Source organism: Salipiger sp. ABF4_146 (assembly GCF_056161345.1).
In genome coordinates this window covers 56263-107134 of sequence record NZ_JBSWYX010000015.1, presented here as the reverse complement: position 1 = coordinate 107134, position 50872 = coordinate 56263, and the positions used below count along the sequence as shown (strand labels likewise).

71 protein-coding genes and 1 tRNA gene (2 of these 72 running past the window's edge) are annotated in these 50872 nt (G+C 64.9%); 31 read left to right on the top strand and 41 right to left on the bottom strand.

Translation table 11 applies throughout. The annotated features are described in order from the left end of the window. A protein-coding gene (locus tag ACXAJT_RS20100) for a tape measure protein (protein WP_475238069.1) crosses the window boundary here: on the bottom strand, window positions 1-5344 show its 5' portion. It extends 128 nt beyond the left edge of the window; only the first 5344 of its 5472 coding nucleotides appear in the window; the start codon lies at window positions 5342-5344; its stop codon lies off the left edge, out of view. Window positions 5345-5407: 63 nt separating this feature from the next. Between ACXAJT_RS20100 and ACXAJT_RS20095 the strand changes: the two genes are divergently transcribed. Then, on the top strand, window positions 5408-5806 hold the full coding sequence (locus ACXAJT_RS20095) for a hypothetical protein (RefSeq protein WP_475238068.1): 399 nt from the start codon (window positions 5408-5410) through the stop codon (window positions 5804-5806). Window positions 5807-5907: 101 nt separating this feature from the next. Here ACXAJT_RS20095 and ACXAJT_RS20090 read toward each other — a convergent pair whose 3' ends face one another. From ACXAJT_RS20090 to ACXAJT_RS20080, 3 genes are all read right to left on the bottom strand, one after another. Then, window positions 5908-6282 carry a hypothetical protein gene (locus tag ACXAJT_RS20090; RefSeq protein ID WP_475238067.1) on the bottom strand — a complete coding sequence of 125 codons (375 nt, stop codon included), beginning with the start codon at window positions 6280-6282 and terminating at the stop codon, window positions 5908-5910. Then, the gene (locus ACXAJT_RS20085; RefSeq protein ID WP_475238066.1) at window positions 6279-7001 is read right to left on the bottom strand and encodes a Rha family transcriptional regulator; all 723 of its coding nucleotides are present in this window, start codon (window positions 6999-7001) and stop codon (window positions 6279-6281) included. Before ACXAJT_RS20085 ends, ACXAJT_RS20090 begins: the two co-directional genes overlap by 4 nt. Before the next feature lie 65 nt (window positions 7002-7066). Further along, entirely contained in the window at window positions 7067-7225 is a 159-nt protein-coding gene (locus ACXAJT_RS20080) for an Arc family DNA-binding protein (RefSeq protein WP_475238065.1), read from the bottom strand. Window positions 7226-7308: 83 nt separating this feature from the next. Here ACXAJT_RS20080 and ACXAJT_RS20075 point away from each other — a divergent pair, with 83 nt between their 5' ends. Further along, the gene (locus ACXAJT_RS20075; RefSeq protein ID WP_475238063.1) at window positions 7309-7731 is read left to right on the top strand and encodes an Arc family DNA-binding protein; all 423 of its coding nucleotides are present in this window, start codon (window positions 7309-7311) and stop codon (window positions 7729-7731) included. Window positions 7732-7801: 70 nt separating this feature from the next. Here the strand turns inward: ACXAJT_RS20075 and ACXAJT_RS20070 are convergent, their stop codons facing one another. The 20 genes from ACXAJT_RS20070 to ACXAJT_RS19975 form a co-directional block, all read right to left on the bottom strand. After that, the gene (locus ACXAJT_RS20070; RefSeq protein WP_475238059.1) at window positions 7802-8047 is read right to left on the bottom strand and encodes a hypothetical protein; all 246 of its coding nucleotides are present in this window, start codon (window positions 8045-8047) and stop codon (window positions 7802-7804) included. Between the two features lie 122 nt (window positions 8048-8169). After that, window positions 8170-8715 carry a hypothetical protein gene (locus ACXAJT_RS20065; RefSeq protein ID WP_475238057.1) on the bottom strand — a complete coding sequence of 182 codons (546 nt, stop codon included), beginning with the start codon at window positions 8713-8715 and terminating at the stop codon, window positions 8170-8172. 108 nt (window positions 8716-8823) lie between these two features. After that, on the bottom strand, window positions 8824-9273 hold the full coding sequence (locus tag ACXAJT_RS20060; RefSeq protein WP_475238055.1) for a hypothetical protein: 450 nt from the start codon (window positions 9271-9273) through the stop codon (window positions 8824-8826). A 105-nt stretch (window positions 9274-9378) separates the two neighbouring features. Continuing rightward, window positions 9379-9801 carry a hypothetical protein gene (locus ACXAJT_RS20055; protein WP_475238053.1) on the bottom strand — a complete coding sequence of 141 codons (423 nt, stop codon included), beginning with the start codon at window positions 9799-9801 and terminating at the stop codon, window positions 9379-9381. After that, window positions 9798-10238 (bottom strand): hypothetical protein, encoded by a 441-nt coding sequence (locus ACXAJT_RS20050; protein WP_475238051.1) that lies wholly within the window; start codon window positions 10236-10238, stop codon window positions 9798-9800. The genes ACXAJT_RS20055 and ACXAJT_RS20050 overlap by 4 nt, the downstream gene beginning before the upstream one ends. Next, window positions 10238-11308, bottom strand: a complete 1071-nt coding sequence (locus ACXAJT_RS20045) for a phage minor head protein (protein ID WP_475238049.1) — start codon at window positions 11306-11308, stop codon at window positions 10238-10240. Before ACXAJT_RS20045 ends, ACXAJT_RS20050 begins: the two co-directional genes overlap by 1 nt. Beyond that, window positions 11308-11496, bottom strand: a complete 189-nt coding sequence (locus ACXAJT_RS20040; RefSeq protein ID WP_475238046.1) for a hypothetical protein — start codon at window positions 11494-11496, stop codon at window positions 11308-11310. The genes ACXAJT_RS20045 and ACXAJT_RS20040 overlap by 1 nt, the downstream gene beginning before the upstream one ends. Then, complete coding sequence (locus tag ACXAJT_RS20035) at window positions 11493-11891, bottom strand: hypothetical protein (protein WP_475238043.1); 399 nt, start codon at window positions 11889-11891, stop codon at window positions 11493-11495. Before ACXAJT_RS20035 ends, ACXAJT_RS20040 begins: the two co-directional genes overlap by 4 nt. 3 nt (window positions 11892-11894) lie before the next feature. Then, entirely contained in the window at window positions 11895-12260 is a 366-nt protein-coding gene (locus tag ACXAJT_RS20030; protein ID WP_475238041.1) for a hypothetical protein, read from the bottom strand. Continuing rightward, on the bottom strand, window positions 12260-12862 hold the full coding sequence (locus ACXAJT_RS20025) for a hypothetical protein (RefSeq protein WP_475238038.1): 603 nt from the start codon (window positions 12860-12862) through the stop codon (window positions 12260-12262). The genes ACXAJT_RS20030 and ACXAJT_RS20025 overlap by 1 nt, the downstream gene beginning before the upstream one ends. Then, window positions 12859-13467 carry a glycosyltransferase family A protein gene (locus tag ACXAJT_RS20020; protein WP_475238035.1) on the bottom strand — a complete coding sequence of 203 codons (609 nt, stop codon included), beginning with the start codon at window positions 13465-13467 and terminating at the stop codon, window positions 12859-12861. Before ACXAJT_RS20020 ends, ACXAJT_RS20025 begins: the two co-directional genes overlap by 4 nt. After that, window positions 13464-14018, bottom strand: a complete 555-nt coding sequence (locus ACXAJT_RS20015) for a DnaT-like ssDNA-binding protein (RefSeq protein ID WP_475238033.1) — start codon at window positions 14016-14018, stop codon at window positions 13464-13466. The genes ACXAJT_RS20020 and ACXAJT_RS20015 overlap by 4 nt, the downstream gene beginning before the upstream one ends. A 2-nt stretch (window positions 14019-14020) precedes the next feature. Continuing rightward, a complete protein-coding gene (locus ACXAJT_RS20010) occupies window positions 14021-14410 on the bottom strand; it encodes a hypothetical protein (RefSeq protein WP_475238030.1) in 390 nt (129 codons plus the stop codon). 79 nt (window positions 14411-14489) lie between these two features. After that, window positions 14490-15494, bottom strand: a complete 1005-nt coding sequence (locus tag ACXAJT_RS20005; protein WP_475238028.1) for a major capsid protein — start codon at window positions 15492-15494, stop codon at window positions 14490-14492. A gap of 10 nt (window positions 15495-15504) precedes the next feature. After that, window positions 15505-15951, bottom strand: a complete 447-nt coding sequence (locus ACXAJT_RS20000; RefSeq protein WP_475238025.1) for a hypothetical protein — start codon at window positions 15949-15951, stop codon at window positions 15505-15507. Window positions 15952-15953: 2 nt separating this feature from the next. After that, on the bottom strand, window positions 15954-17105 hold the full coding sequence (locus tag ACXAJT_RS19995; RefSeq protein ID WP_475238022.1) for a hypothetical protein: 1152 nt from the start codon (window positions 17103-17105) through the stop codon (window positions 15954-15956). A gap of 10 nt (window positions 17106-17115) precedes the next feature. Then, window positions 17116-17898 (bottom strand): hypothetical protein, encoded by a 783-nt coding sequence (locus ACXAJT_RS19990; RefSeq protein WP_475238020.1) that lies wholly within the window; start codon window positions 17896-17898, stop codon window positions 17116-17118. Between the two features lie 54 nt (window positions 17899-17952). Then, window positions 17953-18492: an anti-CBASS protein Acb1 family protein gene (locus tag ACXAJT_RS19985; RefSeq protein ID WP_475238018.1), complete on the bottom strand. Its 540-nt coding sequence runs from the start codon at window positions 18490-18492 to the stop codon at window positions 17953-17955. Next, window positions 18492-19964 (bottom strand): PBSX family phage terminase large subunit, encoded by a 1473-nt coding sequence (locus tag ACXAJT_RS19980; protein ID WP_475238013.1) that lies wholly within the window; start codon window positions 19962-19964, stop codon window positions 18492-18494. The genes ACXAJT_RS19985 and ACXAJT_RS19980 overlap by 1 nt, the downstream gene beginning before the upstream one ends. After that, window positions 19933-20445: a terminase small subunit gene (locus ACXAJT_RS19975; RefSeq protein WP_475238010.1), complete on the bottom strand. Its 513-nt coding sequence runs from the start codon at window positions 20443-20445 to the stop codon at window positions 19933-19935. The genes ACXAJT_RS19980 and ACXAJT_RS19975 overlap by 32 nt, the downstream gene beginning before the upstream one ends. A 91-nt stretch (window positions 20446-20536) precedes the next feature. Here ACXAJT_RS19975 and ACXAJT_RS19970 point away from each other — a divergent pair, with 91 nt between their 5' ends. Next, complete coding sequence (locus tag ACXAJT_RS19970; RefSeq protein WP_475238007.1) at window positions 20537-20767, top strand: hypothetical protein; 231 nt, start codon at window positions 20537-20539, stop codon at window positions 20765-20767. 130 nt (window positions 20768-20897) lie between these two features. On the opposite strand, the gene ACXAJT_RS19965 is transcribed toward ACXAJT_RS19970, so the two are convergent. From ACXAJT_RS19965 to ACXAJT_RS19915, 11 genes are all read right to left on the bottom strand, one after another. Then, complete coding sequence (locus tag ACXAJT_RS19965; RefSeq protein WP_475238005.1) at window positions 20898-21557, bottom strand: hypothetical protein; 660 nt, start codon at window positions 21555-21557, stop codon at window positions 20898-20900. Window positions 21558-21566: 9 nt separating this feature from the next. Further along, the gene (locus ACXAJT_RS19960; protein WP_475238003.1) at window positions 21567-22310 is read right to left on the bottom strand and encodes a hypothetical protein; all 744 of its coding nucleotides are present in this window, start codon (window positions 22308-22310) and stop codon (window positions 21567-21569) included. A gap of 54 nt (window positions 22311-22364) precedes the next feature. Continuing rightward, window positions 22365-23159 (bottom strand): hypothetical protein, encoded by a 795-nt coding sequence (locus ACXAJT_RS19955; RefSeq protein WP_475238001.1) that lies wholly within the window; start codon window positions 23157-23159, stop codon window positions 22365-22367. 84 nt (window positions 23160-23243) lie between these two features. Further along, window positions 23244-23432: a hypothetical protein gene (locus ACXAJT_RS19950; protein ID WP_475237998.1), complete on the bottom strand. Its 189-nt coding sequence runs from the start codon at window positions 23430-23432 to the stop codon at window positions 23244-23246. Continuing rightward, a complete protein-coding gene (locus ACXAJT_RS19945; RefSeq protein WP_475237994.1) occupies window positions 23429-23989 on the bottom strand; it encodes a hypothetical protein in 561 nt (186 codons plus the stop codon). Before ACXAJT_RS19945 ends, ACXAJT_RS19950 begins: the two co-directional genes overlap by 4 nt. 10 nt (window positions 23990-23999) lie before the next feature. Continuing rightward, entirely contained in the window at window positions 24000-24905 is a 906-nt protein-coding gene (locus tag ACXAJT_RS19940; protein WP_475237992.1) for a DUF1376 domain-containing protein, read from the bottom strand. After that, window positions 24902-25093, bottom strand: a complete 192-nt coding sequence (locus ACXAJT_RS19935) for a hypothetical protein (RefSeq protein ID WP_475237990.1) — start codon at window positions 25091-25093, stop codon at window positions 24902-24904. The genes ACXAJT_RS19940 and ACXAJT_RS19935 overlap by 4 nt, the downstream gene beginning before the upstream one ends. Further along, window positions 25090-25353: a hypothetical protein gene (locus tag ACXAJT_RS19930; protein WP_475237988.1), complete on the bottom strand. Its 264-nt coding sequence runs from the start codon at window positions 25351-25353 to the stop codon at window positions 25090-25092. The genes ACXAJT_RS19935 and ACXAJT_RS19930 overlap by 4 nt, the downstream gene beginning before the upstream one ends. A 2-nt stretch (window positions 25354-25355) precedes the next feature. After that, window positions 25356-25853, bottom strand: a complete 498-nt coding sequence (gene ssb, locus ACXAJT_RS19925) for a single-stranded DNA-binding protein (RefSeq protein WP_475237984.1) — start codon at window positions 25851-25853, stop codon at window positions 25356-25358. 230 nt (window positions 25854-26083) lie between these two features. Further along, window positions 26084-26533: a hypothetical protein gene (locus tag ACXAJT_RS19920; protein ID WP_475237979.1), complete on the bottom strand. Its 450-nt coding sequence runs from the start codon at window positions 26531-26533 to the stop codon at window positions 26084-26086. 173 nt (window positions 26534-26706) lie between these two features. After that, window positions 26707-26943: a carph-isopro domain-containing protein gene (locus ACXAJT_RS19915; RefSeq protein ID WP_475237976.1), complete on the bottom strand. Its 237-nt coding sequence runs from the start codon at window positions 26941-26943 to the stop codon at window positions 26707-26709. A gap of 45 nt (window positions 26944-26988) precedes the next feature. Between ACXAJT_RS19915 and ACXAJT_RS19910 the strand changes: the two genes are divergently transcribed. The 15 genes from ACXAJT_RS19910 (at window position 26989) to ACXAJT_RS19840 (ending at window position 34784) form a co-directional block, all read left to right on the top strand. After that, the gene (locus tag ACXAJT_RS19910; RefSeq protein WP_475237972.1) at window positions 26989-27348 is read left to right on the top strand and encodes a helix-turn-helix domain-containing protein; all 360 of its coding nucleotides are present in this window, start codon (window positions 26989-26991) and stop codon (window positions 27346-27348) included. A gap of 265 nt (window positions 27349-27613) precedes the next feature. After that, window positions 27614-27799 carry a hypothetical protein gene (locus ACXAJT_RS19905; protein ID WP_475237970.1) on the top strand — a complete coding sequence of 62 codons (186 nt, stop codon included), beginning with the start codon at window positions 27614-27616 and terminating at the stop codon, window positions 27797-27799. Between the two features lie 322 nt (window positions 27800-28121). Further along, window positions 28122-28460, top strand: coding sequence for a hypothetical protein (locus ACXAJT_RS19900; RefSeq protein WP_475237968.1), 339 nt, complete (start codon window positions 28122-28124; stop codon window positions 28458-28460). Window positions 28461-28569: 109 nt separating this feature from the next. Beyond that, window positions 28570-28743, top strand: coding sequence for a hypothetical protein (locus tag ACXAJT_RS19895; protein WP_475237966.1), 174 nt, complete (start codon window positions 28570-28572; stop codon window positions 28741-28743). A gap of 47 nt (window positions 28744-28790) precedes the next feature. Further along, window positions 28791-29600, top strand: coding sequence for an ERF family protein (locus ACXAJT_RS19890; RefSeq protein ID WP_475237964.1), 810 nt, complete (start codon window positions 28791-28793; stop codon window positions 29598-29600). Window positions 29601-29610: 10 nt separating this feature from the next. Beyond that, entirely contained in the window at window positions 29611-30324 is a 714-nt protein-coding gene (locus tag ACXAJT_RS19885; RefSeq protein ID WP_475237962.1) for a hypothetical protein, read from the top strand. Beyond that, window positions 30324-30737, top strand: coding sequence for a hypothetical protein (locus ACXAJT_RS19880; RefSeq protein ID WP_475237959.1), 414 nt, complete (start codon window positions 30324-30326; stop codon window positions 30735-30737). The genes ACXAJT_RS19885 and ACXAJT_RS19880 overlap by 1 nt, the downstream gene beginning before the upstream one ends. Further along, window positions 30734-31120 carry an HNH endonuclease gene (locus ACXAJT_RS19875; protein WP_475237956.1) on the top strand — a complete coding sequence of 129 codons (387 nt, stop codon included), beginning with the start codon at window positions 30734-30736 and terminating at the stop codon, window positions 31118-31120. The genes ACXAJT_RS19880 and ACXAJT_RS19875 overlap by 4 nt, the downstream gene beginning before the upstream one ends. Then, window positions 31117-31431, top strand: coding sequence for a hypothetical protein (locus tag ACXAJT_RS19870; protein ID WP_475237953.1), 315 nt, complete (start codon window positions 31117-31119; stop codon window positions 31429-31431). Before ACXAJT_RS19875 ends, ACXAJT_RS19870 begins: the two co-directional genes overlap by 4 nt. After that, window positions 31428-31772, top strand: a complete 345-nt coding sequence (locus ACXAJT_RS19865) for a hypothetical protein (RefSeq protein WP_475237951.1) — start codon at window positions 31428-31430, stop codon at window positions 31770-31772. The genes ACXAJT_RS19870 and ACXAJT_RS19865 overlap by 4 nt, the downstream gene beginning before the upstream one ends. Before the next feature lie 24 nt (window positions 31773-31796). Next, a complete protein-coding gene (locus ACXAJT_RS19860; protein ID WP_475237949.1) occupies window positions 31797-32060 on the top strand; it encodes a DUF2312 domain-containing protein in 264 nt (87 codons plus the stop codon). Further along, window positions 32060-32245 carry a hypothetical protein gene (locus tag ACXAJT_RS19855; RefSeq protein WP_475237947.1) on the top strand — a complete coding sequence of 62 codons (186 nt, stop codon included), beginning with the start codon at window positions 32060-32062 and terminating at the stop codon, window positions 32243-32245. Before ACXAJT_RS19860 ends, ACXAJT_RS19855 begins: the two co-directional genes overlap by 1 nt. Before the next feature lie 379 nt (window positions 32246-32624). Continuing rightward, the gene (locus ACXAJT_RS19850) at window positions 32625-32819 is read left to right on the top strand and encodes a hypothetical protein (RefSeq protein ID WP_475237946.1); all 195 of its coding nucleotides are present in this window, start codon (window positions 32625-32627) and stop codon (window positions 32817-32819) included. Then, window positions 32816-33910, top strand: a complete 1095-nt coding sequence (locus ACXAJT_RS19845; protein WP_475237944.1) for a tyrosine-type recombinase/integrase — start codon at window positions 32816-32818, stop codon at window positions 33908-33910. The genes ACXAJT_RS19850 and ACXAJT_RS19845 overlap by 4 nt, the downstream gene beginning before the upstream one ends. A 415-nt stretch (window positions 33911-34325) precedes the next feature. Further along, complete coding sequence (locus tag ACXAJT_RS19840) at window positions 34326-34784, top strand: hypothetical protein (RefSeq protein WP_475237942.1); 459 nt, start codon at window positions 34326-34328, stop codon at window positions 34782-34784. A 504-nt stretch (window positions 34785-35288) separates the two neighbouring features. Here ACXAJT_RS19840 and ACXAJT_RS19835 read toward each other — a convergent pair. Both ACXAJT_RS19835 and ACXAJT_RS19830 read right to left on the bottom strand, forming a co-directional pair. Continuing rightward, a tRNA-Thr gene (locus ACXAJT_RS19835) sits at window positions 35289-35364 on the bottom strand. Window positions 35365-35414: 50 nt separating this feature from the next. Next, window positions 35415-37070, bottom strand: a complete 1656-nt coding sequence (locus tag ACXAJT_RS19830) for an ABC transporter permease (protein ID WP_475237940.1) — start codon at window positions 37068-37070, stop codon at window positions 35415-35417. A gap of 107 nt (window positions 37071-37177) precedes the next feature. Between ACXAJT_RS19830 and ACXAJT_RS19825 the strand changes: the two genes are divergently transcribed. Then, window positions 37178-38059: a hypothetical protein gene (locus ACXAJT_RS19825; RefSeq protein WP_475237937.1), complete on the top strand. Its 882-nt coding sequence runs from the start codon at window positions 37178-37180 to the stop codon at window positions 38057-38059. Between the two features lie 183 nt (window positions 38060-38242). Here the strand turns inward: ACXAJT_RS19825 and ACXAJT_RS19820 are convergent, their stop codons facing one another. Further along, on the bottom strand, window positions 38243-38500 hold the full coding sequence (locus tag ACXAJT_RS19820) for a DUF2312 domain-containing protein (protein ID WP_066109573.1): 258 nt from the start codon (window positions 38498-38500) through the stop codon (window positions 38243-38245). 133 nt (window positions 38501-38633) lie between these two features. Between ACXAJT_RS19820 and ACXAJT_RS19815 the strand changes: the two genes are divergently transcribed. After that, complete coding sequence (locus tag ACXAJT_RS19815; protein WP_475237935.1) at window positions 38634-38849, top strand: hypothetical protein; 216 nt, start codon at window positions 38634-38636, stop codon at window positions 38847-38849. Here the strand turns inward: ACXAJT_RS19815 and ACXAJT_RS19810 are convergent. Then, the gene (locus ACXAJT_RS19810; protein WP_475237933.1) at window positions 38836-40875 is read right to left on the bottom strand and encodes an enoyl-CoA hydratase-related protein; all 2040 of its coding nucleotides are present in this window, start codon (window positions 40873-40875) and stop codon (window positions 38836-38838) included. The genes ACXAJT_RS19815 and ACXAJT_RS19810 overlap by 14 nt on opposite strands. Window positions 40876-41025: 150 nt before the next feature. Beyond that, entirely contained in the window at window positions 41026-41256 is a 231-nt protein-coding gene (locus tag ACXAJT_RS19805; protein WP_475237931.1) for a hypothetical protein, read from the bottom strand. 272 nt (window positions 41257-41528) lie between these two features. Here ACXAJT_RS19805 and ACXAJT_RS19800 point away from each other — a divergent pair, with 272 nt between their 5' ends. The 5 genes from ACXAJT_RS19800 (at window position 41529) to ACXAJT_RS19780 (ending at window position 45221) form a co-directional block, all read left to right on the top strand. Then, complete coding sequence (locus ACXAJT_RS19800) at window positions 41529-42392, top strand: MBL fold metallo-hydrolase (RefSeq protein ID WP_475238147.1); 864 nt, start codon at window positions 41529-41531, stop codon at window positions 42390-42392. 116 nt (window positions 42393-42508) lie between these two features. Continuing rightward, window positions 42509-42934: a YeeE/YedE family protein gene (locus ACXAJT_RS19795; protein ID WP_475237929.1), complete on the top strand. Its 426-nt coding sequence runs from the start codon at window positions 42509-42511 to the stop codon at window positions 42932-42934. Window position 42935: 1 nt separating this feature from the next. After that, window positions 42936-43373 carry a DUF6691 family protein gene (locus ACXAJT_RS19790; RefSeq protein ID WP_475237926.1) on the top strand — a complete coding sequence of 146 codons (438 nt, stop codon included), beginning with the start codon at window positions 42936-42938 and terminating at the stop codon, window positions 43371-43373. A 10-nt stretch (window positions 43374-43383) separates the two neighbouring features. Beyond that, the gene (locus ACXAJT_RS19785; protein ID WP_475237923.1) at window positions 43384-43818 is read left to right on the top strand and encodes a protein tyrosine phosphatase family protein; all 435 of its coding nucleotides are present in this window, start codon (window positions 43384-43386) and stop codon (window positions 43816-43818) included. A gap of 221 nt (window positions 43819-44039) precedes the next feature. Next, on the top strand, window positions 44040-45221 hold the full coding sequence (locus ACXAJT_RS19780) for a GAK system CofD-like protein (protein ID WP_475237920.1): 1182 nt from the start codon (window positions 44040-44042) through the stop codon (window positions 45219-45221). Between the two features lie 47 nt (window positions 45222-45268). Here ACXAJT_RS19780 and ACXAJT_RS19775 read toward each other — a convergent pair whose 3' ends face one another. Next, a complete protein-coding gene (locus tag ACXAJT_RS19775) occupies window positions 45269-46864 on the bottom strand; it encodes a DUF2252 domain-containing protein (protein WP_475237917.1) in 1596 nt (531 codons plus the stop codon). Between the two features lie 545 nt (window positions 46865-47409). Between ACXAJT_RS19775 and ACXAJT_RS19770 the strand changes: the two genes are divergently transcribed. The 6 genes from ACXAJT_RS19770 to ACXAJT_RS19745 form a co-directional block, all read left to right on the top strand. After that, entirely contained in the window at window positions 47410-47763 is a 354-nt protein-coding gene (locus ACXAJT_RS19770) for a GlsB/YeaQ/YmgE family stress response membrane protein (RefSeq protein WP_475237915.1), read from the top strand. A gap of 60 nt (window positions 47764-47823) precedes the next feature. Next, complete coding sequence (locus tag ACXAJT_RS19765; protein ID WP_475237913.1) at window positions 47824-48129, top strand: hypothetical protein; 306 nt, start codon at window positions 47824-47826, stop codon at window positions 48127-48129. Window positions 48130-48144: 15 nt separating this feature from the next. Beyond that, entirely contained in the window at window positions 48145-48426 is a 282-nt protein-coding gene (locus ACXAJT_RS19760; protein ID WP_475237910.1) for a hypothetical protein, read from the top strand. Window positions 48427-48489: 63 nt separating this feature from the next. Continuing rightward, window positions 48490-49509 (top strand): L,D-transpeptidase, encoded by a 1020-nt coding sequence (locus ACXAJT_RS19755; protein ID WP_475237908.1) that lies wholly within the window; start codon window positions 48490-48492, stop codon window positions 49507-49509. After that, window positions 49506-50138 carry an SH3 domain-containing protein gene (locus tag ACXAJT_RS19750; RefSeq protein WP_475237905.1) on the top strand — a complete coding sequence of 211 codons (633 nt, stop codon included), beginning with the start codon at window positions 49506-49508 and terminating at the stop codon, window positions 50136-50138. The genes ACXAJT_RS19755 and ACXAJT_RS19750 overlap by 4 nt, the downstream gene beginning before the upstream one ends. Before the next feature lie 122 nt (window positions 50139-50260). Then, window positions 50261-50872, top strand: the start of a protein-coding gene (locus ACXAJT_RS19745) for a multiheme c-type cytochrome (RefSeq protein ID WP_475237901.1). It continues 1359 nt past the right edge of the window; 612 of the gene's 1971 nt are visible here — the first part of the coding sequence; it begins with the start codon at window positions 50261-50263; its stop codon lies off the right edge, out of view.

Genomic DNA, 50872 nt, shown 5'->3' with positions numbered 1-50872 from the left:
CCTTCCGGAGCCTGCGCAGCTCGGAGACCTGCTCACCGCCACCCAGCAACCCCCGGGTCTGCGGCGCGCTGTAGTAGCGGGCCGAGCCGGTAGCCTCGAGTTCCGGGCCGTTCTCGCCGACGATCCTCAGGCCACCCGAGTGCAGGCCGCCGGTGGCGAAGGCCGGCACCCCGCCGAGGTTGCGGATCTGGCGGCGCAAGCTCTCGATCGTGCTGGCGCTGCTGTTGACCGAGGCGTTGTACTTGCCGATCTGGGCCTGCAGCCCGTTCGATCCGTAGAAGGTCGAGCGGAACCCGGTGAGGTCGTCACCTTTGCCGTAGTTGTAGTGGGAGGCGTCGTATTGGATGCGCCCATTCGGACCGACCCGCAGGATAGCATCACCGTTGTCGTGACGCAGGTCCACGCCGGTGCTTCGCTCCAACGCTTCGATCTGGTCGATGATCGCCTGCCCCTGCGACGGCAAAGTGCTGTTGGATTGGACCGCCGCCGAAAGGCTGTTCTGCAGAGCGGTGATCTTCTGAGCCTTCTCGGCCGCATCCGCCGCCGCATTTACCGCCCGGCTGTTCTCAATCACCGCGCTCCGCAGATTGGTGATCTGCTGGCGCAGCGCGTTCATCGGGTGGCCGATCTGGTTGGCGTTGCTGGTGTTGTACCACTGTTCAAATGCCTTCGACGGGTTGAACGTGAAGCTCCCGCCGAGGCGCAGATTGCCCACGCTGCCGCCCTGCACTGCCTCAAGCAGCGAGCGCTGCGCGGTGTTGAGCTTCGACAGGTCGACACGCCCATTCAGGATGCGGTTGATCGAACCGGAGCCCGCGTAGATTTCGCGCAGATAGCGCGCCCGGTCGCCGGAGATGCCACTCAGGGCCATCTTGCCGGAGATGATGCGCTGGATGGTGGCGCTGTTCTTCAGCAGAAGCTCGCGCTCGGAAGCCGACACGCTGTTCTTGAATGCCATGCCCACGGTCACCCCGCGCACCGCAGAGGTCGAGGCGTTCAGCAGCACCCGCTTCAGCGAGGACGAGACGTTGCGGTTCAGCACCGCGTTTACGGTCACAGCATAGATGCCCTGCCGCTCCAGCAGCACGCGCCGCTCGGCGCCCGACAGGTTCGAAGAGAACGCTGCTTCGATCATCGCGGCATAGCTGCCGGAGTTGCCGAAGACGACCTCACGGACCTGCTTGCTGGCCGAGAGCGCCGTGCGCACCGCGACCGAGTAGGAGCCTGAGTTGCGCAGCGCGATCTGGATGGCCTGCCGATCGGCACCGGACGACAGAGCAACGTTGACCACGCGCGAAAGCTCCGAATTGCCCGCCAGCGCGACCGACATCTCATCGTGACTAAGCCGCGACCCCATAGTGAGGTTCACGGTCCGGGTCAGGTCCTTGATGGTGTCGAGCGCGAGCCGCTTGGTGCGGTTGTCGACATCCTTGCCCACCACGAAGTCCAGCGTCTTGATGTGCTCCGAGGCCCCGGTGATCGCCAGCCAGCGCAGGTCCGGTGTCAGGTGCTCGGCGCGCACCGCGAACTCGATGCTGCTCTCGATGCCGTTGGCGGCGGTCGAGATCAGCTTCTTCACGTCAGCCGGGATGTTGGCCTCCGGCAGCAGGTCGACCGTCACCTTCAGGCGCTCCTTGAGGTACTCGTAAGAGAACATCTCAGCCTGCTCGATGGCGGCCTGCAGACTGCCAAGCCGATCCTCGAAACCGGCGAGGTCTTCGGGCTCCAACTGGTCGCCGCTCTGGATGTAGTCGTTGAGCTCGTTCAGCACGTCGACCTGCTGCTGAGCGAGGTGCTCCACAGCCGTCTGCGACGCCGCTTCAAGTTCGCTGATCCCCGCCAGCAGGTTTGCCTGCGCCTTCACAGAGCTTTCGATCCGGCGGTATTCCAGCGCGCTTGATGCCTGCGCCCGGGCCGCGTCGAGATAGTCGCCGGCCATGCCCGTGAAGCTGCGTGCCGCGTCGATGTCGCCGCCCTGCGCCGCGGTGAAGGCCGCGTTCATGTCGCGGGTGAGCGCCGCCAGCTGCTGCTGCGCCGACAGCGAGCTATTGCTGGACGCCGTGAGGTCGTGAATGAAATCGCGCAGCGTCTCCGAGGCCCGCAGCCAATCCGACGCGGCGCGGGCCGCATCGTTGGCCATTGCGGAAGCCTCAGTGATCATCGTGGTCACCGCGCTCGACGTGGAACCGATCAAACCCGACATCACCGCCGCGAAATCGTTGATAGACGGCAAGATTTGATCCAGCGCGCCCGACATCGAGATCAGGGCGGCATAGGTCTCCCGGCCCTTCTCGCTGGTCAGGTCCAGCCCCTCGACCATGGCCCGGAACTGCTCGCGTGTGCCGGGCATCGCGTAGCCCAGATCAGCCAGCGCGTCCGTGGTCTGGCGGGTCAGGATCGCCAGCCGCTCAGCCTCGCCATAGAAGGCCTGATAGTAGGCCGAGGTCGCCGTGTTGAAGTCGTCCAGCGAGCCGAACAGCTGCACCAGCTGGGACGCCATGTCGGCGCCCTGCAGGCCGATGTAGAACATCTGCTGCCCGAGGGTGTCGAAGGCGGCGTTGACGCCGCTCAGGTGCTGGCTGAGGCGCTGCAGCGTGTCCAGCGCCTCCTCGTCCGCCAGCTGCATGTCGGCGAAGGTCTGGCCGAAGCCCTCCACGATGGCCTCTGCCGCCGTGTTGCCGATGTTGCGCATCGCGTCTTCGAGCTTCTCCGTCAGTTCCTCGTCCGACAGGCCGTCCGTGCTGATCTTGAACTGATAGGCGACATCGGCGAGCGCGTCCGACGACAGCCCAAGGCTCGCCGCTACGGCAGACACACTTTCCCCCACGCCCGCTACTGCGGCTTCAATCGGGTTCGCGATGTCGTCAGCCGCGGCCTTGAACGTCTTGTCGATCGAGGACGACAGCCCCCAGAAGCGCGAGGTCTTCGTCTTCTTGAAGGTCTCGACCAGCGCGTCAATGCCGTTGACGGTCACCCGGATGCCGCTGTCCAACTCCTCGGTCTTTTTCGAGAAGAACGACACCGCCGCGCCAACGGCCAGCAGCGGCGCAGCAACGGCGCCGACCGCGCCCGCGATCGCCGTCATGCTGCCCGTGGAGGCAGCGAGGCCAACCTGCGTGCCGATGGTGCCAGCCATGCCGCTGAGGCCGCCCGAGAGGAAGCTGCCAGCCGCAAGGCCCATGCCCTGCACCCCAGCGCCGAGGACCGATCCAACGGAGCCTAGGATGCCCGAGCCGGCCGCACCCGCGCCGCCCCCGAGCATACCCATGAGACCGCCGCCGCCCTGCGCCATGCCAGCGGCAGAGGCTGCGGTTCCGGCAATACCGCCAGCGCCGCCGAAGCCCATGCCGATCAGGATCCGGTTCCGCGCTGCGGTGGTGATCATGTTGGCGAGCAGGCTCTTGAACCCACCCCAGATGTCCTGCGCGAAGCTGTTGAAATCCGAGAGACCGCGCTGCAACCAGTTGGAAAAGGCGTCGCTCACCTCGTTGACCATCGGCAGGCTGTCGGCGAGCTCGTCGTTCAGATCGGCTACAGCCTTGTCGTAGGCGCCTTGCGAGAGCCCCGCGTCGAGCAGCGTATTCAGCTCCTCGATGCCGGCGTTATATTTCTTCACCGGGTCTGCATCGAACTCCAGCTGCTCGATCTTGTCCTGCAGCGCCTTCGCGGCCGCGGCGGCCTTCGTCGCCGATCCACTTCCACCGCCGAGCCCGCCAACGGCTGCGTTATACTGCTCCGCAGCGGTGGTGCCGTCATCCATGGCGCCCTCTGCGCCCTTCACAGTGGCCACGAGTGCGCCGACGGCCTCGCGCGCAGGGCCGAAGGCTTCAGAGATCGTGCCCGCGGCGTTCTCGAGGGCGCCCGCTGCGCTCTCTTCCGCTGCATGGCCGGCCCTCCACAGGGAGCCGGATGCTTCGCTCGCTGCCTGCGCTACGCCCATGAGGCTGTCGCCCATGCCTTTCAGGGCTTCGGTCTGCTGCATCCCGTTCGCGATGCGCCAGATAAAGTCGTGGAAGCTGGTCGCCATCTCGGAAAGGCGTGTCAGGAAACCGGCCTTCATCAAGTCCCAGACGCCGTTCAGGCCGGGCGGGATCGCGGCAGCGGAGTCGATCATGCCCTGCCAGACAGCACCAGCCACATCGCCAAGCAATCCAAGCGCAGCGCCAAAACCGCCGGCCGAAGAAACCAGCCGCCCGAACCAATAGACGGCCTCCCCGGCTGCAACGACAAGCGCCCCGATCCCGGTTGAGATTAGCGCCCCCTTCATGACCCGCAGGGAGGCCGAGAACAGCTTCACCCCCGCGCTCGCCACAGCCGAGGCGCGCGAAGTGGCCCCGAGCGCCATTTCCAGCGCGATGGTCTGCCGAACGGCTGCGATCGCGGCTGCAACGTACGTGGTGCCGACCGAGACCGCCAGCTTAACGCCGAAAGCCGTAGCGGCAACGCCAGCGATCGCGGCGGCCTGCCCGAGCCCGGCGGTGATCGCGTCCATATTCTCACTGATGAAGCCCGAGACGGCATAGATGCCGTCAGCCACCGCGAGGATCGCCCGGGCCACGGCCTCGCTTGCACCGCTCGCCTCGTTTAACTTCCCGACCGCCATTGTCACGCTGCCAGAGAGTACGGAGAACGCTTGGCTGATTGTGGGCACCGTGTTGCCGAAAGCCGTGGTGAGGCTATCCGTCTGGCTCAGGAGGGCGTCGAAGAACTCGCGCGAGGAGATTTCCCCTTCGACGACGAGGTTCCGCAACTTGCCGACAGACCCGCCAGCTTCATCGAGGCCGCGCGCGGCGGCCAGCGCCACCGGGTATGCCCCGTCGAGGATCGAGTTAAATTCTTCGGCCCGGACAGTCCCACCGGCCATCGCCTGCGAAAGCTGTGTCAAAGCGCCAGCCGCCTCTGCGGCACCGCCCCCGGACTGCGCCAGTGCGAGGCCGACGTTTTCCGTGAAGCGGAGAACCTGCTGTTGGTTCACGCCGAGCTCACGACCAGCGATACTGATCCGCTGGTAGAGGTCTGCGGTCGCTTCTAGAGGCGCGCGAGTGCGCTGCGCGATGCCAGCAACCGCATCAAGCGACGCCGTAGCCTGATCGGCCGACAGCCCCATGGATCGGAGACTGTTGGACATCGAGGTATACTGCTGCGACGCGTTGAACAGCGCGTTTGCGCCTGCCAGCGCGGTCACGACGCCCCCGACGCGCGTGGCCAGAGAGGCAAAGGCGGCATTAATCGTGTCGGCCGTCTTCTGGACGCGCCCACCGCGTTGCTCGAGCTCGCGCAACTCCTTGTTGGCGCGCACCATGCCACGGCTGTCCACGATCAGTCCGAGTTCAGCAATATCCACGGGCATCTCCTTGAATGCAAAGACCCGCCCGACTAGCGTCGAGCGGTCCAATTGGAGGTTTCGATGTTCAGATTTACGATTGCCGCGCTGGTATTTGTCGCGGGTGGCGCGGGCGCTCAGGAGCTGACGAATTGTGCGGAAGAGCCGGGCACCCTTGCCCGCTGGTCGGCCATTGAATGCGATGTCACAAACGCGACGAGCCGAGCTATTGCGAGCTTGCGATATGGTCTCACCCTGCGAGAGGCTGGCAGGACCGTTCCGTGGAGCGAGGTGGGATGGGAGGGGTTTCCGCCCAGAAATAGATATATTTCAGGCGGTATCGAACCGGGAGAAACCGTCAGGCTTTCGTTTAGTGCAGAACCTCTTCCCGACCGCGCCGATCCTGACGCAATAGAATTTGACCTAGAGGTTCTTCATATCTTCGATGTGGACAAGGTAAAAATCCCGATGACCTCCGAATGATTTAACGGAACCACCCGAATGGGAGCCACTAGGTCCAAGCAAGGGCGGTCTCCCGCCCCTGCCATCACCAGCGAGGCGCTCTGCGCGCCACAGCATTCAGGTTAAGCCGATGCCCCCTTGAGAAAGGCGAGAGCCATTTCCAGTGCCTCGCGATGACCCTCTTGGAATTTGATGTCTTCGCTAGCGGAGAGCATCCATTCGATTTGAGCAGCGGCGCCGTCCTGCGTCTGAGGTTTGGCTGCGTAGATCTTCGCCTCAAGCTCGCTGGACTTGTCCCAGAGCTCCTCTCCATGTGCCGTTTCGTCTCCATACTCATCGAAGCCATCGCTCAGCCATTCGGCACGGGCACTGCGCCACTGGTCCAGCCAATCGCGGATCGGGTCGGGCTCGGGCGTTTCGATGATCGGCGCTTGAAAAGCGGCGACCGGGGTTGCTACGACCGCGGTCGCCGCGCTCAGGAAGTTACGGCGCTTCATGCTGCACCTCCTTCCTTAGCGAAAATTTGCGCCAGACGGGCCATGCCTTTCGGCGTGATCTTCATCTGAACTCGCGTTTTCTCTTCGCCCGTCTCGGGCACTGTGTAGGTGTAGGGCTCGTGCTCGATATATCGCTGCTTGATCTTCTCCGAGTAGCCCTGCCATGCGCTGCCCTGCCGGAATGACCAATTGTTGGCGTGGAGCCAGCGGAAGAACTTGCGCTCTGGAACGCCGAGAGCCTTGGCGGCGATGCGCGGCGAGACAGAACCTTCCGACGCTTCCATGTGCTCCAAGGCGGCGACCTTGCCCTTCATGCCTTCGATCTGTTCGGCTTGGTCAGCAGCAAGGCGCAGAGCCTCACCGAAGGATTGCGGGACCTGAAGCGCACCCTTCACGCGCTTCTCCATCTCGTTGAACGCTGCGAGGAACTTGATCTTCCAGTCCATCGCCTTCTTGCCAGTGAAGCCCATAACCAGCATCGAGTAGCCGTCGCGGCTCATTTCGTACATCTGGTAGGTCTGACCGTTCTGCGCATCAACATACGGGGTCTCCTCAAAATTGAGGACACCCCACTCCGGGTTCGTGTCGATCAGGTTCCGGATGTCGCGCTGGACGTTGTCGTGCCGTTTCTCGAACTTCTCCGCGATGATGCGGCTTGTGGTCTTCAGCGTCTCGCTCACGAGACCATTGAAATCGTCGCTATTTGCGATCATATTCATGGGGAATTCCCTATGGATGTGGATTTCATCGAAGGTCGCTGGGTGTGTGAGAGCCCCAGCGGCCTTTACTTTTGCGCGATGGACTCATCGGCCTTCTGGCTCTCAAGCTGCCGCACGATGAAATTGTTCATCGAGCGCCCCTGCTCTTCGGCCCTTTCCTTAACCCACTCCTTCAGGTCTTCCGGCATCCGGAGACCGAAGGGCGCGATTTGCTTCGTCTGCATGTCACCTCCTTCGCTACACGATGTAATTACGCTACATCGTGTAATCATTGCGCGCAAGAACTTTTTCGCTACATCGTGTCGCTATGAGCGATGACGATTCTCCACAGCTGACCCGTGACATTGCCCCTTTCGGGGTGAGGATGCCTGCTGACCTGAAGGAGCGAGTCCAGGCTGCCGCAAAAGCTAACGGAAGAAGCACGAACGCAGAGATTGTCGCGACGCTTGAGAAGGAGTACCCGGCGCCTCGAGTAGACCGCATTTTATCTCTGATGTTTCAGGTTCTTGCGCTCATGCCTGAGAGCTACGTCGATGTATTCGTCAGAGACGTTCGCAGGGACTTTGCTGATGCCGACATACTTGATGAGTTCGAGGAACTTCGGAAAGAGGTGATGGCAGAACGTGAGAGGATCGGCGGCCCACTCCCTCAAGAAGAGGTTGACGACTTCATCAGGCGCTTCGAGGCCAAGTACAAAGCGATCAAAAAGCCGCCCACCTATGGCGGCTGACCGTTAACTTCGCGGTTGCGGTTCTTTGCCTGAGCCATTTTGGACTTCTTGTCGACTGCACCCCTGACGACTAGCCCCACTCGCTCGGCGGCCGGCAGAGCGGGTCGCTGCCCTTGTCCTGCCCCTCGACATAAGCCTCAGCCATGTCGACGAGCAGCTCGAGCTCCCAAGGCGCTGCCACCCGGTCAGAGACTGCCCCGAATGCCGCGACCTCCGGCCAATCCACCGCCCGCATACCGCCCATGGCCAGCTGCCGCGTCGGGCGAAGAACGAAAAGCGCGTCGAGCAGATACTGCCCGGCGCGCAGCGGAACCATAGGCGGCTCCTTTCCGGCATCGACAAACTTCTGAAGGCGCGATCGCGCGTCCCGCTTCGTCTTGTCGCCGTTTTTGTGCTCGATGTGGGAGTGCAGCCACCCCCACTGCCGAGCGGCGAGCTTTAGGCGCTCGCGGGCATCCCCAAAAAACGCTCGCCGTCTTCCGCCGCTTCAATGACCTGCTGGGCGAAGGGCCAGTTGGCGATCATGAACCGCGGGATCGTGATCTCCTCGCCATCCTTGCCCTTTGCAGTGGCGGTCAGCGCGTTGCCTTCCGCGTCCTTCTCCACCTTCATGTCGGGGAAGGTCATGTCGAGGATCTTGCGAATGCGCTCGGGATCCGTGCCGACCGGCTCTTTGCCGATCTCGAGGTTCACGCCCGAGATGATGAAACGCTCGGCGCTGTCGATCAGGTCGCCGTGCAGCTTTTCCATCGCGGCCTGCTGCTCGGCTTCGCTGTCGCCGGACTCTGCGGCTTCCTTTGCGGCGCGCTTCATCTCAGCCATACGCGACTGAACGGAGCGGGCGGCGGTGCCGCGGACCATGAAGCCCGAAGCGCCCTGCTCCGGGTCGGTGCCGTTGATCGGCTCGCGGGTATACGGGTTGCAGAGCGGGACGAAGACGCCGGTTTCAGCGCGGGTGCGGGTGTCGAACTGGGAGAAATCCATGGTGGTTCCTTTGGTCTCTGGAGCGGTTTCATTTGGGTAAAGTGCGCCGGGGTGGTGAAACCACCTCCACCCCGGCGCGGTCCTAGGGCCTGTGGGACGGCCCCGGGATTAAGCGGCGGCTACGTCGGTCACGCCCGAAGTGCCGCGGATGACGAAGTTCCGGCCCTCGTAGGAGCTGGCGGTGCGCTCGGTGTGGCGGAAGTTGGCCGCACGGCCCTGCCAGTAGTAGTCGGCGCCATTCGTGTCGGTGAATTTCCAAGTCAGCACGATGTCGCTGTCCTTGTTGGCCTTCACGACATCGAGGCCGACCGCTTCGTCGGGGTCGAAGGCGCACGAAACCGAAATCTCGCCGAGGTCCTTCACGCCGTTGACGTGCGAAGTGCGGCCGCTCTTCAACAGGTTGAAGGTGATGTCCTCCGAAGTGTCGCCGAACTCGCCCATGGAGAGCAGGTTTTCGACTTCGGTGAAGGACAGGGCCTCATAGCCCGACTGGTCCTCGGATGCCGGGGTGCCCACGGCGACGTTCAGCGTGCCGCCGATGCTGGAGTTAACGGACATGATGTCCTCCTTTGCTGTGGATGGTCCCGGCGATCACCCGCAAAGGGGAGCCCGCCCGCCGGGGAGGCAGGGTCTCAAGAGCGCCGCAGCGCTATCTCGGAAAGGTCAGGTGGCGTTGGCCACGTAGGTGGCGACGACCGGCACGCGCCACGCGCTGCCGTCTGGATAGCCGCGCCGGATGTCGACGGGCTTGCTCAGCTCGATCTGGCCGCCGGGGATGGCAATGCTCGGCAAGCCGTAGGCCGCCGACTCAAGGGCCCAAGCGATCGCTGCGGCGTGGCCATGTGCTTCCGCTGTAGCATCGACCCCAAGCTCCACCGTGATGCTCGCATAGAAGAGGCCGAGCTCGCGGCGGACACCGCCTTTGAGTGTGACCACCGGCCGATCGGTCGGCGAGTAGTCAAAGACAATGCCGGGGCGCGGCACTTGCTCATATTCGATGCCCGGCAGCACGGGGATCAGCCCCTGCGCCTGCGCGGCGCTCTTGCAGGCCTCGATGAGCCCGTTCTGGATGTCTTCAGGGTTCATCGCATGATCTCCGCTTTGGCGCGCGCCACAGCTTTGCGCACGTATCCTTGCCATCCGGCCACAGCCACGTCGCGCCAGAAAGTGCCGGGCACGCCGTTGGCGCCGTAGTGAACGGCCGCCGCGTAGGGCGCGATCTCGCCGCCCCAAGTGAAACGCGCCACCGCCCCGGCCTCCATGGCCCCCGCGATGAGCGCGTAGCTGTCCTCGCCGCCCTCCGTGAGCGCGGTGGAGCCGTAGAGCGTTGACTGCAGGCTTCCGGCCAGCCCGCCCAGATCGCGCGGGATGGTGCCCCGTACGCGACTGCCGCCGCGGCTGATGCCGGGCGTGATCGAGATGTCCGCGAGCATGTCGCTGGCCGCCTGCCGGACAACCGCGGTCTGGATCTTCTCGACCTTGCGCACCCACGCGGGCAGCTGCGCGAAGCTGTATTTCGGCACTACATTTCGGCGAGCGCTGCGGCCCGCTCCTCCGGGGTTAGCCGATCACGCAGCCCGCTGATGAAATCCACCCGCAGGCGCACATGGCACCGGCAGTTGATAGTCTCGCGTGCCGGCGCCCCAAGGCTGCCGTCACCCGGGTACTGCATCCGGTAGCCGTCGTCGGTGGTGAAGGCCTCGCCGCGTGCCCGTTCCTGCCCGTCCATCTCGCGATGGCTGTGCCGGGTGGCGCTGTCGCCCGCGGCATCCCACTCGCGCTGGATCGCCTCGTCGCCGAGCCCCTCGCGGCGCTGCATCTGCGCCAGAGCTTCATCCTGAGCCGCATGCACGGTGCCGAGCAGCTCCGTCCGCGCGATCGTCTCGCCCCGCCAGCGGAGAAGCCCGTCGCGGTAGCGCTCGGCGATACGCCGCGCTTCTGCCGCCGGCACCCCGCGCCCTTCCCTTATGGCCTTGGCCACGGTTCGGTCGAAGCGCCGATCGCGGATATTGGCGGAGCGCCGAAGGTAAGCCGGATCGCCGTTGATGAGCTCCTGATAGGCCGCCTCTGCCGCCTGCATCTGCCGGACCGTGAGCCCGATCACCCCGCCCTCCCGCCGGCCAGTCGCCCGGTTGACGCGGCCCACGAGGTCCAGCGCGGCGCGGCGCGGCGAGGTGCCCGCCTCCGCGGCGCTGCTGAGCACGCCCTGAATAATCTCCCGGCGATCGCCGCTGATCTCGACAATGAGCCGGCTGGACTGCTCCGAAAGCCACCGCACGACCTCGGGCGTGTTGCCCCCGAAGACGCTGCTCACCCGGGCGCCCTGCCGCCGCGCCATGCGCTGCAGCTCGGCCATCGCGAACTCGCCCGCCGTGGCGTGGCCTGCGCGCAGCGCCGCGTCGAGCGGGGCGAAGAATTCCGCGTCCATGCGGACCATCTGCAGCACCGCCGCCGTGTCGCCGCGGGCGATCGCGTCCTCGAGGGCGGCCAGCTGCACATCGCCGGTGATCCGGGCGATGCTTGAAACAAAGGCCTCTCGTACCTGCGGAGCGAGCTCGTCCAGCAGGTCGATCAGCGTCTTGCGTCGTGCCATTAGCGGCCCTCGATGTAGGTCTCGTAGAAGAGGTTCCACCACGCAGCGGTGGCGATGACTTCGCGGAGCTTGGCCTCATAGCCCGCCCGGAAGCCCATGTCGTAGACGCCCTGAAAGATGCGCTCGATCCGCTCGCGCTGCTCGGGCGTCCCGCCCTGCCAGTCGTCTAGGATCGTGCGTTTCGTCATCGCTGCAGGTCGGCCTCGAAGAACACATTGATACCGCCCGGCGCCAAAGGGCGTAGCTCGGCGATTTCGCTCGTCCGCTCGGCTTGCTGCGCCTCGGTCAGCGCGGCAACCGCAGCCTTGGTCAGCCCGACGAACACCTTGTCGCCCTTGGCAGGCGTCACGCCCTCCGCGGTGCTGATGTAAAGCGTGCGCCGGGTCTGCCCGGTGAGCGTGCCGGAAGCATCCCGCACTTCTTGGTTCAGATCAACGGCCGTGATCTCGGTGTCTGTCTGCGTCTCGCTCGGGTTCCATGCGTCACCGGAGCGCACAATCTGCCGGAGGGTGGCCGGGCCGCCAAACTCTGCGATGAGCTCGGCAGCGTCCGCCGCGGCCTCGGCGTAGTCGAAAGCCGGCATGGCTCAGAGGTCGGCGAAGATGAGCCGCGCCGCGATGGTGCGGAGGCCGTCCTCGCCGTCCTTGTCCTCGACGCGAATGCTAGCGAAGTCCTCGGCGGTGGCGCGGTCCGGATAGTGCGCGAGGATCATCTCGAGCAGCTCGGCGCGGTTCGCCTTGGCGATGTCGGAGCGGGTGATGCCCTCGGCCTCAGCCGGCGCCGGGTCCGGCTCGACGATCAGCCGCTCCTTCTGCAGCTGCACGGCGATGTAGCGTTCCTGCGAGATGCGGGCGAGCGTGGCGGCCGTGACGGTCAGCTTGCCGCCCGGGGCTACGCTGTGGCCGGTGCTGGCGGTGATGGGCTGGTCGGTGGTGTTCTTGAGGGTCGGCATCAGGTGGTCTCCTTGGTTTCGGTCAGTTCCTCCGGCGCCCCGAGCAGCACGCGGGTCCAGCCGCTCATGCTGCGCATCCGGGCGCGGTATTCTTCGGGCACCTCGAGCCAGCTGTTGCGGAAGCCGTGAGCGCTGCTGCGGCCCTCCGGCTCGCGCGGCAGCCAGCTTTCGCGGCCGGTGAAGTGCGGCGCCGGGTCGATCGGCACACCGCAGAGCACCACCCGCTCGAAGCCGAGATCCACAAGCGCCACCTTCGCGGCGAAGAGGCCCGAGCTCCCGCTCTTCTCGCCGGCGAAGCTGTAGGGCGTCGCGATGATGTCCGCCGTCAGGCCCTCAGACTGCGCCAGAGAGCCACGGAAGGCCTCGGGGTGGCCGATGTGCGCGCGGGCCGGCGGATAGCCCTTGGCGGCGCGCTGGTGGCGCCAGCTGGGCCCAACGCCGAAGTAGCGCGGGTGCAAGCTGACCCATGCGTCGAGTTGGCCGGGCCATTCGGCGCCGGCGTCATTGCAGGCGACGACACCGGCGAAGTCGATCGAGGCCCGGGCGCGCGCCAGATCGGAATGCAGGCAGGCAGCCCCGCCGAGGACGAGTGCGGTCCTCAAAGGCGGTGCCCGATGCCAATGCCAGGGCGGCCCGGCCAGCCCTTGATCCCGGTCACGCCCCGCGGCTCAGGCCGGAAGAGGCGCTTGGATCCGGAGAAGTCGCGCCAGAAACGCAAGTCGATGCCCTTCCCGCCCTGCCGGCAGGTATCGCGCAGCGCATCGACAGCGGCCCCCTTCAGCGCTGTGGAGCACAGCGAGGCGTGGCGGTCGTTCCTACATTTCAGCGTGCGGCCGGTGACGCGGTGCTTGTAGAGGCTGTGGCTCTCCCCAATGAGATCAGCTTCTTTCAGCCGCTCGGCGCAGCGCTCGACCCACCACGGGGCGTATTCGTCGTCGTCCTCGATGATCGCGACGCCTTCGCGCGCCCATCCGCCCAGCCCATAGAGCAGGTTCCGGGCGAGCGTGTTCTGTCCCGGCTTCCAGTGCGGCCGCGGGCGTAGCGTCAGAATATCCCAGCCCTTCAAGCTCGGCTCGGCCATCGGCTCCGGGCCGTCGTCGACGATCACCCAGAGCACCGGCCCGGCGTAGGTCTGCGCACGCATCATCTCCACGCAGGCCGCGAAGGCTTCCGGGCGGCCGCCGGTGGGCGTGAGCAGCGAGATCACAGGCCGGAGCTCCGCCCCAGCGCGCCCATAAACATCTTCGGCCCCGAGAGATCGGGAATGAGGAGCGCGGCCAGCAGGTCATTGACCGCCGTGAGCATCGGCCGGTGATCGGCCGGGCCCTTGGCATCCTGATAGGTCTTGCTCATCGGGCCGAGCTTGGTCTGCTTCACGACCTGCGAGGGCGTGACCTGCCGGAAGAGGACGCCCGGGCTGTTCGCATCGAACCAAGCCGCCTCACAGGTGGCATCCTCGATCGCGGCGGGGATGGTCGTGCTGTCGATCGCGAGGCCATCGACATCCGTCGCCCCAGCGCGAGGCCAGAGGCGGCGCTGAGAGGCGCTTGCCTTGGAGCCGGGCCAGCGGCTCGGCAGCGTCTCGGTCGGGCCGCCTACGCCTTCGACAAAGACCGTGCCCCGGCGGATGGATGCCTCGAGATCCGCATCCGCGATCGCCGAATAGCCCCAGCCCCGCGCATCGGCGTAGGTCTTGAAGGCCACGAGCGAAACGAAGGCGTCATCGGAGGCGCCGCCGGGGGTCACGGTCAGCGCCATGATCAGGCCGCCCGCTCAGCTGCCACGGCATCGGCGATGCCCGGCCACAGCTGGTCGCGCTCGGCGGCGGAGAACTTCGCCACGCCATCGTCGAGCAGCGCGTTGAGCTCGCGCACGTCCGGCACGCCGGCATCGTTGAAGTGCTCATCGTCGAGCACCTTGGCGGCCTCGGCGAGCAGCGCCTGCCGCTCCTGCCCGGAGGGCGGCGGGGTGACGGGCTCTTGCACCGGGTTCTGCGCCGGGTTGGTCACTGCCGTGCGGCCGGCGACGGGCCGGCACTTGCCGACGAGGTAGCCGGGGATCTTCTCGCCCTCGATGGTCAGCTCGGTGCCGACCTTGAGCTCTTTGCCGTCGGCATCGTGGGCGCCCTTCTCGATGATCTCAACTTTCATGGGGTTTCTCCTTGGTTACGTGATCTCAGGAAAGGGGCCGACAGCGCCGACCCCTCGCTCAGATCACCGCTCGCCCAAATCAGGACGAGTGCGCGACGCCGCACTGATCCTCGGCCGAATACTTCACCTCCACCGCGGCCGCGGCCATGGTGACGAAGTTGTAATCGTCCTCGGGGTTGGCGCGGAATTGCGCGCGGTTGGTCATCGGCATGGCGTTGAGCACCTGCACGGTCCGGCGGTTCTTCACCACGCCAATGAGCTCATTGGCCGCGACCTTGGAGGCCGGGACAATCTCGCCGACGCCCTCGAGCTCGCGCACGCGCTGCGCGATGGTCTTGTTCGGGTACTGCGCCGAGAAATCGGTGTTGCCCGCGAAGAACCAGTCATCCCAGTTCACGTAGATGGTGGCCGGCATGCGGAAGCCCTTGGCGTGCAGGAGCTTCAGCGTCGCGTTGATCTCCGCCAGCCACTCGGCCCCGGTCGCGCCGTTCAGCGTCACGCCGGTAGCGCGGGTGTTGCGCTTGGGGTGGGTGCGCAGGCCGTACTGCTGGGCACCGGCCACAACGATCTGATCGTTTCCGTCCAGCGCGTGCATCTCGAGGCTCTCGGCCACCTTATACATCGCGTTGATGCGCGCCCCGCCGTCGAGGTTGAAGCCCTCGGTCGCGGCCGCTTCCATCTGGCGCCAGCCATAAGAGAAGGTCGAGTCGAGGATCGGGACCGGGGTGCCCTGATAGGTGATGGTCGGCTGGTCGGTGCGCGCTTTCGAGCGGCCGTCCAGCGAGACGTTCACCGTGCCCGAGTCGCTGATCTGCTGGAAGTAGTGGATCAGCTTGCCGATCGGCATCGGGGTGGCCACCGAGGCGGCGAGGTCGTTGAAGACCGCCAGCACTTCGCGCTGGATCTCCACCGCCTCGCGGTCCCACTCGCCCCAGACATCGCGGGGGAGCGGCGAGGCGTTGCCGATCAGCGGGTTGCCGCCATCGCCAAGGTCGTAGGCGTTGGCCATGACCTGCTGGCGCCGGTTGAACATCTGGCGGTTGGCCAGAATGAGGCGCTGCTGCTCTTGGGTGAAACGAAGCATATGGGCCTCCTTATGCCGCTGCCGTCTGGAAGCTGTTGGCGATGCGAACATCAGCCAGAGCCCCAGCGGTGAAGGCGCCCGGGGTGTCGTCGAAAGTCGCGACAACACGCTGCGAGGCGCCGGTCTTGGTGAGGTAGCCGGAGGCGCCAATGGTGAGCTTGTCGCCCTTGGCGTAGGTCGCGGCTGCGAGGCGGGCCTGATAGACCTCGCCGGGGCGCGGGCGGAAAGCCACGCCGGTGTCGCCCGATGCGTAGGCGTCTGCGAGGCCCTGATCGTAGAAGCGACGGTTGGAGAGGACGAGGAGCTCGGCCTCGATGTCAGCCGCCGTGGCGACGGTGAACTCCGTGGCGCTCTCGGTCACGAGAATGCCCGGGAGGTAGGCGCCGGCTACGGTCTTGTCGGAAACCGTCTCCGGCTCCGACGCGATCGGCCCGCGATAGATGACGTTGCCGCTCATGATCAGTCGTCCTTCTTCTTGCCAACATCGACGTTGGCGTTGAGGTCGAAGTCGGCCCACTCATCCTTGCCGCCGGCATCGCCGGGGAAAGCACCGTTGAGCGCAGCGGCGCTGCCGGGCTTGGACTTCTCGACCAGCTTGTTGAGCGCAGGAAGTGTCATGCCTTCGAGCTCATCCTCGGTCCACTGGCCGCCCTTGGTGAGAGCGTTGACCGCGGCGGCGCGCTTGGCGTCTTCCTCGGCCTTCTGGTTCGCCGCCATCTGGTCGACGTGTTCCTTCATCGGCTTGACGGCTTCGGTCACCGCGTTGGTGATCGTTTCGCCGAGGCCTTTGAGGTTTTCCGAGAGGGTCTTCACCTCGTCGGAAAGCGCATTGAACTGCTCATCCGAAACAGCCATGTCGTTCTCCTTTGCGTTTTGGGAGGTTTCCCGCTCGGAGCCTGTGACGGCCTCCATGATCGCGGTCTTGATGCGCTCCATCAGCGGAACGCGGGCCATCCGTTCGGCAGCCCTAACGGCCATGTCGGCCGCCCAGTCGAGCTCACGCTCGGCATCTTCCAGAGCCGAGTTGATGACCTCGATCTGTTCTTCCTCGCCCTTGGCGTTGACCATCATGCCGACGCCCTGATCGGGGGTGGCAGCGCCCTCCTCGCCGAGAAGGATCGCGTCGTGGTCGAAGCGCATGTTGCGGGCGATGTACTCGCAGTCGTCGGCGTTGCTGGCCTCGAGGTCGAGCAGCAGGCCGGTCGAGGTGTGGATCGGCTCGCCCTTGTCGATCGCCTCGAGCACGGCCTTGCCGCCGGAGCTCTCGTTGGCGCGCTGCACGTCGATCACCTTGTCGAGATAGACCCGGCCGTTCTCGCGGCGGACGTTCTCGTTGTGCGCGCCGATCCAGCCGAGATTGATCCCCTCCGGATCGGAGGCGCTGACGAACTTTCCGTTGATGGTCGGATGCCCCAGCGGCGCCGGGGTCCGATTCAGCGTCATGTAGCCCTTCTCGATCTCATCGGCCGGATACTTGATGCCGTTCATGATCACATCGTCGGGCAGCGTGGCGCTCGGAACGATGATCTTGTCGCGGCCATTGCGGCGCTCGCGGCGCACAGCCTTCGTGTTCGCCAACGTGCGGACGTTGACGCGAACTGCCTTGGACATGGTGCTGCTCCTAGATTGTCTCGTCGTCGGGCGGCGGCGTGCGGCCCGGGGCGCCGGTGTCGTCGGCGTATTTGTCCGCATCGCTCAGCGGCTCGAGGTCCACGGCGTCGCGGATTTCCTCGGGCGTGAAAACGAGCTCGCGGGAGCCGCCCTGCGCGGCCTTCTGGTTCACGCCGGCCATCTTGTCGGCCCGGTCGATCTTCTCCGCCATGCTGGCCTCGGTGAGATCGGTCCAGCTGATGAACCAGTCGCGCTCAGGCAGGATGCCGAAGCGCTCGAGGCGATGGACCAGCGCCATGATGTTCGGGCGCACGCGATCGGCGCGGTGGCCCATGCAGGTCTTGGCCCACTCCTTCGCGTCCTCGGAGCTCGCCCGCTCGCCGGTCTGCATGCCGGTGAGCACCTTGCTCGGGATCTCGACCGAGGCGGCGAAGTTCTCCAGCGCGCCGGCGCGGAAATGCTCGGGGCTTGGCAGGGTGACGCCGAGGGTCTTGGCCTCGATGCCCTGCAGCAGCAGGTTCTTGTCGAAGCCCTTCTGCCACGCCTCGACCTGCTCGTTCATGGCGTCGGCGAGCTCTTCCACCCCTACGCCCATGGCCTGCGCCATCTGGCTCAGCTGCGCGCCCTTATCCATCTGCAGGACCGGCGCGCTCTTGGCGTTCTTCCAGAAGCCCTCGCCCCCGGCGCCGGTGATCTTCTCCAACGTGAGGAGGTCGTTGTAGCCGGGCTCGAGCATGGAGCGGCCGTGCACGGTGCCATCCTCGGACCAGACGATGACGCGATCCGGGTGCACCTCGAAGCTGCGGTTCTTGCCCTGCGCATCGTCACCAACCTGCGCCTCGTTGAACTAGAACATGGTCGGCTGCCCGTAGGCCTCCGACATCTCGTCCGTGTCCCAGCTTGCGACCCGCAGCTGGCCTTCCCACGCGGGGATGATCTCGACGAGGCCTTCCAGCCCGCCGGGCACGCGATCAACCGGCTCGCGGAAGCGCTTGCTGTCGGCCAGCCGGAGGATCACCCCAGAATAGGCGCCGACCATGCCGCGGCGATCGGCTTCGGCCAGCCGCTGCCAGAGCCGCAAGTCCTCGAAGCGCTGCCGGATATCGGCCTCGAGCTTCGTCTCGTCGTGCTGCTTTTCCTCCTCTCGGAGCCACGGCGCCTCTTCCCAGATCTTCCGGGCAGTCTTCTTAACCGCGGCCTTGGCGAGCCCATTCCGGCAATACATCGCGTGGAACTGGCTGAACTGGAGGCTGACCGGCCAGCCGAAGTCGGCGTAGTGGTTGTGCTTGGCCTCCTCGAAATAGCCCGGGAAGAGCGCCGACATCCGGCGCGTCGCCGCGTTGACGACGGCTGCCATGGCCCGCGCTGCGTTGTTCGTGGCGGCCATCAGCGCCTCCCCTGCAATTTCTTCCGCGCCGCTGCGCTGAGGAACATCTGCGCGGCCGCTGCGGCTTGGATCGGCGCGAAGGCCATAACGAAGGCGTCCGCCTTGTTCGGCGAGGCGACATCGCGCTTCGCCAAGTCTTTCTTGCTCTCCACCTTCGAGCGGCCGGCGTTGTCCACGTCCTTTCGGGGCGTGGCCAACTCGTCGATCAGCTGATCGACGTGCTCGCACTCGCTGCTAATCGCGATCAGGTCCGCCGCGTCATAGGCGTGGCCCTTCTCGATCGCGTTGAAGGTGTTGCGGAAGCGGCGGGCAATTTCCCACCACGCCTGCGCCTTCACGTTGGCGTAGAAGTCCTTGTTGGTCGGCCCGTTCGGATCGTGCGGGTCCACCCGGTCGTCGGGGTTGAGCACGCCGCCGCCAGCATTGAATCCGCGGTAGGTGACGTTCGTCTTGTGCTCCTCGTTGAGCGCCGCGAAGTGCGCGCCAGCGAAGGCCCCGACGCCGATGCTGTCGAAGTCAATCTCGGCGCCGGCCTCCCGGGCGATGCGATGAACCCGGCCGGCAGACTTGAGCAGCTCATCCTCCCGCGCCTTCCACTCATCGCATTGGATGGCGAGGAAGCCGTGGGCCTCCACTGTGGCGCAGAGGTCGTTGCCGCTGTCGGCGATGTCGAAGCCGACCCGCTTGCGGCCGGTGGGCTCGATGCCCAGCTTCTTGTGGGCGTCGATCGAGGCCATGAGCCACGAGCGCTTGATGATCACCGCGTCGTCGTCCTCGCGCGGCTCGCCGAGGTAGATGTGGCGGAAGTCGTCTTCATCCTCGGCCCGCTTCCGCTCGATCACCTTGACGATCGTGCCGGAGAGGAAGGGGTTTTCGTCGAAGTTGATCAGGCGCTTGATGGTCGCGCCGACCACGCCCTTGATCTTGCCGCTGATGACCGCACTCGGTGTGCCGGTGATGAACTTCCGATAGACGAAGTCGGTGGCCAGCCGCGGGTTGAAGATGATCCAGAACTGCGAGCCCTCGCCGCGCAGGGTGGGCTCGAGGATTTCCCACTGCTCGGCGGTGAGGTTGTGCGCCTCCTCGATCCAGCAGATGTCGATGCTCTCCAGCGACTTGATTTCGTCGATGTGCCGCCAGAGGCCGTAGAACATGAACTCCGCGCCGGTGACCTTGTGCCGGATGGAGTTCTCGGTGATCACGAACTCGTCGCGCAGCCCGAAGCGGTCGATCTGGATCTTCAGCAGCGTGTAGACCGACTCCGCGATCTTGTTCTGGAACTGCCGCGCGCAGAGCACCCGGATGCGGCATTGCGTGGCGAGGAAAACCGCGAACCCCGCCGCGTCCCATGACTTCGAGCTGGACCGGCCGCCGTAGAGGACGCGCTCGCGAGCCGGTGTAAGCCAGAATTCCCGGAGGACCGGGTTCAGTGTGGGTGCATCATCCCCCTTTACCGCCGTAGAAGTCTGCAAGGGTCCGCACCTCCACCGGACCACCGCTCGGGCCGGAGTGCTCGTTCTTTTCCGCGAGCCCGAGCTCGCGCGAGATGATGTTCGGGTTCAGCAGGTCAGCCGCGGCGCCGCTGAACTTCTGCTCGTAGATCACCGCCTCGACGCGGCTGATCGCCTCGGCCAAGGCCGGCCGGTATAGCGCGTGACCTTCGGTCTTCCAGCCCCGCCAAGTCTCGGACGAGATGTCGAGGAACAGGCACAGGCCGCTGATCGTCATGGCCCGCATCTTGGCGATCGGCTCGTGTTTTGCGCCGCCCTGGAAGGTCACCAGCTTGTCCTCGTAGAGCGGATTGTCCGTCACCCATTCGAAGTACTCGATCGCGGCGGCCCAGAGCGCGTCGCCGTTCGCAAAGGTCGGCTTCCTCCCCGCACTGCTGCGGGCTTCCCAGAAACGGTGACCTGGGAGGAAGCGGCCGGTCTCCGGATCACGGTGGTTGGACATTGGAATACCTCGTGAGAGCTTTGCGCGAAAGGTTGACCGACCCGAGGCGCCCCCCTACCTAAACGAAGCCGTAGAACTCATAGGAGGCGAGATGCCCGACAATTTCCGCGTAAAGGCTTACCTTCCCCAAAACCGCAATGAGAACTTAGCTGAACGTGTTTTTGCGGACGGCGGTTTTGCGCGCCCCGTGCGTGCTCCGGTTCCACCGCAGACCGAGCGAGATGTCTGCGCTGATGACATCGCTGACTACCTTGTCGAAACCAATGTGATTACCGCCGAGCAGCGCGCAGATTTGATCTTCGAGTTCGAAGACATCGATTGAAAATGAAATCGCCCGGAAGGGTTTTTCCTTCCGGGCGCATCTGTGTTTCTGGCATCTTGTCTACCCAGCTTTTTTTTCGCGGTCAAGCGATAGCAGAGTTGGACGAAGCTCGATGACGGTCGATATTCGCTCACTCATTGGAAAATCTCGCACCAACCTCAAACAGATGACTCTTTAGACCCGCGAAGAAGCGGGCCTCCCCACCTTCATCAAAAAGCTCCGCGAGAGATTTTTTCCAGTACAACCGCTTAGTGTTGCAACCGGGCACGGACAGCCACTTCTCAGACGACTCCGCTGTACCGTAGTCCTCGTCGGCAGACCAAACATCATTAGCACTGAGCCCGTCTTCTGGCTTTCCCGTAACGAAATAGGCGTACAGATGCAGCTCACTATCCGTTTGCTCTACGGGCGGCATGTTTGCAGGGTCTGGCCCATGGAACGACGCCGATTGCCGCACCGTCTCACCGTCAAATCCGCTATCCGACCGGACCTCCATCACCAGAAACCAGTCACCAGCCTTGAGCTCTGAAGCGTTGTCCCCGCCGATGGGGGTGAACCAATTCAAGGTATGGTAGTAAGGGAGTCCGTCCCAAGTCCACTTTTCCGCCGGCCTCTTTTTGCCAGAGGGCGGACGGCCGTAGCTGGCTGGCTCCCAATAGGACTGAGTCAGATCGGGAAAGTAAGCTTCAACGCTCGACAATAGGTGAATCACCCGTTGCTGATAGGCAGCGACGATGCGCCATGCTTGTCGCGCATCCTTCAGTACGTCTTGGTAGCGTGCTTCGCTCATTGCTGACCTTTATTTTCTCAGAAGTGCCGGGAGGGTCTGGTGCGAAAACTTCCTCAAAACCAAGTCCTCCAGTTGCCGCGGAACAACGCGATGAAAATAGCCGAAAGTCTCTAGCCCTCTTTGAATGTCACCGACGATCCTAACATCTCGATTATTGAGTGGCTTCATGCTGGAACATGACCGCGCCAGGTCTTCCCAATCCATTAAAGCAACGATCAGTTCACAGCCTTCAGGCAAGATGATCGAGGCACGCCGTTTGAAAGTTTCGGCGCGCAGCTCCCTCGCTGAGCGCTGGCCAGTGCCACCAAGCGCAAGCAGAACGAGAATATCCGGCGCGCTGTCCTCATTTGCGTAGACTGTCTCTCTCCAAGCTTCGATCTCGGAGAGCCACTGAGCTTCGTATTGAGCCGCGTCGCCCCTTTTTGCCTCCAATATGACGTGCGCGCGCTTGGATGGGTCACCCAAGTCCAAGGTCATGAAAACATCTGGCTCAACACCTCTGCGGCGCCCCTCAAGTTCCCACATGGGCCAGAAGTCGATCTCTCTGAGCTCGGCCACCTTGTATGCAGGAAGGCTCCCGTCAGCCGCATCGGCGAGAAGGTTCCAGGCCAGGTCGCCGCTCAGATAGGACAGTCGCTCGATGATAGTGGCCGTGACCAAATCTTCGCTCCCGCGAAAGACATCTCGCCAGCGTATAGAACCTTCTTCACCTTCAAGGCGACCGGCCTTGCTGCTGAGAATTGCGTTAAGCATCTTATTGTAAACTCACTCCAAACACGCGCCACGGTACCGACCCATCTTAAAAGGTCAACCGCGCCAGGGAGCCCGTTGAGGTAGCTCGTCAATGACTTCAAACCGGAGCATCGGGGCCCGCTGCAGCGCGCCGCGAACGGTCAGCAGGCTACCGCGCCACTCGAGGTACATCCGCCGCGCCGCCGCGATCTGCGCGCCCGTCGGGGTAACCGTTACCGGGGTGAACAGCACCTTCTCCTCGACGATGGCGCCTTTCCGGTTGCGGCGCTTGTGGTGCGGCCAGCCCCCGGCCCCGAGCCGTGCGGCATCAGCTGTGCGCCCTCTGGCCCCGCCCCGACCGTAGACCCACTCGACCGGCAGGACGCGCGGCGCGGCGTCCTGCATCCAGTCCGGCTCCCGCCCAGCTCGCGCCAAGTCAGCGACGAGGCGGGCGGCCGACCATGGCAGCACCGAGCGCACAATGCTCGCAATGACGGTTGCGTCCTCTGCCGGCTCTGACCGACCCGGCGAGGTATCGATCGCGACCTTGCCCAGCATGTGCCGCTCGAAGATCAGCTGCTCCATGCTGATCCCTTTCCGCTGGCTTCCCGAGGACGCCCCGAGCTCATCGAAGTCGAAGCTAGCTTTCTCCGTCCGGAACGCCCACTCGAGCGCGGCTTTGACCGGCATGGCCTCCGGTAGCCGACGCGGCGCCGGTGTTTTGCTAGCCGGCTCTCGACCGTTCACCGGTAGCGGCTTGCGTCGCTTCAGCTTCGCCGGCACGCACGGCTTGACCAGCGTCACCTGCCCATCAGCGAGAGCTTTTTCAATCGCGGCACGCTCTTCCGGCGTGATCCTGTCCTGCCCCATCGTTCTTCCTTCGTCACTCGTATCGCGTGGAGATGGCAATCAAATTGGTCGTCAGCCCAAAGGGTCCGCTGGCGGCTATCGCACTCATTCCGCGGCCCTCATGCCGAAGAACACGGCGGCAATATCGCCGTATTTGCCGACCAGGTGAGCTTGGGCGCCGTCCTCGCCCGCTTCAGAGCGAAGGGCGAAGTGCCAGGGCGGGTCAGCCATGATCAGCCCGTACTTGAACAGCGGCACCGTTTCGATGCTCTCGAAGGCCATGCTCTCGGTCACTCTGCGGCCTCCTGCGCCCCGCCGTTGAGGCGCTCGAGCTCTTGCTTTTGAGCCTGCGCCGCACGGGCCGCGGCGATGAGCGGGTTCTTGGCGCGAGACTCCTCCAGCGCCGCGATGTCGGGTCCGTTCGGATCTGCGATCTCGGTCCAGTGCGGCACTCGGTCCGGGGCGCCTGCTTCGAGCTCCGCCTCGTTGCGGGCGGTCGGATGGCGGCGAACTTGCTCCATGTGGCGCGGCGTGAAGCCTGCAGCCTCCATAGCGGCGCGAGTCTGGTCTCCCGTGGCGCGATCCCGCTCCGGCTCCGCAGGGCGCTGCTGATCGGCCCTGTGGCGCAGCTCAGCGGCGTAGCGGTCTACAGCCGCCCGGGCGCGCTTGACGATGTCTGCCGGCGCCGGGCGGCGGCTCTCCTCTCGCTCCCATGCATCGAAGGCCTTAGAGACGGCCCAGCGAGGAAGGTCGAGCAGCGCGCGGGCGAAACTATCGAGGATGGCAGCCCGATCGTCTGCGCTCATGTCCGGCTCGTAGAAGAGCTTGAGGCAGCGGCGGGCGCGTTCCATCGCGAAGGCCCTATCGCCCGGCGAATGGATCGCTTGGGTCAGGTCCGAAGTCGAGATCGCCGTTACCGACGCGGCGGATGTATTCGCGAGTTGCGGCATCCTCGCGCTGTCGTTGCGAGGAAGGTGCGCCACCGGTGTGCTGCTGTGCGTCTCGGTTGTCATAATTTCCCTCCATGAGTTTCGTGAATTTCGATGCGGTGGTCAGGGCGTCGAAGCCAAAGCCAGCCCAGCCCCTGTCGCCGCGGCTGCAGATGAAATCAGAGGCCTCGGCCTTCTCGAGCGCTATGCGCCATCCCTCGATGCCACCGGCGTCCCTCAGTCGGGCATTGAGGGCCTTGCGGCGCTGTGGCGTGAGCTTTTGCATCCGAGGCCAGCCCTGCCGCTCGGCGGCGGCGTTGTACTCGGCGCAGGCCTCGGAGAGCTCGTTTGCGTGGGAAGGCTCAGGAGCGAGAGCGGGAGGAGACACGACAGTGTCTTCTTCTAACTCTGGCTTCTGGTATCTGGTCTCTGGCATAGCATTGCGTTCGCATTGCCCCTGCATTGCGGTCGCATCACCCGGCTCTTGATTTGTTTGGATTTTTTCGGGTTCTTTTGACCATCTTGCATGCGCGGCGTCAGTCGCGTTTTGTGACCGATTTGCGCGCACTTTCAGCTCGTTTTCCGCTCGGCCGTTTGTAAGCGCTCCATCGACCTCGAGGATCTTCCCCTCTTCGATCAGCACCGCCAGCGCCTTATTGAAGCCTGCCTTGGTGCAGCCACAGACCCGCGCGAGGCGCTGATCCCGGCGCTCAACAGGACCGCCGTTATCGTAGATCACTGCGAGCAGCGTGACGTAAATGCCCCGCTCTGCGGGCGTGAGCCCCGCCACGCCGCCAAGAAAGTCGGAGGCGTAGAACTTGAACCATGGGTCGCTCATAGCTTTCTCCCGGCCTGCGCAAGCGCGAGACCTTTTGCGAGACGCTGCCGGATCGACTGCGTCCCTGTTGATTTCGTGGCCTTGCAAGGGCACTCCTCGAGCGCGACGCGGAGGCCGTGCACCTCTTCGTTGGGCACGCGGATGACCGTGAAGTCGCCCTCTCGGCTGATGCTGGCCCCGGCGGTCATGCTGCCTCCAAAAGATCAAGCTGGACCGGTGCCCGGGCCGGGGCGGGCTGGGACGCCAGCCAGATCGCGCCTTCGACCCATTGGGCTACAGCCTCGTCCCATGTCGGCCCGCTGCCCTCGATGCCGTAGGCGCGCACCACCCGGCACTCGGCCGAGCCGTAGCGCGAGAAGGGGCCCGCCCGGCGCATGAGGCGGAAAAGCGTGGCGCCGGGCCTTGGGCCGCTGAGAAGCGTTGCGTAGGTACGAAGGCAGCCGGTCACGACTACACCCGCCATTCTGGAAGAAACGGAATCTCGTCGTCGATGTCGCGAGAACCGCCGCGGCCGCCGCTGCCGTAGCCGGAGCCGCCGTCGTATCCGCTACGCCCGCCATCGTTGTAGCTGCCGCCACCGCTACCGCCGCCGCTCTGGCGGCCGTCCAGAAGGAGCAGCTGGCCGCCGTAGGGCCGCAGGACGATTTCGGTGGTGTAGCGATCCTGCCCGGCCTGATCCTGCCATTTGCGGGTTTCGAGCTTGCCCTCGATGAGCGCTTTTGAGCCCTTGCGCAGATACTGCTCTGCGATGCGCGCCAGCGGCTCGGAAAAGATTGCGACCGAATGCCATTCGGTGCGCTCTCGGCGCTCGCCGGTGTTCCGGTCCTTCCAGCTCTCGGAGGTGGCGAGGCGGATGTTGCAGACCTTGTTGCCGTTCTGAAAGGTCCGGACCTCGGGGTCAGCGCCGAGGTGGCCGATGAGTGTCACGCGGTTCATTGAGCCGGCCATTTGTGTCTCCTAGATGAGAGTTCTTTTGAAAGACGCCGGGAGCACAGAGCCCCCGGCCAGTTTTCCAACAGGGAGTCGCCGGGGCTTCCTGAGCCGCCTCGCGGCCCCGACAGCGCGAGCTCTCACGGGGATAGGGATCCGCGCGGCCCGGAATTGATGCGCGACGAGGCCCATGGGGGATTGCCGCCCCGTCGCGCGCACCGGCCGGGAGGAGTTGGCCGGTATCTGGTTCATTTTCGCGCTGCGCTGATAGAGACCGGGCCGGCGGCGCGGTTCTCGCAAAGACGCGCCATCTCAGCGTGCTTATCGGCCGCCTCTTGGTGCTCTACAGCGGCTCGGCTCCAAGCCTCTTCGCACGATGAACGCGCCGCGCGCAGGCTCGCGTCGATAGCCTCTCCGTTCTCCTTCGAGACTTCTCCGATGAGGGTGTAAGGGCAGGTCTCACCTGCCTGCTCACGCGTCTGCGCTCGATAGGTGTCGAAACAGGAGTTCCGGGTAGCGTCCATAAGCGCCCACGCCCAAAGCATGGGAACCTCAGCATTGCCGTGTTCGATCCGGCTCAACGAGCCGGCGCTGATGGAGTGGCCGACAGCAGAGGCAATGGTCGCCGAGGCAGCCTCTTTTCCGCCCGCCTCTTTGACGAGGTTCTTGAACATCTGTGCCGCGACTTTGGGCTGCATCAGAAAAGCCTTTTCCTTGGGATTTCGAGAGAGCCGGCCCATGCTGAGGGCATGGATCAGTGTGTGTTTTCAGAATGCTGAGCGCGAGTTTCCTGATGTTTTCTGCGCGCAGTCTTGAAACACCCCTCGGGGTGACCAATGTCTTTGCGACAGGCAGGAAACACGCGAATTCATTACGACGCTTCCCGCACGTGCTCCGCAGAAGACGGGTCGTGCGCCGCCAAGAGAGCCTTCGCAGTGACCCCGGTTTTGTTGCGGGTTGCCACGCGGAGAACCCCCGCAAGATGCTTGGACGGGATCGCCCCGTTCTGCGCCCAGCGATAAACCGCGATCGGCTTTACGCCGCACTCGGCTGCGATTTCGTCGCGGGCACCGATTTGTGTCAGGAGATTTTTGATGCGCTGTTTCATGCTGCCCATAATGACTAAACTAGTCATTACGTCAAGGCAAAACACATGACTGACATAGAAATTGCCGGTGACGCATTTAGCAATCAATCTACGAGTATGTCGCTCAAACCCGATTCATTGCTCCCGCAGGACGTATGGCATGCCATGCGCAAGGAGGCCGTTGGCCACAGGCTCTCCCTTCTTCGGAGAGCACTCGGGAAGTCGCCATCAGAAATGGCCGACAGCCTAGGTATCGAGCGGACGTATTGGTCCCGCTATGAAAAGGGGCGCCAAGGGCTATCGGATAGCGTCGCCGCCCTTCTTACCATTCGCTACGGCGTTACGCTCGACTTCATACTCCTCGGGAAGTGGGACAAACTTCCTGTCGACCTCGCCGAACAAATGCGAGCACTCCCGCCTGAATAACTCATCAAGGCTCTCGCCGGTGCAGGCGGCCCTCATGGCCAGCACATACAGCTTACTCGCACCCAAGAATCATTTCCTCCATATGAGAACAAACCGTGAACACCTAGCCACGGAACCCAACGTCACCGCAAGCCTCAGTCATTGAGATTGACTTAGTTAGTCATTTTACTTCTTGCGTAGTGACTATTCTAGTCATAGTGTCGACCTCACCAATCCGCCGAAGAAGCTCAGCCGATCGCGGGTTATTTACAGGGAGACATCACAGATGGATCACATTCAGCACCACCTTCGCCTTCTGAGCGACGCCATTCGTGCGGGAAACCGCCCCGTGGCATCTGACCTTGCTGGCGACATGGCCGATATTTTTGCGGCCTTTGATGATGAAGACGGAACCCCGCCTCCGGCCCTTCCGGCTATGCCCAACCGGGCAATCGAGGACTGCCGGAAATGACCTCATTCACTGCTCAATCTCATTTTTACCGTTTTTGCGCGAGTTTCCACTCGCTCGCTCCCGCATATATCAACATGTCAGCATCTATTACAGATGCCGCATGTCGATTTCACGGTTGCTCTACCTCGGGTTGCATCATGAAACGACTAATCGTTTGCCCTGTAAGGGTAATTTCCGTCAGAAAATTCATTGGCCTCCGAAACCGGGTTGGTCCTGTTCTTTTCATCCAGATGCCAAACCACCGCGCCGCTCGGTTCTGTGCAGCATCCATGGACCTTGAGCTGCGTCGAGCGCGACGCCTGCCGAAGAAGGGGAGGGGCCAATGACCTTCCACCGGCAGAGCCTCACCACTCCAAGGCGCGGAAAGCTTCATGAGAGCGCCGATGCGATCGCACAGCGCGAGGAGCTTGCCCGCCTTGTCTGGGCGCAGACGCACGCCGAGCGAGCGCGCCGCCCTGCACCGGTTACACGCGCCCGCCAGCGCAGCACTGGAACGGCAGCCCTTGCCGATGCCGCTCTGGCGCATCTTCGGGCCGGCGGCTGCTCGGGCGATTTCTGCCCGACCTGCAACGGCACCGGCGAGCGCCGGGAGCTCCGCGGCCTGATCAATTCCACCCGCGAGACCTGCTGGCAGTGCAACGGGCAGGGGATGGGCAAATGAGCCGCCTCCGCGCCGCCTTCACCGTACTCGCCGCCGGCGCCCTTGGCGCCTTCGCTCTGATCCTCGCCGACGCGATCTTCCGCGCGGCCCAGACCCCAGGAGCATTCTGATGAGCCCTCGCGAGAGCGCCCTGCAAACGAAGCTCAACGAGCACCTGAACGCCGCGCTGGCCGACTTCGCCAGCGCCTACCCAGAAACCACCACCGCCATCGCGGAGCGCGCCCTGCAGGATGCGGCCTCCGACGCCCGGGCGGTTCTTTCCCAGAAGGAGCAAGCAGCATGAATGCGGTAGTCGAACACCAAGGCCAGACTGCCGGACAGGTTGTCCATATGAAGGAAGACCCGATGGTCTCGATGATCGAGCGGTTGGTCCTCAACCCCGACGCGGACCTCGAAAAGCTCGAGCGCATGCTTGCGATGAAGGAGCGGATGGAAGCGAACGCGGCGCGGGTCGCCTTCTCCGGTGCACTTGCTGAAGCCCGAGCGAAGATCCCGCCGATCCTCAAGGACGCCACCGTCGACTACAAGAACAAGGGTGGCGGCCGAACGCACTACGCCCACGAGACCCTGTCAGGCATCGCGCGGGTGATCGATCCGATCCTCGCTGAGCATGGCATTTCCTACCGCTTCCGCACATCTCAAGAGCGCGGGACGGTCAGCGTCACCTGCATCGTCCAGCATAGCGCCGGGCACTCGGAGGAAACCAGCCTCAGCGGCAACCCTGACACCTCTGGGCAGAAGAACGGATTTCAGGCGGTCGGCTCGGCTGTGACGTACCTGCAGCGCTACACGCTCAAGGCGGCCCTCGGCATCTCGGCCGAGAAGGACGACGACGCGCAGAGCGCCAAGCGCAGCGAAGAGAGCTTCATCGAGGATGAACCGCGCCAGCAGCAGCAGGGTCAACGCGAAAAGCAGCGCCGCCCCTCGGAGGCCGAGCGCGCCTGCGAAGACATGATCGCCAGCATCCGCCAGCACGGCGCCGACAGCGTCGAGAGCGATGAGCGCTTCCGCCACGACCTCTCCCGCCTCCGGGTTCGCAGCGAGGAGCTCGCCGCTCGCGTCGACTTCGCGCTCAAGCAATCCCGCGAAGAGGCCAGGCACCAAGGCCCCGACTACGACCCCAGCGAAATCGGATACTGAGGAGCCCCCAATGCCGAAGGACCAAGCCGACAACATCGCCCAGATCGGACACAACCGGCCTCCTGAGGAGGTCGACCCGATCGACGCCGCCCTCGCCCCCTATGGCGACGCAATTTCTGAGGCCGAGAACTGGCTGGACGGCTCGAAGGTCGAGACCGAGGACCAGATGAAGGCGGTCGATGCGCTTCTCTCTGACATCCGCCAGTGCTCCACCGATCTGACCAACGCAGAGAAGGCGGCCGCGGGGCCCCTTCACAAAGCGTGGAAGGACGAGAAGGCCCGGTGGAAGCCGAGCCTCGACGACATCGAGCGCCTCAAGAAAGGCCTCGCCGCGCTCGGCAACGGCTTCAAGCAAAAGCTGGCGCGCGAGAAGGCCGAGGCACAGCGCAAGGCGCGCGAGGAAGCCGATCGCAAGCGCCGGGAGGCCGAGGAAGCCACCCGCGCCGCGCAGGAGGGAGACATCGAAAGCCAGCGTGCGGCAGCCGCAGCGCAGGATGAGGCGAAGGCCGCGCAGCGCGCCTCTTCGGCCGCCAGCCGCGACAAGGTGAAGGGCCTCCGCACTGTTGCCAAGCACGAGATCGACGACCACCGCGCCGCGCTGCACTGGATCGCGAAGAACGACCGCGACGCCATGACCGCCTTCATCGAGGACTATGTCCGCCGGAACCACCGCGACAAAGCGATCGACGGCGTGCGCAGCTGGACTGAGCGGGAGACGTACTGATGCAGAACCCGCCGCCGCTCCTGATCCAAAAGACGCCGAAAGGCCTGAAGCCCTACAATGCCCACACCGCGCACGTCCTCGGCGACGCGGTGAACGGGCAGGTCTTCGCCGCCAAGGCGCGCAAGGGGCGCACCGAACAGCGCAATGCAGCGTATTGGGCCGGGCTCCACGTGGCGGTGAAGGCCACGGACGCATGGCCCACCGCCGACCACCTTCACACCGACCTGAAGAAGCTCTGTGGCTACGTCGAGACCTATTTCAACCCGCTCACAAACGAGCAGGAGGTCCGCGTGCAGAGCACCGCTTTCAACCGCATGACGGAGAGCGAGTTCGCTGCCTATTTCCAGCACGCGCAGGCGCGCTTCTCCGCTCTGATGGGCTTCGACCCTTGGGACCGGGAGAGGGCCGCATGAGCCGCTCCGTAGCAGCATGGGTCGGCCGCACCGACGACACCCCGCCCCCGGCTCGCGTCAAGGCGCGCATCGTCGCCCGGCAAGAGGGGCGCTGCGGATGCGGCTGCGGCGTCAAGCTCGGCATGGCCGGCGAGCCGATCGAGTTCGATCACGAGCAGGCCCTGATCCTCGGCGGCGCAAACGACGAGGGCAACCTGCGCGCGCTGCGCAAGCCCTGCCACCGGGCGAAGACACGGCAGGACGTGGCCCAGAAGGCCACCGAGGCCCGCAAGCACAACAAGCACCTCGGACTCGCCCCGAAGTCCCGCAACACCATTCCGGGCTCGAAGGGCTCGAGCTGGAAGCGCCGCGTCGACGGCACCGTAGTGAGGAGAGACCAGTGACCCTTATCGAGCAGATCAAAGACCCGCGCCGCCCAGCGGGCCGCCCGGTTCTCGGGCTGCACTATTGCAGCCTATGCGGAAAGCGCTCGCGCACCTCGGCCGCGGTCGACCAGCACCAGAAGGGCGCGCACAGCGGCCAAGGCGAAGCTCTGCGCGAGCCTGCCCGCAAGGACATGGTGAAGGCCATCGTCGCCGCAGAGCAAATGGCAGAAGCCCTCGAGGCGATTGAGCGAGGCGACGACAGCAAAGACCGCATGCAGGCCGACATCGCGAGCGCTGCCCTCGCCGCCTACCGGGAGGCCACGGCATGAGCATCCAACCCACCGAAGGCCAGCGCCTCAGGGCATACCGCGGCGCTGCCGCCCTGCCCCCGCTCCGCCCCGCCGATGAGCCCACGCTGGCGCAGGTCGCGGCCGAGCTCCGCGAGTGCGACCGCGTGGAGCGCATCATCGAAGCGCAGGAGCGCCGCCAGCGGGTCAACCGGATGAGCCTGCACACGCCGCGCACCTCCGGCCCGTGGGGCCACCCCACCCAGCGCAAGCTCCCCGCGCCCCGCGCCCGGTGGGTTCTCACCGCCATCGCAGCCGGCGCCGCGATCGCTTGGTGGCCGACCACCCGCAGCCTCGAGTTGCTTCTCGACGCAATCCTCTAACCACTCGATACGAAGGACGAAACCATGACCACCGACACTCAAGACTCCGGCGCCTACGGCGTTGTCTCGGGCGAGCTGAAGCAATTCATCGAGCGCTTTGAGCGGCTCGAGAATGAGAAGAAGGAGATCGCTGATCAGCAGAAGGAGGTGATGGCCGAGGCCAAGGGCCGGGGCTACGACACCACCGTTATGCGCAAGGTCATCGCGCTGCGCAAACGCGACAGCGACGACATCGCCGAGGAAGAGGCGGTGCTCGAGATGTATAAAGCCGCTCTTGGGATGGCCTGATGAGCCTGCGCGAACCCATTAACGCCCCCGCAGCGCCGCGCGTGCCGCTGAAGGGAGACGTCGAGCTCGCCGGCCACTGGCTCTTTGCAGAGCCGGCGCTCACTACCCCGCAGATGCTCTTCATCGCGGCTGTCGTGGGCGTGGGCGCGTGGATCGCCGGGTTCAAGTGGATGGGGTGGCTGTGATGGACGCCGTTGATCTAGGCGATCTTTTGGTCATCCACCAAAAGCCCCGGAATGGAGAATTAAGGTCCAAACCGGGGCGACTGGTAAAACATAATCAATGGCTTCAAATTATTGCCCTCCCTCTCGGCAGAGGGGAAATTCCGGCGTTCGTGACCGAGAGGTCTGCGGACGCATCAGCCCACTCACGGACCTCGGCCAAGCTGCGGCAACTTTCGGCCTCAGTCGAGACGCATTCAGCCCGCAGTTGCCGAGGTTTCTGTGGATATCAACCGGTGGGTACAGGCAGCACAATCCGTTGTAGAAGTGACAGCAATGCGGCCGATGCTTTTTCGCCCAATTTCCTCTGCGCGCTGACGCTATTCGACGGAGAGTTGTAACCATGGCCCGAGCCCGACCTTCCGCCGCCGCCGTCAAGAACGTCATCGAGGCGCTGATTGCCTGCGGCATGGCGCCTGGGGCGGTACGCGTCGGCTCGGACGGCAGCTTCACCGTAGAGGCAAAAGACAAAGCCGTGGCAGAATCCAGCGAGCCGAGCCAAGCTGAACCCAAGCGCTGGGGCCACACAAAGGGATGAAAAACGTGCAAGTGCGGTTCAAGGGATACGTGCCGGAGCGGCTGCCGAGCGGCGCGATCCGGCATCGGGTGCGCGTCGAGGGGCAGCCGAAGCGGCGGATCGTGATCCCGGTTGGCCCAGACGATCCCACCTTCACCGAGCATTACTGGGCGGCGCGCGCCGGGCAGACGATCGAGGTAGTGGAGAAGACATCCGCGGCGCCCGTCGCGTCCCTAGATGCTCTGGTCGATGACTACCTCGCCGCGCTTGAACTGAAGGTAGAAGCAGGCAACGCCTCACCTCACACGCTACGCCAGCGGAAGAGCCTGATGCTCCGCGCCCGCGAGGTCATCACTCCCGAAGGTGACCGCATGGGCTCGCTGCACTGTGACCTGCCGCGCGAGGCCATGGTGCACATTCGCGACCATTGGGGAGCGCGCACTGCGCAGGCCGACAACTGCATCAAGGCGCTGCGCTCGGCCTACGAGTGGGCGATGGAGCTCGGCCGCGTCCAGACGAACCCGGCAGCGGGCATCAGGCGCGTGCACCGAAGCAAAGGCGGCGCGGTGCCTTGGTCGACCGAAGACGTGAAGACGTTTCTCGGCCATCACCCCGAGGGCTCGATGCCGCGGCTCTGGCTCATCCTCGCGCTGTTCACCGGAGCGCGCCGAGGTGACCTCTACCTGCTCGGCCGGGCGCACGAGGTTCAGCGCGACGGAATCACCTGGCTCGATTGGCAGCCGGGAAAGAAAGGCAGCGCGCCGGCCAGCCTACCCATGGCGCCGCAGCTGCTTGCCGCCACGCGCGGCATGACGGTGCAGGGCAGGACGTATTTGCTCAGCAAGCACGGGCGCCCCTTCCGCAGCCCCGAGGTGCTAGGCAACAGCGTGCAGGGATGGACATCGGAGGCCGGCCTCACGGCACGATCGTCGCATGGCCTGCGGAAGGCGCTTGGGGGATTGCTGGGGGAACTGGGCTGTTCCGAACTGCAGATCATGTCGATCCTCAGCCACACCGAACCGACCACATCATCGATCTACACGAAGAGCGCAGAGCGGCGCCGGTTGGCGCGTGAAGCGATGCAGATGGTGGGCGGCCTCAGGATCTGGTGAAGTCCAGTGGCGCGACGAAGCATTGGAGATCGCGAGGACTTTCAGATCCAGCAGCCCTCTGCAGCAAATATGTAGGGTGATCTATCGCGCCGAAGAGGAGATTGATGCCACTTCGAGACCGAGCGGCTTCCGCACCAGCGCTCACAGAAAGTCCAGAGCATAGTAACCCGGATGATCCCTCAGAACCCTCCGATTGTGGCGCCGCAGATCAATGAGCGTTGCGCAAACGCGGAGCCAGCACCCGTGAAACAATGATCCCAGAAAAAGGCTGCGACGTTGGCAGACTCGAAGAATGGCAAGCCTACAATTTTGCCTCACCTTGTTAAGGAATGCGCTTTCGACCTTTTGAAGAGGTTGCCAAGAAATTTTCACCTGGTATTCGGCACTTCGTTTAACCAGAAAATGAGGGATAGCAATGAGCAGACAAACATGGTGGACAGATGCTCTGCCGAAGGGCGAATTATTCGATAGCTGGGCAACACGCTTAGGAGCTTTGTCAATCATTCAGGTTGCCAGTAGCATCTCCGGCGTGAAGAATGGTGAAACAGACGTATTTCGAATACTGACAGTGATCGCTACGTTGTTGTTATGCGTCGCGACATTGCACCCGCTGTACAAACACATGAAGTACGTTGCAGACATTAAACGAAGTGACGCCACATATTACGCCGGAGCTGGCATATCCTTTCTTTTTATGTGCGTCACATTCGGTATGTCGTTCGCGTGGGCACGGCAGATGGTTAATGCGATTTTTACACCTCTCGGTGGCGCTACTTTGACAGCTGTGGCAATAGTTGTGTCCTCTGGCTTGATAGTATCGCGAAAAATGAGGAAAAATAGAAAAGAAAGTGAGGCAGCGGCTGATTTGAAATAAAATCGATCGTTGCTGTGATTAAGATTTTTCGTCACAATAAAAGGACGAGGTCCGTGGCATTAGGCCTTTAGCGTAGAGCGGCCTAGATTCGGCTTCTTCCGGGCTGTCATCGAACTTCGTTTCGCTTCCTCCTCTGTGCGACCTGAGCAGGGCCAGCCCACAAGAATCTCCCTTGTTGAGCTAAGCCATGGGAAGGGAGGCTCATGCTGCGCTCGCAGCGGCCCTATAGCAGGACCGGTGTCAATTTGGACGACACCGGTCTCTCTTTTCAACGATGCCGAACTCAAGTCTTGTGCTCAGGTAGATCTGCATCCTCGCATGCCACGTCGCCGAGTAGAGAATCTCATTGATATCCCGTTCATACTAGTCACGACAGGCCGGACGCACTGATCGAAGCATTGCCAAGTCTCGCAAGGGCACACGCCAGCTTAGCTGTCCCACGCCTAAATCCCGTGGGACAAAATGGCGAAAAAACGCTGCAATATCAAAGCCTGGATATTGAAATGGTGCCCCCACACGGACTCGAACCGCGGACCTACTGATTACAAATCAGTTGCTCTACCAGCTGAGCTATAGGGGCACCGTGCGCGCAGGGATATGCCAGCTTGGCCTCCGGGTGCAAGAGGGTTTTCACCGATTGGCCTTGGCAAGCAGTCCTACCGCCGCAAGCCCGACGCCAATCACCAGAACCGCAGCGGGCGCGGCGCCGCCAAGGTTTTCCAGCGATGCCTGCTCGTGGACCCTCGTGGCCAGCGTTTCGTAGTTGAACGGGCGCAGCAGCAGCGTTGCTGGCAGTTCCTTCACGCAATCGACGAACACCAGCAGCAGCGCCGAGGCGACCGAGCCGCGCATCAGCGGATAGTAGACCTCGCGCAGCGTCTGGCCCTGTGTGCGGCCAAGGGAACGGGCAGCGCGGGCGAGGTTGGGCGAGACCCGCCCCATCGCGGCGTCCGCCGCCCCCTGCGCAATGGCGAAGAACCTCACGAAATATGAGAGAACCAGCGCAAAGGCCGACCCGGTGAGCACAAGGCCGATATCCACGCCGGTCAGCGTTTCAACGGTGTCGGCGAGCGCGTGATCGACCGCCGCCAGTGGGATCAGAATGCCGACGCCCAGCACCGCACCGGGGGCGGCGTAGCCAATGGTCGAGACCGGCAACAGCAATCGGGGCAACTGCCGCCCCGACAGGCGCACACCGTAGACGAGAAAGACCCCGCCCAGCACCGTCAGCACCGCGGCGATCCCCCCCACCGTCAACGTGTTGGCCCCGGCACGCCAGAGATCCGGGTCGCTCCAGGCATCGGCATTGTCGAGCGCGTGGCCGAGGATCACCGACGCCGGCAGCACAAAACCCATGGCGAACGGCATGCCGCAAGCCAGCAGCGCCAGCCAGCCCCAGCCGCCCTGAAGGCGCGTGCGCGCCACCGGACGGTGGCGCGAGGACAGGTTGAAGAACCGCATTTTGCGCCGCGAGCCCTTCTCCAGCAGCACCAGCAGGATCACCAGCGCCAGCACGGTCCCGGCGATCTGCGCCGCGCCGCCGGCGTTGTTGCTCTGCAGCCAGACGCTGAAGATACCGGTGGTCAGGGTCTGCACCGAAAAGTAGTCGACCGTGCCGAAATCGTTGACCGCCTCCATCATCACGATCGCCACGCCAGCGGCGATCGCCGGCCGGGCCAGCGGCAGGCCAACGCGCCAGAACCGGGCGAAGGCGCCCTGCCCCAGAGACCGCGCCACCTCATCGGCGCTGCCGGGTTGTTCGCGAAAGGCATTCCGCGCCAGCAGGTAGACGTAAGGGTAAAGCGCCGCCGCCAGCACGAGGATCGCCGCGCCCATCGAACGGATCTCGGGGAACCAATAGTCGCGCGAGGTTTGCCAGCCGAACATCTGGCGAAGCCCGGTCTGCACCGGCCCGGCGTATTCGAGGAAATCCACCAGCGCGTAGGCCCCCACATAGGCCGGGATCGCCAAAGGCAGCAGCAGCAGCCACTCCAGCCAGCGGCGCCCTGGAAACTCGTAGCGTGCGATCAGCCATGCCGCGCCGGAGCCCGCCGCGCCGGCTAGCAGACCAACACCGGCCATCAACTGCAGCGTATTGCCGAAGTAGCGCGGCAGCGTCGTCGACACGAGGTGCGGCCAGATGTTCTCGCTGGGGAACAGGGCGATCCACAGCACCGCGAGGATCGGCGCCACCACCACGGCCGCGATCAGCGCCGCGCCAAGGGACCAAGGGCTGGGCCAGCGCAGGCGCAGGCGGCGCGGGGCGCTGTTGTCGGCAAGGCTCATGGCGGCTCCTTCATGGCTGCCTCGGGAGGCGCGCGGTTTCGCTTGAATGCAAAGAGCTTATAATGCGGGCAACAGGCAATCGAAAGAGCAGGCGGAACGGCAGGGCCATGCAGGTCATTCTACATATCGGCGCCCACTGCACGGACGACGACCGGCTTCTCAAGGGGCTGCTGCGCAACGCCGACGACTTTCACCGCGACGGCGTGGCGATCCCCGGTCCGTCCCGCTATCGGATGCTGCTTTCGGAAGTGGTCAGCCAGCTCGGCGCCACCCCCCCCGCTCCGGAGGCGCGCGATGTTCTGCTCGACGCGATCCTCAGCGAGGACCCCGAGCAGGTCAAACGGCTGATCCTGAGCCATGAGACGCTGCTCGCGGTGCCGAAACTGGCACTGGAAGGCGGCGTGCTCTACCGCAAGGCCGAACGCCGGTTGCAGGCGGTGGCGAAGATCTTTGCGCATGACGAGTTGCAGATCCTGCTCGGGGTCCGCGATTTCGCCACTTGGCTTCCCGCGATGCTGCGCGCAACGCCACATCAGACTGTGGACAGCTTTCTGTCCGGCGCCGATCCAATGCAACTGCGCTGGTCCCACCTTGTCGCACGCCTGCGCGAAGCACTGCCCGGCGTGCCGCTGCTGCTGTGGTGCAACGAAGATACGCCGCTGCTGTGGGGGCAAATCCTGCGCGAAGCCGCCGGGATCGAGATGCAGCGCAAGATCATAGGCAGCTTCGATCTGTTCTCCGAACTGGTCAGCCCCGAGGCGATGCAGCGCTTCCGCGCATTCCTGCGCGATAACCCGCAGGTGACCGAAACGCAGAAGCGTCGGGTGATGACCGCCTTCTTGGAGAAATACGCGCTGCCCGGCGCCTTGGAAGAAGAGCTCGACATGCCCGGCTGGGATGCAGCCTATGTGGACATGCTGACCGAACTTTACGACGAGGACGTGTGGCAGATGTCGCAGATGGAGGGCGTACGGGGGCTGGCACCCTGAAGAGGCCACCCATAAGTTGAGCACCTCATACGTTGGACGTCGATGTGTCGAGTTTGTGGGCGATGCTCCGATGGCCACAGACCACCAGTAGCAGAGATGGGAGGTCTTTTCGGTCCGCACGCTGCCGACGCTCGCGGACCTTACACCATGCGGGAGGCCGGGGCCGGGGCCCCGGCGCCGGGCTCAGGCCATGCCGAGCGCGGCCTTGTACATTTCGAGCACCGCTTCTTCTTCGGCGATGTCATCCTGATCGCGCTTGCGCAGCGCGATGACCTTGCGCATGACCTTGGTGTCGTAGCCGCGCCCCTTGGCCTCGGCCATCACCTCTTTTTGCTGGTCGGCGATTTCCTTCTTTTCCATCTCGAGCCGCTCGAAACGCTCGATGAACTGCTTCAGTTCACCCGCCGCGACGCCATAGGCGCCGGAATCATTGTCCTGCATCACATCATCTCCTGCCGGTATCGGGCGATTGACTACCCCCCCTACCCGCGCCCATCAAGGGGTTGCGGCGCGGGGGGCGATGCAGTACCCGGCGCCGCATCTCATCGCGCATCACATTCAGGGGAGTTGCGGCATGGAATGGCTGATCTGGACCGGCGCTGCGGTCTCTCTTGCAGGGCTGCTCGGGCTTTTCTGGTGCATCTACCGCGTCTGGAGCGCGAAACGCTCTGGGCTCGATGACGAGGCGCTGCGTGGCGTGATGCGCAAGATCGTGCCGATCAACATGGGCACGCTGCTGCTGTCGGTATTTGGTCTCGTGATGGTGCTGGTCGGCGTCATGCTCGGCTGAGCGCGGGCTCGGCCTTTTGCGTCGCGGCGCGCACTGCCGCATCCCAGTCGCCTACGGCGACCTCCAGCAGCTGCCAAGCGGGCTGCGGTGTCCAAACCTCGCGATCAGGGTGATCCACCGCAGCAAGTGCCGCGCGCAACGTCGCGCCGCCGATCTGGCGCGTGGCGTGCATAGGACCGCCGCGCCAGCGCGGCAGTTCCAGCACCTGCAGCGCCACGAGGTCGATATCCGAAGCGCTCCGCGCCATGCCCGACGTCAGCATCCGCGCGCCTTCGTTGGCCAGCGCCGCCAGCAGCAGACCGCGCAGCCGCGCCGCAGTCAGCGGCACCGCGGGCGTGCGGTGCGCATCGAGCAGTGCCTCTGCCGCGGCGCTGCGCGACGGTTTGCCCGCAGCATCCCAATCGTAGAACCCCGCATGAGCGCCGCGCCCCGTGCGTCCTTCCTCGGCCATGACGCTGGCCCAGTTCACTGCGCCCGCGACGCGCTGCTGCGTGCCAAGCCGATCCAGTCCCATCTGGTCGCGGCGCACGAAGGGGCCGCGCCGCCAACCCCAAGCCCGGCAAGCGGCATCGATCTGCGCCGGGCTCTGCCCAAGATCGACCAGCGCATCCGCCGCGCGGCACAGCACATCGAACAGGCGCCCGCCAAGGCTTTCGCCGCCCGACCGCACTGGCAGCACGAAGGGTCCGAGGCGCTGCGCCAGCGCCTCCACTTCGGCAATCTGTGCGCTTTGCGCGGCGGGGCCGGTGATCACTTCCACCAGCCGTGGTGCCACCGGGCTGGGCGCGAAGCGCAGCCCTACCTCGTCGACAGGCGCCGGGTAGGCGATGACGCGGCACGCTTGTTTGGGGATCGGCACCTCGCGACATCCCGGCCCGGCCAAAAGCACCAACTGCGCGGCTTGGGCCATCTCTTCGGGTGCGCCAATCCGGAGCCGCGCCAACGGGCCGGCCTCAGCCTCATCCGGCGCCTCTGGCTTGAACCGGTCGCGCAGCGCCAACACCCCGGCGCGCAGCGCCTCGGGCGTATCGCACCCCCAGTCAACCTCTTCGCCCGCCGCCAGCAGTCCCTGCACCAGCGGCATGGCAAGCGGCCCGCTGCCCAACACGGCAACGGGGCCGGGGCGCGCGGAGGATGCCGGAACCTCGCCAAGCGCCGCGCGTTCGGCAGCCGCCACAGCGCGCAGCGCGCGCCCGGCTTCAGAGCCGCGGCAATCCTCATAGGCGTCGGCCTCGAACGTCAGGCCCGCCTCGAAGGGCAGCAGCTGCGCCGCTTCGACCGCCGCGACGATCTCGCGCCGCGCCGGGTTGGGATCTTTGGCGGTTTCCGCCCGGTGCTGCGCCACCGCCCGCAAGTAGGCGGCCGCATCGGCAAAGCCCTCCTGACGGCGCGCCGTGGGACGCGGGCCAAGGCCTTCGGCCTGCAATTCGGCACAGAAGGCCCGCACCTCTTCGTCAAGCGGACCTTCGGCCAGCCTGTCGAGCAGCGCAGCCTGCGGCCCGCCATCCAGCGTGACCGTTCGTCCGGACAGCAGAAGCTCCAGCGTCAGCGCCGCCCCAAGAAGCCGTGGCAGCCGCTGCGTTGCCCCGGCGCAGGGCGGCAAGCCCAGCATCTGGTTCGGAAAGCCGACGCGGGTGCCGGGCGCGGCAATCCGGTAATGCGCGGCAAGCGCGAGTTCTGCGCCCGCCCCGATCGCAGCACCGGCAAGCGCGGCGACCACTGGCGTTCGACACCGCTCGACGCGGCGGCACAGCGCAGCCATATCGGGCTCGCCCCGCACCTGCGGGTCCAGTGCCTCGATCTCGGCGTGCGGCGCACCTTGCGAGAAGCATCCGCCTTGCCCTTGCAGCACGATGCACGCGACAGAGGGATCGTCATCGGCGCGCTCGACGGCGGAGAGCAATTCGGCCCGCAGCGCTGCGCTCAGCCGATTGCCATCGGCTCCGGCAAAGCCGAGCCAGACGATCCCGTCCTCGATCCGCTCTTCGATCCCGTCCTGCGTCGCCGCGCCGTCCGTCCGCGCCATCTGCCTGCCCTTCCTGACGGGGCGCAGCCGCCCCTTCCCGTCGCTCCTGCCATGTCGGCGTCACAGCGAGCTAGTGGGTTCCAGCTGACACAGCAAGCAGAGAAATCCGGCGCACGCCCTGCGGTGGCGCCGGGTCAGGACCGCTGCGGGTCAGATCGGCATATTGTCGAACCGCGCCTCGATCTCGGCGTCTTCCTCGCTGCGCAAAAGCTCGCGCAGATGCGCCGGCATCGTCAGACCGCGCGCGCGCAATTCCTCGGCAAGGCGCTGCAGTTCGGCCACGAGCGCTTCGTGCTCCGCCCCCGAAACCTCGCCCAGGGCCTGGTCGATTGCGTCGATCCGTCGCTTCAGCCTGTCTTCCATGCGATATCTCCCGGTCATTTGCCGTCTCCTCCGTGTCCCAACCGCGAACCTGATCCCGGCGGCGCCTTTCGCAAAGTCGCGTCACGCCACCCAAACCGGGCGCGCGGCATTGCCTGCCACGCAGGGCATGCCCAATGCCATTGGTCCCACGGCAGTCCGGCAGCCTTGCCCATGCGTGAATCATGCCCCTCAAGCGTGATGCGCACCATGATATGCGTCAATCGCAACGAATCCTTGAACACACATTCAGCTTTGCCTATATGAAACTCAAACCGGAGGATCAGACCATGATGTCACCTGAAGTTTCCGCCTTTTTCGACGAAGCCACCAACACCATCTCCTACGTCGTGCGCGACCCTTCGGGCACCGCCTGCGCGATCGTCGACAGCGTGCTGGACTTCGATTATGCCTCGGGCCGCACCGACACCCGCTCGGCGGATGCGATCATCGCCTTCGTCAAAGAGAAGGGCTACAAGGTCGAATGGCTGCTCGAGAGCCACGTGCACGCCGATCACCTGTCGGCCGCGCCCTATATCCAGCGCGAGCTGGGCGGCAAGATCGGCATTGGCGAGCGCATCACCGTGGTGCAGGACACCTTCGGCAAGGTGTTCAACGAAGGCACCGAGTTCCAGCGCGACGGCTCGCAGTTCGACAAGCTCTTTGAAGAGGGCGACAGTTTTCACATCGGCCAGTTGCGCGGCGACGTGCTGCACACGCCGGGACACACCCCGGCCTGCCTGACCTATGTGATCGGCGATGCCGCCTTCGTCGGCGACACGCTGTTCATGCCCGACTTCGGCACCGCGCGCTGCGACTTCCCCGGCGGCTCGTCCGAGACGCTGTTCGCCTCGATCCAGAAGATCCTCGCCCTGCCAGACGAGACCCGCATTTTCGTCGGCCACGATTACAAGGCGCCGGGCCGAGACGACTACGCCTGGGAGACGACCGTGGGCGAGCAAAAGGCGCTCAACATCCATGTCGGCGCCGGAAAATCGGCTGAAGAGTTCGTGCAGATGCGCGACGCCCGCGACGCCACGCTGGCGATGCCGAAGCTGATCATCCCGTCGCTGCAGGTGAACATGCGCGCCGGGCAGATGCCGCCCGCCGACGAAAAAGGCGACGTCTTTCTGAAAGTCCCGGTCAACAAGCTCTGACCGAACGCCGCCCGTCCGCCGACGGACACGGCGCACGCCGCCGCAGCCTGCGGCGGCGCCACCCATGATGCAGTCCAGTGCCGCAAAATGCGGCTGAACGACAAGGAAACGCGCGAATGCAACCAGATTGGATTTGGGGCCTTATCGGCGGCCTGCTGATCGGCACTGGCGGGGCGGTCTATCTGCTCGTCAACGGCCGCATCATGGGCGCCTCGGGGATCATTGGCGGGCTGGTGGACGGCTCCGCGGGCCCAAGCAAGTGGGAGCGGCTCAGCTTCCTTGCCGGCATGATCCTGCTGCCGATCCTGCTGCTGCCGCTTTATGGCACGGTCGACACCCATATCACCGACAATATCCCGGTGCTGGTCGCCGCGGGGCTGCTGGTTGGCCTCGGTACACGGCTGGCCAATGGCTGCACCTCTGGCCACGGCGTGTGCGGCATGTCGCGGCTGTCGCTGCGCGGCATTGTCGCCACCTGCTGCTATATCCTCGCCGGCGGCGTCGGCGTGCTGCTCTTCCGCCACATTCTCGGAGTGATCTGATATGGCCCGTCTCTTCTTTGCCCTCGTCGCCGGCGGCCTGTTCGGCGCAGGCCTGTTCATTTCGGGCATGACCGACACCGCCAAGGTGCAGGGCTGGCTCGATGTCTTTGGCGCGTGGGATCCCACGCTCGCCTTCGTGATGGGCGGCGCGATGATTCCGATGGCGCTGGCATGGCTGGTGGCCCGCAAGCGCAGGACATCTGCGCTCGGCAGCCCGCTGCCCGGAAAACCCGGCACGCAGATCGACCGCAAGCTGGTCATCGGCTCGCTGCTTTTTGGCGTCGGCTGGGGCCTTGCTGGCCTCTGCCCGGGCCCGTCCATCGCCTCGTTGAGCTACGGCGGCCCCGGCCTCTATATCTTCGTCGCGGCGATGCTGACCGGGATGGTCGGCGCACCAATGCTGCGCAGGAGACTCGACAAGCCGGTGGCGGCAGAATAATCCCGAGGCCATGGACCTGAACCGCATCACCCCCCGCTACACCGTCTCGCCGCAGATCGCGGTGGAGGATGTTCCCGCCCTTGCAGACGCCGGTTTCAAACTGGTCATCTGCAACCGCCCCGACGGCGAAGTGCCGCCAGAGCTGCAGGCCGAGGTGATCGGCGCTGCGGTGAAAGCGGCGGGCATGGAGTTCGCCGTGCTGCCCGTCACTCACGACGGGCTGACGCTCGACCTGATCGGCCAGCAGGCCGAGCTGATCGAGAACGCCGACGGCCCGGTCTTTGCCTACTGCCGCTCGGGCACCCGCTGCGCGACGGTCTGGGCGATGGGTCAGGCCGGCAAGCAGCCGGCGGATGACATTCTGCAGGCCACCGCCAAGGCAGGCTATTCGCTCGACGGTCTGCGCCCGACACTGGCCGCCATCGCCGAGCGCGGCGGCGCCTGAGGCGCCCTCTAAAACTGATCACGCTGTACATGCGCTGGCCCAACGGCCGGCGCATGTTTCGTTTCTGGGGAGCGCCCTTCAGGTGGTGGTCGACGCCAGCAGCCGTCCGAACCTCGTTCGCTATTCCCTCCCTGCCCCACAAGCGGTTAGGCTGCGGCAAAAGAAGGCTGAAAAAGCCGCCGCAGGCAACGAGGGCACCTCATGAGCAGCACGAGCACCCGATGACGAGGCTCACCATTCAGCGCGGCGCCAAGCTGCCGGACGATCTGCGGGTGGCCCGCTCACTCAGCGCCCCGCACCTTGGTCCGCGGCTGTTGTTCTTCAGCGGCGGAAGTGCGCTCAACCAGATCTCGCGCGCGCTGAAGAGCTACACCTACAACTCCGCCCATCTGATCACGCCGTTCGACAGCGGCGGCAGCAGTCAGGTGCTGCGCGAGGCCTTCGACATGCCCGCCGTTGGCGATCTGCGCAGTCGCCTGATGGCGCTGGCCGACGAAAGCGATCTGGGCCAGCCCGATGTCTTTCGCCTGTTTAGCCATCGGCTACCCAAGGACGGCAATCCGAAGGCGCTGCGCACGGAGGTGGCTGCGCTGGTCGCGGGGAAGCACCCGCTGCTGAAAGCCATTTCCACCCCGATGGGCCTGCTGATCCGCGATTTTCTGAACGCATTTCACGCCGCCGCGCCCGCCGATTTCGACTACCGCAACGCCAGCATCGGCAACCTCATTCTTGCTGGCGGCTATCTCAGCCACGGGCGCCTGCTGGAGCCGGTGCTGTTTCTGATGTCGAAGATGGTGGACGTGCGCGGCACGGTGCGCGGTGTGGTCGACTGCAATCTGCACCTCGGCGTCGAACTGGCCGACGGACGCAAGGTCCACGGCCAGCGCGAGATCAGCGGGAAGGAAGCGCCGCCCCTCGATACGCCGATCACCCGGCTTTTCCTCAGCCAGCACGGCAGCGAAGTGCCGGCAGGCACAGTGGCGCTACCCAAGCGCAACCGCAAGCTTATCCGCCGCGCCGACCTGATCTGCTATCCGCCCGGCAGCCTGTTTTCGTCGGTGATCGCCAACCTCTTGCCAGCCGGGGTGGGCCGTACCATCGCAGCCAGCGATGAGCCAAAGGTCTATGTTCCCAGCCTCGGGCACGATCCAGAGGCGGTGGGCCTGACGCTGGCCGACCGGGTGGCTGCGATCCTCGCGCCGCTGCGCGCGGATGCGGGAATGGACGTCCCAGCCACACGCCTGATCACCCATGTGCTGTGCGACAGCAGCGAAGACGCAGCGGCCTGCGCCGAAGTGACCGAGCGCCATGGCATCCCGTGCCACCGGCTGACACTCATCGGCGAGGAAGCCGAGCGCTACGACCGCGACCGGGTCTGCGCGGCGCTGGTATCGATGGTCTAAGACGCGTCGGGGCAGGCGTCGTCGCCGCCGCCCCGACCGGCCGCACCTTAGCGGTAGCGCTTCTCGGTCACTTCGAAGGCGCCAAGGTCCAGATCACGCTGGAACAGCTTATGGTCGCGGCGCAGCCGCTCCACTGCCTCTTCGGCGAAACACAACATATCGTCGATGAACAACTCGCCCGGCTCCATGGCCTGCTGGATCGCCGGCTCGATGTCGTAGTCGAGTTGCCCCAGATCGTCCGAGCGTGCATGCGCCTGCGCCAGAACGTAACCGCAGGCATGGGCGTAGCGCTTCCATTCCTTCTTGGAGAAGTCATCGAGATCGGCATCATTGCGGAACGGCGCCCGCTCGCGCGACATAAAGCTCTCGCCCTCGATCTCGACGTTGCCATAGAACACGTCGCCCTGCGCCAGATGCACCGCCTGTCCGTGAGCAATGCGATCCCCCTGATCACCGGCGTTGAAATCATGCGCCGGGATCAGCCCTTCGAGCGCCGAGCGCCGGGCCTTCTTGAACTCGATGATGATGTCGTCGGTGGCGTTCTCCGACGGGCCTTCAAGCAGCACGTAAAAGCGCGGCAGCCCCAGCGAGGCCGTGCCCTGCCCATGCCGCATCGCCACGTCCTTGACCCGCAGCGGCCCATGACGGCCACCGGGCTTGATGTCGTTCTGATTGGCCAGCTTGTCGACCAGCGTCTGAAACTCGTCGCGGCGGCTCGACACCGGGGTCAGCTCGTCGTTGGCCCGAAACCCCAGACCCGTCTCTTCGAGATAGCGGCCCTTGAGCCAATCCTCGCGCGACCGGCGCACCTTCTTGAACAGCGGGCGGATGATCTTCGGACAATTGTCCTCGCGCATCTCGCTTTGCTGCTCGGTGTTGTGTTCGGCAAAGAAGTCGATGCCTTCGCGGTATCCTTCGAGGAATTTCTTGGCGATCTTGCGCTGCTTCTTGCGGCCCAGATCGCCCTCTTCCTCGGCGGCGATCATGAAGCCCACGGCGCCGCGCTTCAGGTCCCAGACAAAGGGGCCATAGATCACGTCGTCAAAATCATTCACGCCGAAGATCGGAACGTTGTCGGCGTTTGGCATTACGCCAAAGTTGTCGGGATGCACGTCGCCAAGGCAGAGCACCGTCGGCATGCGCGCATCGTCCCCGGCCATGTCGCGGTGGAACAGCAGCGAGGTGCCACGGAAGAAGGAGAAGAAGGACTCCGCCAGAACGCGGAATTTCTCTTCGGCACCGGCGGCCTTCTGGTCGATGCGCACGGCATGGTCTTCGATGATCGTGCTGCGCACGTGCAGGCGCCGCGCCTGCCCCGACAGATCGCGCGGGCGGAAGACCACGGCCTCATCATCGACGCGCTGCGCCAAGGCCTGATAGTCCCGCGTGCGCCGGTTCATTGCCATGATCGGCGCACCGGCCCCGCCGTCGGCAACCTTGCTTTCTTCGTTGCCCGTGCGGTCTGTCTGCTTCGACGCGCTGGCGCCGCGACCGCTCTTGCGGACCTGCGTCTTGCGCGATTGGCTGCGCGACGTGCTGGCTTTCTCGGTCTGAGCCTTACGGGTGCCGGAGGTTTTGCCCTGCGTATCCGAGCCCTGTTTCTTCGCGGACTCGGGGCGCTTGCTCTTTCGTGCGGTGCTCATCTCGGTCCTTTCCAATCATGGGTTGCCTGCACAACCGGTGCCGGGCCGCTGAGGTTCCGTGTGCACGCCGCGGCCCCCGTTTGCTCCCGTGTGCTGCCGTGCCCCGCCGGATGGTGCCCCGTAGGCCGAAACCGAGGAACCGCACCGCCGGCGCAAAAGGCATATGAAAAATGTATGAAATACTTTGGCGAGTTTCCGTTACGCTGATCACGTTATCCGAGCTGAATTTATTTCGAATCAAATGGCTTGACGGCTCGCCCGTGCGATGGGTCGCGGCGGCGCATTCTCCCCGCCACTCTACGACCCCTGTCACGCGCCGATGGTGCGCCAGCCTTACTCCATGGGTGACCAAGGTGAACAGAGACGTCCGCCCTCCACCGTGTCTTTGCAAGGCCGAGACCATGGCCCCGACCGCCCCGACGGCACAGATCCGCCGCGCCGCCCCCTCTCCCTCCTCCCGCCACAGCTTTGCGCCCCGGCGCCCCATCTTCACCGCGCCCCTGCTTCACCGCGCCCCTGCGCGTCATCCCCGAGGAGACCACATCATGAAACCGCTCCAAATTCTTGCCGCCGCAGCGCTGCTGGCCGGCCCCGCCGTGGCACAGGACGCCACGGGCGAGGCGATGGCCGAAGGCGGCAGCGTTCTGGTCAACCTCATCATCACGCTTATCATCGGCGCGGTGATCGGCTGGATCGCCAGCATCATCATGAAGGGCGGCAGTTCGGGGCTGGGGATGAACATCATTCTCGGCATCGGCGGTGCCCTGTTGGCCGGCTGGATCTTCCCGCTGCTCGGCATTTCCTTCGGCGCGGGCCTGATCCCGACGATCATCGCCGGCGTCATCGGCGCCATCATCCTGATCCTCATCGTCCGCCTGCTGCGCGGCGCCGCAACCTGACGCGGCCTGCGGCAGCGCGTCTAAGGACCGTGTGTTTATCGACCAAAGAAAGCGACCATCATGACCGCCCCCGCCACCCGCACCACGCTTGGCCTCGCCCTCTTTGCCGCGCTCGCAGCCTGCGGCGGGTCAGAGCCCCCCGAACCCACGATGCGCCCCGCAACCGATGCCGAGGCCGCCTGTCTGCGCGACGTAGCGGAGAAGGCTGGAACCACTGATGTGACGCTGATGGGCAACTCGCTGACCGACAGCGGTATCCGCGTGCAGATCGGCGTCGGCCCGGACCGCGCAAGATGGACCTGCCTCGCGCTTGCCGACGGCGGCACGACAGAGATCATGTCGACCACCGACGAGGGCACCATGTAACGCCGGGAGCCGCGCGTGCTTCGGACCTTGCTGACCGGGCTGATCTGGGGCCTGCTGCTGGCCTATGCGGCGGCAATAGCGCTGTTTCTGCTCGGCCAGTTCGGGCTGCTGGGGCTCGAGCGGGACCCGCTGGCCGGCGTGTTCCTGATCCCGCTCGGCCTGCCATGGAACCGAATGATCGACAGTTTTCCCCAGCCCCTCTGGCCATGGCTTGCCGCGCTCGCACCGCTTGCAAACGTCGCCTTGCTCGTAGCGCTGCGTGCCCTGACACGGCGCGCACCTCCCGCCCGCCGCTGATGCACCCTTGCCCAAAGCCCTGCCGATGATGCCCGCCTTCAACACGCCGATCGCCCCCACCGCATGCTGACCCGCCGTGCCCTGCTTTGCGCCGCGGCGATGCCGTTCGCCACCGCCGCCCGCGCCCAACAGTTGCCGCTGGAGATCGCGCGCATGATGCCCGGCGAGTTCACGTGGCACCCCGAGCGCGCACCGCAGGGGGCGGTGGCGATCATCGTTTCGCTGCCCGAACAGCGGGTACATGTCTACCGCAACGGCATCCGCATCGCCGTCTCAACCTGCACCACCGGGATGGAGGGCCACGAAACCCCCACCGGCGTCTTCACCATCTTGCAAAAGGACGTCGATCACCACTCGTCCCTCTACAACAATGCCCCCATGCCCAATATGCAGCGACTGACATGGGACGGCATCGCACTGCACGCGGGCAACTTGCCGGGCTATCCCGCTTCGCACGGCTGTGTGCGACTGCCCGCCGAGTTCTCGAAACGGCTCTTCGGGATCACCCACCTTGGAACGCCCGTCATCGTGTCGGGCCACAGCAGCGACCCGTGGGAGCTGATCCACCCCGGTTTCGTGCTGACCCGGCTCAGCGAGGCCGAGCTCGACGGCGCGGTACGCGAGCTTGAGGTGCGGCAGCGCCCCTCCGACTGGCCCGACGAATGGGACGAGGCCGACCCCTTCCCGATCACCACCGCGCTGGTCACCTCGCCCGACCGGCGCATCACGCTCCTGCGCGACGGGCGCGAGGTGCTGACCGAGCGCTTCCTGCTCGACGATGAGCGCCCCTTGGGCGAGCACGTGCTGGTCCTGAGCGCCGCCGCACAAGGCAGATTGCGCTGGCTCGGAGTCACCCATCAGCCCGATCCGGCGCGCCCGCTGCAGCCGGAGTCCAGCATTCTCGACCGGCTGGTGCTGACCTCGGCCACCCGCGAGCGGCTGCTGAGCTACGCCCACCCCGGGCTGACACTCGTGATCTCCGACATCGCCGCCACCGCCGACCGCCGGTCGGACCGCGGCTTCGTCATCATGCAAAGCGGTGTGCTGCGCTCCCCCGAGCCTCAGGAGGCGCCCCGACCATGAGGTTTGCCCCTTTGTCGCGCGCACTGCTTGTTACGTTGCCTCTCGCCGCACCTTTGTTGGCGCAACCCGCACCGGAGCTGCCGCAAAGCGATTTCGTCTACGTGACCAGCGATGGCATGCTGCGGATGCGCGGCGCGCCCACGACCGAAGCCCCGGTGATCACCGAACTCGATCCCGGTGCGCTGCTGCGCAACCTCGGCTGCGTCGAAGCCCCTCAACCCTGGTGCCAGCTGCAGAGCCTCGACGGCGCGCGGGCTGGCTGGGTCGCGGCGGGCTATCTTGCGCCCTTTACCGGGGCCGATCCGGCGGCGCTCACCAGCCCCGACGTGGCGGCCACCGAGACCCGGGCCATAGAGATGGGCGGCGGCCTGCTCTACGGCACGCTGCCGCCCGCCGGAATCCTCGACCTCCTCACCAGCGCCCCGGCGGACGAGGCCGTCACACTCACCCTCGACGCCCCGGGCAACATCGGCCTCGCGGCCTTCGTACGGCCCGCCACGCTGCTTGCCCGTGGTGACGCCGGAACGCCGGTGACGCTGGTGCTGCCCGAGGGAGGCGATCTGCTGATCCGCCTCGCCGATCGCAGCGGCGCGGGCGGCGACTGGCAATTGATGATCACTCTCGACTGATGGCGGCCGCCCAGCACCACCAAGGGTTGACGCAGCCACATCGCTCGGAAAGGATCGCCTCTGACGCACCCCGCGCCACAAGTCTTTTTTCTGCCTGAAATTTTTACGCCGGATCCCCGTCCATGCCACTTCGTCTCGTCCGCCTCCTGATGCTCCTCGCGCTGGCTCCTGTTCTCGTGCTGAGCGCCACCGTGGCGATGGCGCAGGATTACCTCGGCTCCGAGCGCTGCATCGCCTGTCACGAGGCCGCCGGCGCGGATTGGGAAGGCTCGCACCACGCCCTCGCTTGGACGCTGCCGACCGCCGACAACATCAGCGCGGATTTCGGCGGCAGCGCATTTACGCTCGGGAACATGCAGGCGCGCTTCACCCGCGCCGAGGACGGCACGCCGCGCGTTAGCGTTACCGAGCGCGACGGGGTCACCACCGACTACGATGTGCATTCGGTGATCGGCGTCGAGCCCCTGCAACAGTATATCCTCGAGACCGAGCCGGGCCGCCTGCAGAGCTTTGACGTGGTCTGGGACACCGAGAAGGGCGTTTGGTTCCACCTCTATCCGCAGCAGAACTACGCGCCCGACGACGGGCTGCACTGGACCGGCCCCTACAAGACATGGAACAGCCGCTGCGCCGCCTGTCACGCCACGGGGTTCGAGGCCAATTACGATCCGCAGACCCGCAGCTTTGCCTCGACGCAGGTCGAGATCGGCGTCGGCTGTGAAGCCTGCCACGGC

Coding starts and splice junctions, on each gene's coding strand:
- ACXAJT_RS20095 (WP_475238068.1), top strand. CDS start 5,408: ATGTTCAGATTTACGATTGCCGCGCTGGTATTTGTCGCGGGTGGCGCG.
- ACXAJT_RS20090 (WP_475238067.1), bottom strand. CDS start 6,282: ATGAAGCGCCGTAACTTCCTGAGCGCGGCGACCGCGGTCGTAGCAACC.
- ACXAJT_RS20085 (WP_475238066.1), bottom strand. CDS start 7,001: ATGAATATGATCGCAAATAGCGACGATTTCAATGGTCTCGTGAGCGAG.
- ACXAJT_RS20080 (WP_475238065.1), bottom strand. CDS start 7,225: ATGCAGACGAAGCAAATCGCGCCCTTCGGTCTCCGGATGCCGGAAGAC.
- ACXAJT_RS20075 (WP_475238063.1), top strand. CDS start 7,309: ATGAGCGATGACGATTCTCCACAGCTGACCCGTGACATTGCCCCTTTC.
- ACXAJT_RS20070 (WP_475238059.1), bottom strand. CDS start 8,047: ATGGTTCCGCTGCGCGCCGGGCAGTATCTGCTCGACGCGCTTTTCGTT.
- ACXAJT_RS20065 (WP_475238057.1), bottom strand. CDS start 8,715: ATGGATTTCTCCCAGTTCGACACCCGCACCCGCGCTGAAACCGGCGTC.
- ACXAJT_RS20060 (WP_475238055.1), bottom strand. CDS start 9,273: ATGTCCGTTAACTCCAGCATCGGCGGCACGCTGAACGTCGCCGTGGGC.
- ACXAJT_RS20055 (WP_475238053.1), bottom strand. CDS start 9,801: ATGAACCCTGAAGACATCCAGAACGGGCTCATCGAGGCCTGCAAGAGC.
- ACXAJT_RS20045 (WP_475238049.1), bottom strand. CDS start 11,308: ATGGCACGACGCAAGACGCTGATCGACCTGCTGGACGAGCTCGCTCCG.
- ACXAJT_RS20040 (WP_475238046.1), bottom strand. CDS start 11,496: ATGACGAAACGCACGATCCTAGACGACTGGCAGGGCGGGACGCCCGAG.
- ACXAJT_RS20035 (WP_475238043.1), bottom strand. CDS start 11,891: ATGCCGGCTTTCGACTACGCCGAGGCCGCGGCGGACGCTGCCGAGCTC.
- ACXAJT_RS20030 (WP_475238041.1), bottom strand. CDS start 12,260: ATGCCGACCCTCAAGAACACCACCGACCAGCCCATCACCGCCAGCACC.
- ACXAJT_RS20015 (WP_475238033.1), bottom strand. CDS start 14,018: ATGGCGCTGACCGTGACCCCCGGCGGCGCCTCCGATGACGCCTTCGTT.
- ACXAJT_RS20010 (WP_475238030.1), bottom strand. CDS start 14,410: ATGAAAGTTGAGATCATCGAGAAGGGCGCCCACGATGCCGACGGCAAA.
- ACXAJT_RS20005 (WP_475238028.1), bottom strand. CDS start 15,494: ATGCTTCGTTTCACCCAAGAGCAGCAGCGCCTCATTCTGGCCAACCGC.
- ACXAJT_RS20000 (WP_475238025.1), bottom strand. CDS start 15,951: ATGAGCGGCAACGTCATCTATCGCGGGCCGATCGCGTCGGAGCCGGAG.
- ACXAJT_RS19995 (WP_475238022.1), bottom strand. CDS start 17,105: ATGTCCAAGGCAGTTCGCGTCAACGTCCGCACGTTGGCGAACACGAAG.
- ACXAJT_RS19985 (WP_475238018.1), bottom strand. CDS start 18,492: ATGGCCGCCACGAACAACGCAGCGCGGGCCATGGCAGCCGTCGTCAAC.
- ACXAJT_RS19975 (WP_475238010.1), bottom strand. CDS start 20,445: ATGTCCAACCACCGTGATCCGGAGACCGGCCGCTTCCTCCCAGGTCAC.
- ACXAJT_RS19970 (WP_475238007.1), top strand. CDS start 20,537: ATGCCCGACAATTTCCGCGTAAAGGCTTACCTTCCCCAAAACCGCAAT.
- ACXAJT_RS19965 (WP_475238005.1), bottom strand. CDS start 21,557: ATGAGCGAAGCACGCTACCAAGACGTACTGAAGGATGCGCGACAAGCA.
- ACXAJT_RS19960 (WP_475238003.1), bottom strand. CDS start 22,310: ATGCTTAACGCAATTCTCAGCAGCAAGGCCGGTCGCCTTGAAGGTGAA.
- ACXAJT_RS19955 (WP_475238001.1), bottom strand. CDS start 23,159: ATGGGGCAGGACAGGATCACGCCGGAAGAGCGTGCCGCGATTGAAAAA.
- ACXAJT_RS19945 (WP_475237994.1), bottom strand. CDS start 23,989: ATGGAACGCGCCCGCCGCTGCCTCAAGCTCTTCTACGAGCCGGACATG.
- ACXAJT_RS19940 (WP_475237992.1), bottom strand. CDS start 24,905: ATGAGCGACCCATGGTTCAAGTTCTACGCCTCCGACTTTCTTGGCGGC.
- ACXAJT_RS19935 (WP_475237990.1), bottom strand. CDS start 25,093: ATGACCGCCGGGGCCAGCATCAGCCGAGAGGGCGACTTCACGGTCATC.
- ssb (WP_475237984.1), bottom strand. CDS start 25,853: ATGGCCGGCTCAATGAACCGCGTGACACTCATCGGCCACCTCGGCGCT.
- ACXAJT_RS19920 (WP_475237979.1), bottom strand. CDS start 26,533: ATGCAGCCCAAAGTCGCGGCACAGATGTTCAAGAACCTCGTCAAAGAG.
- ACXAJT_RS19915 (WP_475237976.1), bottom strand. CDS start 26,943: ATGAAACAGCGCATCAAAAATCTCCTGACACAAATCGGTGCCCGCGAC.
- ACXAJT_RS19910 (WP_475237972.1), top strand. CDS start 26,989: ATGACTGACATAGAAATTGCCGGTGACGCATTTAGCAATCAATCTACG.
- ACXAJT_RS19905 (WP_475237970.1), top strand. CDS start 27,614: ATGGATCACATTCAGCACCACCTTCGCCTTCTGAGCGACGCCATTCGT.
- ACXAJT_RS19900 (WP_475237968.1), top strand. CDS start 28,122: ATGACCTTCCACCGGCAGAGCCTCACCACTCCAAGGCGCGGAAAGCTT.
- ACXAJT_RS19895 (WP_475237966.1), top strand. CDS start 28,570: ATGAGCCCTCGCGAGAGCGCCCTGCAAACGAAGCTCAACGAGCACCTG.
- ACXAJT_RS19890 (WP_475237964.1), top strand. CDS start 28,791: ATGAAGGAAGACCCGATGGTCTCGATGATCGAGCGGTTGGTCCTCAAC.
- ACXAJT_RS19885 (WP_475237962.1), top strand. CDS start 29,611: ATGCCGAAGGACCAAGCCGACAACATCGCCCAGATCGGACACAACCGG.
- ACXAJT_RS19880 (WP_475237959.1), top strand. CDS start 30,324: ATGCAGAACCCGCCGCCGCTCCTGATCCAAAAGACGCCGAAAGGCCTG.
- ACXAJT_RS19875 (WP_475237956.1), top strand. CDS start 30,734: ATGAGCCGCTCCGTAGCAGCATGGGTCGGCCGCACCGACGACACCCCG.
- ACXAJT_RS19865 (WP_475237951.1), top strand. CDS start 31,428: ATGAGCATCCAACCCACCGAAGGCCAGCGCCTCAGGGCATACCGCGGC.
- ACXAJT_RS19860 (WP_475237949.1), top strand. CDS start 31,797: ATGACCACCGACACTCAAGACTCCGGCGCCTACGGCGTTGTCTCGGGC.
- ACXAJT_RS19855 (WP_475237947.1), top strand. CDS start 32,060: ATGAGCCTGCGCGAACCCATTAACGCCCCCGCAGCGCCGCGCGTGCCG.
- ACXAJT_RS19850 (WP_475237946.1), top strand. CDS start 32,625: ATGGCCCGAGCCCGACCTTCCGCCGCCGCCGTCAAGAACGTCATCGAG.
- ACXAJT_RS19845 (WP_475237944.1), top strand. CDS start 32,816: ATGAAAAACGTGCAAGTGCGGTTCAAGGGATACGTGCCGGAGCGGCTG.
- ACXAJT_RS19840 (WP_475237942.1), top strand. CDS start 34,326: ATGAGCAGACAAACATGGTGGACAGATGCTCTGCCGAAGGGCGAATTA.
- ACXAJT_RS19830 (WP_475237940.1), bottom strand. CDS start 37,070: ATGAGCCTTGCCGACAACAGCGCCCCGCGCCGCCTGCGCCTGCGCTGG.
- ACXAJT_RS19825 (WP_475237937.1), top strand. CDS start 37,178: ATGCAGGTCATTCTACATATCGGCGCCCACTGCACGGACGACGACCGG.
- ACXAJT_RS19820 (WP_066109573.1), bottom strand. CDS start 38,500: ATGCAGGACAATGATTCCGGCGCCTATGGCGTCGCGGCGGGTGAACTG.
- ACXAJT_RS19815 (WP_475237935.1), top strand. CDS start 38,634: ATGGAATGGCTGATCTGGACCGGCGCTGCGGTCTCTCTTGCAGGGCTG.
- ACXAJT_RS19810 (WP_475237933.1), bottom strand. CDS start 40,875: ATGGCGCGGACGGACGGCGCGGCGACGCAGGACGGGATCGAAGAGCGG.
- ACXAJT_RS19805 (WP_475237931.1), bottom strand. CDS start 41,256: ATGACCGGGAGATATCGCATGGAAGACAGGCTGAAGCGACGGATCGAC.
- ACXAJT_RS19800 (WP_475238147.1), top strand. CDS start 41,529: ATGTCACCTGAAGTTTCCGCCTTTTTCGACGAAGCCACCAACACCATC.
- ACXAJT_RS19795 (WP_475237929.1), top strand. CDS start 42,509: ATGCAACCAGATTGGATTTGGGGCCTTATCGGCGGCCTGCTGATCGGC.
- ACXAJT_RS19790 (WP_475237926.1), top strand. CDS start 42,936: ATGGCCCGTCTCTTCTTTGCCCTCGTCGCCGGCGGCCTGTTCGGCGCA.
- ACXAJT_RS19785 (WP_475237923.1), top strand. CDS start 43,384: ATGGACCTGAACCGCATCACCCCCCGCTACACCGTCTCGCCGCAGATC.
- ACXAJT_RS19780 (WP_475237920.1), top strand. CDS start 44,040: ATGACGAGGCTCACCATTCAGCGCGGCGCCAAGCTGCCGGACGATCTG.
- ACXAJT_RS19775 (WP_475237917.1), bottom strand. CDS start 46,864: ATGAGCACCGCACGAAAGAGCAAGCGCCCCGAGTCCGCGAAGAAACAG.
- ACXAJT_RS19770 (WP_475237915.1), top strand. CDS start 47,410: ATGAAACCGCTCCAAATTCTTGCCGCCGCAGCGCTGCTGGCCGGCCCC.
- ACXAJT_RS19765 (WP_475237913.1), top strand. CDS start 47,824: ATGACCGCCCCCGCCACCCGCACCACGCTTGGCCTCGCCCTCTTTGCC.
- ACXAJT_RS19755 (WP_475237908.1), top strand. CDS start 48,490: ATGCTGACCCGCCGTGCCCTGCTTTGCGCCGCGGCGATGCCGTTCGCC.
- ACXAJT_RS19750 (WP_475237905.1), top strand. CDS start 49,506: ATGAGGTTTGCCCCTTTGTCGCGCGCACTGCTTGTTACGTTGCCTCTC.